Below are 56296 nucleotides of genomic sequence, written 5' to 3'. Positions count from 1 at the left end.
CTCAGCCGGGTTTCCGCCAATGCTGCCCGGTGTTTCACGGCCGTGACGAAGAAGTCGCGCGTGTTACGCCAAGATGAACCGTCCCGCGCGGTGGTGAAGGATGTATACGGGTGACGCGTGGGGTCAGGCGGATTCGGCGACTTCTGGAAGCTCGGTGGAGAGCCGGTCGGCCAGCCGCAGGACCTCGGGGACGTCGCCGAAGTCGCGGACCGCGGTCCTGGTGGTCTTGCGGATGCGCGTGTTGACCCGCTCGGAGCGGATGCGCTTGGCGACGCTGATCGCGTGGTCGGTGACGTGCGCGGCCTGCTCCGGTTCCCGCATCAGCAGGTGGACGGTGCCCATGCCGACGAGGTTGAGCGCGTAGGCGCGCTGGTGCACCCGGTCGTCGCTGAAGCCGTCGACGGCCTTCTGCATCTCGGGCCGGGCGAGCGAGGCGTACGTGGGGCTGCGGCCGGCGACGTAGGCGAGGTCGCGGTAGGAGTGCGCGTTCTCGGCGTGCAGCTCGGCCTCGTTGAAGAAGCTGATCCAGGCCGGCTCCTCGCCGGCGCCCGCGTCGCTGAAGGTGTCCTCGGCCATCCGCACCGCGCGGTGGCACTTGTTGACCTGGCCGAGGTTGGCGTAGGCGCGCGCCTCCAGCGCGTGCAGCATCGCCTGGGTGGCGGCGCCGGCGGTGTCCCGGCTGCCGTACTGGGCGAGGTGGATCAGCTCCAGCGCGTCGTCCGGCCGGTCGAGGTGGATCATCTGCCGGCTCATCGAGGACAGGATGAACGCGCCGAGCGGCCGGTCGCCGGCCTCCTTGGCCGCGTGCAGCGCCAGCACCAGGTACTTCTGGGCGGTCGGCTGGAGGCCCACGTCGTAGCTCATCCAGCCGGCCAGCGCGGCCAGGTCGGCGGTGATCCGGTAGAGCCTGCGGGCGACGGGCTCCGGGTGCGGCTCCTGCAGCAGGTCGGTGACCTCGTGCAGCTGGCCGACCACGGCCTTGCGGCGCAGGCCGCCGCCGCACTGGTTGTCCCACTCGCGGAACATCACCGTGGTGGCCTCCAGCAGCTCCAGCTCCTGCTCGGAGAGCCGGGAGGGGCGGCCGCCGGCGTCGCGGGGCGCGCCGACGACCGCAGCGGGGCCGCCGCCCGGCGTGTTGGGCACCAGCCAGCGCTGCATGGGCTCCAGCAGCGTGGGCCCGGCGGACAGCGCGAGGGAGGTGCCGAGGAAGCCGCGGCGGCCGAGCATCAGGTCGCTGCGGGAGAACTCGCTGATCAGCTGGACGGTCTGGGGTCCGGCCCACGGCAGGTCGATGGCGCCGCCGGCCGGCGGGGCGTGCGCGGAGCGCAGGCCCAGGTCCTCGACCGGCACCACGCAGCCGAAGCGCTCGGAGAACAGTTCGGACAGGATCCGCGGAATGGGCTCGCGGGGCTGCTCACCGTCGAGCCAGCGGCGTACCCGCGAGGTGTCGGTGCTGACGTGGTGGGCGCCCATCTGGCGCGCCCGGCGGTTCACCTGGCGGGCCAGTTCGCCCTTGGACCAGCCGCTGCGCACGAACCACGAGTTCAACTGCGCGTTGGGCTGCTTCTCAGCTGTCGCGCCCACGGTCGAGCCCCCATCCCGCTTGTCCCGACCCCTTGGATATCAGGGGCCGTCGAGCCCTGTCGCGGATATCACCGGATCGGTACCGGCGGATCGTGCGCCACGCCGGTGCGGCACGTGGGTGCGACATGCGGGTGCCTCCGGCATCACCGGGGGGCGCGCGGATCTCCGCTCCTGACTCACCGACTGAAAGTAGTCCTCCGATCACCCCCGCGGGACCGCGACGGCGGAAACGCCACCATTCGCCACCCCTTCAGGTGAACTCGGCCGCGGCCGCAGGCGATTCACTTGACACATGCCCAACGAATGAGGTCAGGCGGGTGCGTAACCATCGGCGTCGCCGATCCGTTGGAGGTGACATGGTGTTCACGATCGGCAGCATGCGGCAGATGCGGGCGGGCCGGACCGGATGGCGGGGCGCCGCCCGGATCGCGGCGCTTTCGGCGGATCCGGGTCCGGCGCCCGGCGTGCGGACCGGCGCGCGGCGGTGGACACGCGCCTCGGCGGCCGCCACGGTCGGCGAGTACACCGCGCTGTGCGGCTGGGCGGTCGCGCCCGGCGCCCGCGCCTCGCGCGGCGGCGGGGCCTGCTCGTGCGGCGACGCCGGCTGCGCCGCGCCGGGCGCGCATCCGCTGTCCTTCGCCGCGGAGGTGCCGGCCGGCGCCTCGGCGCAGGAGGCCGCGCGGATGTGGGCGCAGACGCCGGGGGCCGCGGTGCTGCTGCCCACCGGGCGGACCTTCGACGTGATCGACGTCGCCGAGGCGTCCGGCCTTCGGGCGCTGGCCCGGCTGGAGCGGATGGGCCTGCGGCTGGGCCCGGTGCTGGCGACCCCGGATCGGCGGGCGCAGTTCTTCGTGGCGCCGGGCGCCGCGCAGGACCTGCCGCAGCTGCTGTACCGGATGGGCTGGGACGACGCCGAGCTGGACCTCCGCTGCCTGGGTCCGGGCGGGCACGTGACCGCTCCCCCGTCGGACGCGGGCGGTCTCGGCCCGGTCCGCTGGTTGCGCGATCCGCGCCCTGGCGTACGCTCCCCGGTGCCGCAGCCTCCCGAGGCCCGCCTGCTGCTCGGGACGCTCGCCTACGTGAGCCACCGGGCCCGGGTGCACGCCTAGGGCGCCTGCGCGCGATGCGTAAGGGGCGCCCTCTCGGGGCGGGCACCCCTTACGCGTGCGCGGTACTGGCCGGGGCGGTACGGGCCGGCTGCGGCTGTCGCCCGCCGACCCATGCCGGCTGCCGGCGGCTCGCCCGCTACTCGCCGATCAGGGCGTCCACGAACGCCTCCGGCTCGAACGGGGCGAGGTCGTCCGCGCCCTCGCCGAGGCCGATGAGCTTGACCGGCACGCCGAGTTCACGCTGCACCGCCACGACGATGCCGCCCTTGGCGGTGCCGTCGAGCTTGGTCAGCACGATGCCGGTGATGTCCACCACCTCGGCGAACACCCTCGCCTGGACCAGGCCGTTCTGGCCGGTGGTGGCGTCCAGCACCAGCAGCACCTCGTCGACCGGGCCGTGCTTCTCCACCACCCGCTTGACCTTGCCCAGCTCGTCCATCAGGCCGGTCTTGGTGTGCAGCCGGCCGGCGGTGTCGATGAGCACGGTGTCGGCGCCCTCGGCGATGCCCTCCTTGACCGCGTCGAAGGCCACGGAAGCGGGGTCGCCGGCCTCGGGCCCGCGCACCGTGCGGGCGCCGACCCGCTCGCCCCAGGTCTGCAGCTGGTCGGCGGCGGCGGCGCGGAAGGTGTCGGCGGCGCCGAGCACCACGCTGCGGCCGTCGGCGACGAGCACCCGGGCCAGCTTGCCGGTGGTGGTGGTCTTGCCGGTGCCGTTGACGCCGACGACCAGCACCACGGCCGGGGTCTCCTCGTGGCTCCCGGTGTGCAGGGTGCGGTCGAGCGTCGGGTCGACGAGGGTGATCAGCTCCTCGCGCAGCAGCGCCCGCAGGTCCTCGGGGGTGCGGGTGCCGAGCACCTTCACCCGGGTGCGCAGCCGCTCGACCAGTTCCTGGGTGGGGGCGACGCCGACGTCGGCGGTGATGAGGGTGTCCTCGATCTCCTCCCAGGTGTCGTCGTCCAGGCGCTCCCTGGACAGCAGCGAGAGCAGCCCCTTGCCCAGCGAGTTCTGCGAGCGGGACAGCCGGGACCGCAGCCGTACCAGGCGGCCGGCGGTGGGCTCCGGCTGCTCGATCGGGATCGGCTCGACGAGCTCGATCTCCTCCAGCACCTCGGGCGCGGCGGTGCCGGCCGGGGGCAGGGGGACCTCTTCCACGGTCCTGCGGGGTTCGTCCCGCGGGGTCTCGGCCTCGTCGCCGACCTGCGGCTCGGCGGGAGGCTTGGTGAGGGTCGGGGTGCTCGGCGGGGCGGGCGGCAGCTGCTGCTTCCTGCGGCGGCTGCCGACGACCAGCCCGCCGGCCCCGAGGATCACGACCAGGGCGATGACGACGGCAAGGATCACGATTTCCATAACCCCCCCAGTATCAACGACGGCCGCCGGGTGCGGTGCACCCGGCGGCCGTCGTGTGGCGGGAGTCCGCCCGCGCGCGGGCGGTCAGCCCATCTCCTCCAGCGTCTTGCCCCGGGTCTCGCGGACGAACTTCAGGACGAACGGGATGGAGAGGATCGCGAAGCAGCAGTAGATGACGTACGTGGCCGACAGGTTCCAGTCCGCCAGGCTGGGGAAGCTGGCGGTGATCGCCCAGTTGGCGATCCACTGCGCGGAGGCGGCGACACCGAGGGCGGCGGCGCGGATCCTGTTCGGGAACATCTCGCCGAGGAAGACCCACACCACGACGCCCCACGACAGCGCGAAGAACAGCACGAAGGTGTGCGCCGCGATGAGCGCGACGGTGCCCTGCGCGTTGGGCAGCGTGTCGCCGTGCCGGTAGGAGAAGGCCCATGCCTCCAGGGCCAGCGCGACCGCCATGCCGGAGGAGCCGATCAGCGCCAGCGGCTTGCGGCCGATCCGGTCGACGAAGATCATCGCGATCACCGTGCCGATGATGTTCACGATCGAGGTGGTGAAGGAGTAGAAGAACGAGCTGCTCGGGTCGATGCCGACGGACTGCCACAGCGTGGAGGAGTAGTAGAAGGCCACGTTGATGCCGACCAGCTGCTGGAAGGCGGACAGGCCGATGCCGATCCAGACGATCGGCAGGAAGCCGAAGCGGGGGCCGAGGAGGTCACGGAAGCTGGCCTTGTGATCGCGGTGCATCGCGGTGCGGATCTCGTCGACGCGCGCGTCGAGGTCGCTCTCCTTGCCCTCGACGTCGGCGAGCACGGCGCGGGCCTCCTTGTCGCGGCCGACGGTGAGCAGGTAGCGCGGCGACTCGGGGATGGCGAAGGACAGCAGCCCGTAGATCGCCGCGGGGATCACCATGACGCCGAGCATGACCTGCCAGGCCTCCAGGCCGAGCAGGCTGCCGCGCTGGTCGCCGTTGGCGGCGTTGAGGATGCCCCAGTTGACGAGCTGGGAGATGGCGATGCCCAGCACGATGGCGGCCTGCTGGAAGGAGGCGAGCCGGCCGCGGTAGGCGGGGGGCGCGACCTCGGCGATGTAGGCGGGGCCGATGACGGAGGCCATGCCGATCGCGAAGCCGCCGATGATCCGCCAGAACGCCAGGTCCCACAGGGCGAAGGGCAGGGCGGAGCCGACCGCGCTGATGAGGAAGAGCACCGCGGCGATCTGCATGCAGCGGATGCGGCCGATCCGGTCGGCGATGCGGCCGGCGGTGGCGGCGCCGATGGCGCAGCCGATCAGGGCGATCGCGACCACCTGGGCCAGCGCGGCGGAGCCGATGTTGTAGCGGTCGCGGATCGCCTCGACCGCGCCGTTGATCACCGAGCTGTCGTAGCCGAAGAGGAAGCCGCCCATGGCGGCGGCGGCGGTGATGAAGATGACGTGGCCGAGGTGCTCGGGGTGGGCCGCGTGGTTCGCCGTCCCGGAGCCTCGTGCGGTGCTGGTCAAGGTGGCCTCTCCTCGGGCTCGACGGGGAGCCCTCACATGAGGGTCTGGATCTTCAAGTGTTGGCCGACCCCGCATCGGCCACCACTCGAACGTCTGGTCAGAGCTCCATACCTTATTCCTTCATGTTTCGAAAGGTAAAACCGGGGCATACGGGCGGGGAGCGGTTCAGCGCGAGTCCTTGCGTTCACTTCTTGAAGCCAAGTCCTCGTCAGACGCTCTCCGACACCCTTTGTTTGCCGTCGCGCAGCCGCTGGCTGATCACCTTCGAGACCCCATCGCCCTGCATGGATACGCCGTACAGGGCATCGGCGACCTCCATCGTGCGCTTCTGGTGGGTGATGACGATCAGCTGGGAGCTCTCCTGCAGCTCCTCCATGATCCGGATCAGCCGCTGCAGGTTGGTGTCGTCCAGCGCCGCCTCGACCTCGTCCATCACGTAGAACGGGCTCGGCCGGGCCTTGAAGATCGACACCAGCATCGCCACGGCGGTCAGCGACCGCTCGCCGCCGGACAGCAGCGACAGCCGCTTGACCTTCTTCCCCGGCGGCCGCGCCTCCACGTCGACGCCCGTGGTCAGCATGTTGTCGGGGTCGGTGAGGAGCAGCCGGCCCTCGCCGCCGGGGAACAGCCGGGAGAAGACGCCCTCGAACTGGCGGGCGGTGTCGTGGAAGGCCGCGGTGAAGACCTGCTCCACCCGCTCGTCCACGTCCTTGACCACCTGGAGCAGGTCGGCCCGGGTCTTGCGGAGGTCCTCCAGCTGCTCGGTGAGGAACTTGTGCCGCTCCTCCAGCGCGGCGAACTCCTCCAACGCCAGCGGGTTGACCTTGCCGAGCTGCGCGTACGCCTTCTCGGCCGCCTTCAGCCGCTTCTCCTGCTCGGCGCGGACGTAGCCGCGCGGCTGGTTGCGCGGATCGTCCGGGTCCTCGGGCAGGACCTCCCCCTCGGCGGGCGGCGACGGCGGCACCGGCTCCTGCGGCCCGTACTCCGCGACCAGCCCGGCCGGCTCCATGCCGTGCTCCTCCAGCGCCCTGGCCTCCAGCTGCTCGATCCGCAGCCGCTTCTCCGCGCCCAGCACCTCGCCCTTGTGCACGTCGCCGGTGAGCCGGTCCAGCTCCGACTTCAGCTCCCGGCCGCGGCGCCGCTCGGTGCCCAGCTCCGCCTCCCGCTCGGCCCTGGCCTGCTCGGCCTGCGCACGCTCGGCCTCGGCGCGGGTCAGCGAGACCTGCACGCACGCCAGCAGCACCCGGGCCCCGGCCACCACCGCGGCGGCCACCGACGCCTCGTAGGCGAGGCGCTCCCTGCGCCGCTCCGCCCTGGCCCGGTTCTCGCGCTCGGCGCGGGCCGCCCGGTCCAGGCCGTCGGCCCGCCCGGCCAGGCCCTTGACCCGCTCCTCGTGGGTGCGGACCTGCAGCCTCGCCTCCATCTCGGTCTGCCGGGCGTTGGCGCCGTCGGCGGCCAGCCGGTCGCGAAGATGGGTGTCGGGCTCCTCCTCGCCCGGCTCCTCCTGCGCCTCGCTGAGCCGGTAGGACAGCTCCTCCAGCTCCTCGCGGGCGGCGGCCAGCGCCTCCTCGGAGCGCGCCACGGCGCCCGCCGCGCGGTCGGCCTCCCCGGCGGCGGCGCGGGCCTGGCCGCCGAACCGGCCCAGCTGCTGGGCCACCGACGCCTTCTGCTTCTCCGCCGCCCTGCGCCGCTGGGCCAGCTCCTCGGCGGTCCGCGCGGCGGCCGCCCTGCGCTCCCCCGCCTCCCGCTGGGCGTCGGCGAGGCCCGCGCACCGCTCCTCCAGCCCTTCCAGCTCCGCCTCGGCCTCGTCGACCTGGGCCTGCACCTCCAGCACGCTGGGAGCCTTGGCGCTGCCGCCGACCGCGGTGTGCGCGGCCAGCACGTCGCCCTCGGCGGTCACCGCGGTGAGCCCGGGGTGGGCGGCGACGATCTCCTCGGCGTCCTCCAGGGTGGCGACGACCACCACGTCGCGCAGCAGCCGCCGCACCGCGGGCGCCAGCTCGGGACCCGCGGTGACCAGGTCCGCCGCGCGGCGGCAGCCGGCCACAGCCGCGGCCGCGGGCTCAGCCGAGGGCGCGGGCGCGGGCGCGCCGGCCAGGATCAGCGCGGCGCGGCCCGCGTCGTCCTTGCGCAGCAGCCGCAGGGCGTCGGCGGCGGCGGCCGGGCCGCTGACCGCGACCGCGTCGGCGGCGGCGCCGAGGGCCGCGGCGATCGGCACCTCGTAGCCGGGGGTGACCCGCAGCAGCGTGGCCGCGGAGCCGAGCACACCGGCCCGCGGGCCGGCCCCGCCGCCGGTGAGCAGCGCGCCGGTGCCGTCCTTGCGGCGCAGCGAGGGGGCGAGGGCGTCGCGGCGGGCGGCGACCGCGGCGCGGCGGCGCTCCGCCGCGGTGACGGCCTCGCGGGCCGCGCCGAAAGCGTCCTCGGCGGCGGCCTGTTCCGCGCGGGCCGCCTCGTACCGCTCCTCCAGTTCCGAGTCGTCGGCGTCCAGGTCCTCGACCTGGGCGCGCAGCTCCTCGTACTCCGCCTGCGCCGACTCGGCGCGCTCCCGGGCCTCGTCGCGGGCGGCGGTGAGCCGGCCGATCTCGGCCTGCGCCGAGCCGGCCTTCGAGCGGGCCGCGTTGACCTGGCCGCCCAGGCGGGCCAGGCCCTCGCGGCGGTCGGCGATGGCGCGGGCGGCGGACCTGAGCCGGCTCTCCTCCTCGGCGAGCCGCTGCTCCAGCTCGGCGCGGTGGCCGACCGTGTCCTCCAGGGCCCGCTCGGCGGCGTCGAGCGCCTCGGCGAGTTCGGCCTCCTGCTCGCGGATGCGGGCGGCCTCGCGCTCCATGTCCTCGGGCTCGCGGCCGCGGCGCTCCTCGGCGGGCTGCGCGCCGGCGTGCCGGTGCCGCTGCTCGGCCAGGCCGATGGTGCCGCGGACCCGCTCGGCGAGCTGCGAGAGTTCGTACCAGGTCGCCTGCGCCTGGTTCAGCCGCGGCGTCAGGGCCCGCACCTGCTCCTCCAGCCGGGCCTCGCGGCGCAGGGCGTCGGCGAGCTGTGCCTCCACGGCGGCCCTGCGCTCCTTCAGGGCGGCCTCGTCCGCGACCTCGGCGCGCAGCGCCTCGCGCAGGGTGACCAGGTCGTCGGCGAGCAGCCGCAGCCGGGCGTCGCGCAGGTCGGCCTGGATGACGGCGGCGCGGCGGGCGACCTGGGCCTGGCGGCCGAGCGGCTTGAGCTGGCGGCGCAGTTCACCGGTGAGGTCGGTCACCCGGGCGAGGTTGGCCTGCATCGCGTCCAGCTTGCGCAGCGCCTTCTCCTTGCGCTTGCGGTGCTTCAGGACGCCTGCGGCCTCCTCGATGAACGCCCGGCGGCCCATCGGGTCGGCGTGCAGCACCGAGTCCAGCTGGCCCTGGCCGACGATGACGTGCATCTCGCGGCCGATGCCGGAGTCGGAGAGCAGTTCCTGGATGTCCAGCAGCCGGCAGGTGTCGCCGTTGAGCTGGTACTCGCTGCCGCCGTTGCGGAACATGATCCGCGTGATGGTGACCTCGGCGTACTCGATCGGCAGCACGCCGTCGGAGTTGTCGATGGTCAGCGACACCTCGGCGCGGCCCAGCGGCGGGCGGCCGGTGGTGCCGGCGAAGATCACGTCCTCCATCTTGCCGCCGCGCAGCGACTTGGCCCCCTGCTCGCCCATCACCCAGGACAGCGCGTCCACGACGTTGGACTTGCCGGACCCGTTGGGGCCGACGACGCAGGTGATGCCGGGTTCGAAGCGCAGCGTCGTCGCCGAGGCGAACGACTTGAAACCGCGCAGTGTGAGGCTCTTGAGATGCACGCCGGTCGACTCTACTCGTCGTCCCCGGTTTCACCGATGAATGCGCAGGGCACATCAGACGTTAAGGGCGGGGTCGATGGACCACGGCAGCAGCCGGAGGACGGGGGAATGACGAAGGGACGCCGAAGCGTCCCTTGCACATGTGCACATCTGCAGAGGAAAGAACCTGCAGTCTCAGGCGGGTCCGTGACACCCGTCCGGCGGATCGCGCCGGATCAGGCGAGGACGGGCTCCGCGTGAGCTACGTCGATGCTGCTGAGCAACGAGTCCTCGCGCGACGCGATGGTCAGCGCGTCGTTCTCGGCCTGCATCCGGACAAGCTCGGATTCCAGGTCCTGAACGCGCTGCTGCAGCCTTCGCATCTCGGCGAGGAGTCGCGGGTCGGGACCGCCGACGTAACCGAGAAGCGCCTTTGCCATGATGGATGGTCCTCCACGCTGAGTGACCGACCGAAGCGGTGTGGTCGTGGGTGAGGGGTACTCTCCCGCGCACGGTGCGGGCATTCCGCGACCGCTCGCAGCATCGTGTGGAACCACGTTGCGCGGGGCTTCCAGAGTCTCACCAAATAAGGGGCCGGTCAACACGATCACAGCCCAGCCGTCGGGTCCGCCTCGGAATACACGGCGCTGAAGCCGCCGCGGGCCACCCGTCCGGCATCGAGATCATCCTCGATGGGGGCAGCCTGACACGGCATCCGCCGGATGGCAACAGTCTGTGCTCAGCGGATCTCGAATCCCTCGTATCCGCCTCGGGGATCGCCCCATATCTCGGTCACGCCGTCGACGCGTCCGGGCGTGTCGCCGTGGTGCAGCCACTCGAGCAGCCGTTCACACTGCGCGTGCGCGCCCTCCGCGACCACCTGCACCCTGCCGTCGCCGAGATTGCCGGCATAGCCGCTCAGACCGCCGAGCTCCAGTGCGGTGGCCCTGGTCCACCAGCGGAAGCCGACGCCCTGCACCCGGCCGCGCACCCAGGCGGTGAGGCGGACATTTTCGTTCATGTGCGCACGCTATCCCCCCGCTTCCCGCCTCATCCCCTCACACCGGTGGCGTCATTCGCTACAGTCGCCCCTCAACGGCGGTTCACTCGTACGGATGAACCCGGTGGCTCGCACCCGCGGGCCCCGGCAGAGTCGGCCGGGCGGGACCGGGCCGGACCAGGCACGGCGGGAAGCCAGTGAGGAGCGCGGCAGATGGGGCGTCACAGCCGTCATGCGGTGCCGGCGGCACCGCAACCCGGCCCGCGGGGCCACCGCGGCCGGCGCAAGCACCACCCGGTGCGCACCGGGCTGCTGGCCTCGTCCGCCGCGATGGCGGTCGGCGCCGTCGCCGCCTCGTCCGGGCTGCTGTCCGGGCTCACCGGCGGCCTGACGTACGGCGACGGCGGTGCGAGCGGCGCGCAGGCCGACGGCGCCGGTCCGGCCCAGGCGGGCAGCGACATCCCCTCGCCGCTGGGCGGCACCGCCTCCCCCGCCTCCGGCCCCGCCACCTCGGCGGCCGGCTCGCCGTCGGCGGGCGGCCCCGGCGCCCGTACGACCACCGCGAGCCCCACCGCGACCCCGACCCGCACCGCCACCAGCCGGGCGGCGGCCCCGACGCCGACGCGCACCACCGCGGCGCCCACCACGCCGGTGGTGACCACCGCCCCGCCGCGCACCGTGATGGCGACCACCGCCCCCGCCTCCTCCAGCGCGATACAGGCGGCGCGGGCGCAGATCCTGTCGATGGTCAACCAGCAGCGGGCCACCGCCGGCTGCAAGCCGCTCACCGCGGACTCCGAGCTGGACGTGCTGTCGCAGAACTTCAGCGACGACATGGCGGCCCGCGGTTTCTTCGACCACACCGACCCGGACGGCGACACGCCCTGGGACCGGGCGAAGAAGCTCGGCATCACCGGCCTGGGCGGCGAGAACATAGCCCGCGGCCAGGCCGACGCGGCCGCGGTGATGGACGCCTGGATGAACAGCCCGGGCCACCGCGCGAACATCCTCAACTGCGACTACAAGACGCTGGGCGTCGGCATCCACTTCGGCTCCGGCGGCCCCTGGTGGACGCAGGACTTCGGCTTCTGAGGACGCCCTGCGCGGCCCGGAGGGGAAGCCCCGCGCGCGGGTAGGCTGCTGATATGACGAAGCTCCCCGCATCCGGCCCGCCCGCCGGTCCTTGTGACGGCGGGGCCGCCGCCGGGGGTGGCGTGATCCCGTTCGACGTCTTCGTCCGCGACTGCCCCTCGCGCGCCACCCTGGAGCACGTGACCGGGCGCTGGGGCTCGCTCGCGCTGTGTGCGCTCGCCGAGGACACGCTGCGCTTCAACGAGCTGCGCCGCCGGGTCGACGGGGTCAGCGAGAAGATGCTCTCCCAGACCCTCCAGGCGCTGGAGCGCGACGGCCTGGTGGTGCGCCGCGCGCGGCCGACCAACCCGCCGCACGTCGAGTACAGCCTCAGCGCGCTCGGCCGGGACACCGCGCAGCGGCTGCGCGCCCTGATCGACCTGGTCGAGGGGCGGATGCCCGAGGTGCTCGCCGCCCGCCGGGACTACGACGCGGTGCGCGGCACCGGCTGACAGCGCGGGCAGAAGTAGCTGGAGCGGTTCATCCAGGCGCGGCGCCGGATCGGCGTGCCGCAGCGGCGGCACGGGCGGCCCTCGCGGCCGTAGGCGTCCAGCGACCGGTCGAAGTAGCCGGACTCGCCGTTGACGTTGACATAGAGGCTGTCGAAGCTGGTGCCCCCGGCGGCGAGCGCGTCGCCCATCACCTCGCGGATGTGGGTGAGCAGCTCGGCGGTGCGCGGCCGGGTGAGGGTCGCGGTCGGGCGCTCGTAGTGCAGCCGGGTGCGCCACAGCGCCTCGTCGGCGTAGATGTTGCCGACGCCGCTGATCAGGCTCTGGTCGAGCAGCGCCCGCTTGACGGTGGTGCGCTTGCCGCGCAGCGCCCGGTGGAAGGCCGCGTCGTCGAAGCCCGGGTCGATCGGGTCGCGGGCGATGTGCGCGAGCGGGGCCGGCAGGCCGTCGGGGTCGCCGGGCACCGTCTCGTGCAGCGACAGCCCGCCGAAGGTGCGCTGGTCGACGAAGCGCAGGTCGGTGCCCTGGTCGTCGCGGAAGGTCATCCGCACCCGCAGGTGCTTCTCGGGCGCGGCGTCCTGCGGGCGGATCAGGAACTGGCCGCTCATGCCGAGGTGCGCGATCATCGCGGTGTCGTCGGCGACCGGCAGCCACAGGTACTTGCCCCTGCGGTGGGCGTCCCCCAGCGTCACCCCGCGCAGCGCCCGCGCGAAGTCGGCGGCGCCCGGCGTGTGCCGGCGCACCGCGCGCGGGTGCAGGACGGCGACCTCGTCGACGGTGCGGCCGCTCGCCCAGCGGGCCAGGCCGCGCCTGACCACCTCGACCTCGGGCAGTTCGGGCACGCCGGCACCTCTCCTCGACTCGGCTCTTCGCTCGGCGCCGCGGATCGCGGCCCTTCGTGGAACCGCGACGGCGCCCCGGCCGGGAGGATTCCCGGCCGGGGCGCCGTATGGCGGCTAGCCGGCGGCGGAGCCGGCCTTCTCGCGGATGGCGCGCCAGGCGGCCTCGGCCGCCTGCTGCTCCGCTTCCTTCTTGCTGCGGCCGGTGCCGGTGCCGTACTCGACACCACCGACGCGGGCAGCAGCCCTGAAGGTCTTCTCGTGGTCGGGACCGGACTCGGTGACCGCGTACTCCGGGACGCCGAGCCCCTCGGTGGCGGTCAGCTCCTGCAGGGAGGTCTTCCAGTCCAGGCCGGCGCCCAGGTTGGAGGACTCCTCGATCAGCGGGTCGAAGAGCCGGTGGACGAGTTCGGAGGCCGCGTCGAGGCCCTGGTCGAGATAGACCGCCCCGATCACCGCCTCCAGGGTGTCCGCGAGGATCGACGCCTTGTCCCGTCCGCCCGTGCCCTCTTCGCCCCGGCCGAGCCGGATGAACGCGCCCAGGTCGAGCCCGCGGCTGACCCCTGCCAGGGCCCGCGAGTTGACCACCGCGGCCCGCAGTTTGGCCAGCTGGCCTTCGGGCAGGTCCGGGTGGGTGCGGTAGAGGGTGTCCGTGACCACCAGGCCGAGCACGGAGTCCCCGAGGAACTCCAGCCGCTCGTTGGTGGGCAGCCCGCCGTTCTCGTACGCGTACGAGCGGTGGGTGAGCGCACGCACCAGAAGGGCGGGCTCGAGGATGTACCCGAGCCGCCCTTCCAGGAGCGTGTGGGACGAGGCTTTGTCCGTCGCGGCCTTCTTCTGCGACGCGGATGCGTCGGGCGTGGAGGACACTGAGCCTGTCACCTGCCGATCAGACCTCGAGGACCTGACGGCGGTTGTAGGTGCCGCAGTTGGGGCACGCGATGTGCTGCAGCTTCGGCTCGTGGCAGCGCTCGCACGCCACCAGGCTCACGGGCGCAGCCTTCCACTGCGAACGGCGGTGGCGCGTGTTGCTGCGCGACATCTTCCGCTTCGGAACAGCCACGGCTACTTCTCCTGGTCGTCGTCGGAGCCGTCGCCGGCACCGTTCTGGTTCAGATCCTTCAAGGCCGCCCAACGGATGTCGGTGACCTCGTGGTGGTGGTCCGGGTCGTCGGCGAGCGGGGCTCCACAGGTGGAGCACAGGCCCGGGCAGTCGTCCCGGCACACCGGCTGCAGGGGCAGTGCGAGCACCACCGCGTCGCGCAGCACGGACTCGAGGTCGAACAGGTCGTCCTCGAGCTCCAGCGTGTCCTCGTCCTCGGCGTCGTCACCGGCTTCGTCCCTGCGGGCGGTCCGGGTGTCGGCGTCGGGGTAGGAGAACATCTCCTGGAACTCCGCGTCGAGTTCCCACTCGACCGGTTCCAGACACCTTACGCACTCCCCCGTGACCGGTGCGTGGGCGGTACCGGTGACCAGTACCCCCTCCATCACCGACTCCAGGCGGAGCTCCAGCGCGACGGTCGCGCCCTCGGGCACCCCGATGACCTCGGCGACACCGAGGTCCTTGGGGGCCGGCACCGAGCGGGAGACCTTCTTCATCGCACCAGGACGACGGCCCAGCTCGCGTGTGTCGAACACGAGCGGGTCGCGGTGGTCGAGGCGGGTGTTCAGGGCTTCCTGCTTTCATCGGTACGGCCGTCCGCGGCCCTCGGGGACCCGTGCGGGTCCTTCGGGAGCGGGCAGGCCGAAGCGCCGGCGATTCACACGGCTGGAGTGGTCAGGATACTGGACGAGCCGCCCGCACCCAAACGGGGCGTCCCGGCAGCGTCCGGGCAGACGTCACAGGCCCTGTTCCAGCTCCCGCAGCCGGTTGAGGTCGATCATCCCGGTGTCGAAGAAGCTGGTCTCGTCGAGCGCGGCCGGCTGCCCGTACTGCTGCTGGTCCTGCGGGTGGCCCTGTGTGGGGTCCTGCGGGTGGCCCTGCTGCTGGTACGGGATCTGCTGGCCGTATCCCTGCTGGTCGTAGCCCTGCTGCTGGTACTCGTAGCCCTGCTGGTCGTACCCCTGCTGCGGGATCTGCTGCTGGACCTGCTGCCCGTACGGGTCGGCGTAGCCGGCCTGCTGGACGTACTCCTGCTGCTGGTAGTCCTGCGGGTAGCCGGGCTGGGCCTGCTGGTACCCGTACGCGGGGTCGGCCTCCTGGTGGACGGCCGCCGCGGGCTGCGGGGAGGCCGCCTGCGGGTCGTAGCCGTACTGGGCCAGGTCGGCCTGCTCGGGGACCACGGGGGCGGCGAGGCCGGCCAGGAAGTCGGCGTCGGACTGGCGCTCGCCGCCGATGCCCTCCGCCGCGTCGGCGGCGGCCATCTGCGCGGCCAGGTCGTCGATCGGGTTGTGCCCGGTGAGCTTGAGGCGGCCGCGGCCGACGGCCTCCAGGGTCTTGCTGAGCACCGCCTCGAAGGCGCGCATCTTGGTGTCGACGTACTCGTCGGCCCGGCGGCGGAGCGTCTCGGGGTCGCTGCTGCGCTCGGGGGCGTCCGGGTCGTCCTGGTCGTAGCCCTGGGCGTCGTCGGCGTACGGGTCGCGGCCGAGCAGCTTCTCGCGGCCGCGGTCGACCGAGCCGATGGTCTTGGTGAGGACCACCTCGAAGTTGGCCAGCTTGCTGTCGACGTAGTCGTCGGCCTCGGCCCTGATCTCGTCGGCCTCGCGGCGCGCCTCGGCGACGATGCGCTCGGCCTCGTCCTGGGAGCGGCGGGCGATCTGGGTGTCGGAGACCAGCGAACCGCGCTCGGCGTGCGCGGACTCGATGATCCGCTGGGCCTCGGCCTGGGCCTGCTGGACCATCTGCTCGCGGCCGCCCAGCAGCTCCTCGGCCTGCGACAGGGAGTCCGGCAGCGCGGCGGACACCTCGTCGAGCATGGCGAGCAGCTCGGCCCGGTTCACCACGCAGGAGGCCGACATCGGCATGGACCGGGCGTTCGCCACGGCGGTCGCGATCTCATCGAGCTTCTTCTGGACGTCCACGGACGGAAGCCTACTGCTGCTTCAGCTTCGCGTTGAGCGCCGCGAGAACCGGGCCGGGGACCAAGTGCGAGATGTCGCCGCCCCATTGGGCGACTTCCTTCACGAGGCTGGAGGACAGGAAGCTGTAGGCGGGATTGGTGGGGACGAAGAGGGTCTCCACCCCGGTCAGGCCCATGTTCATCTGGGCCATCTGCAGCTCGTAGTCGAAGTCGCTGACCGCCCGCAGGCCCTTGACGATGGCCGGGATGTCGCGCTGCTTGCAGAAGTCGACGAGCAGGCCGTGGAAGGCCTCGACCCTGACGTTGCCCAGGTCGGCGGTCACCTCCTCGATCAGCGCGATCCGCTCCTCGATCGAGAACAGGCCGTTCTTGGACTTGTTGATCATCACCGCCACGTAGACGGTGTCGTACAGCCGGGCGGCGCGGGCGATGACGTCGAGGTGGCCGTGGGTGACGGGGTCGAAGGACCCCGGACAGACTGCGCGGCGCAAGGCTGACTCCTCTCCGGACGGGCTCATGGCCCGGCGGTGACTTCGGCGGCGCGACCGTACCAAAGGGTCGCCTCGCCGTAGCGACGGGAGCGAAGCCCCTCGAACCCGTCCGGCCAGCGGAAAACGCCGCCGCGGGTCCTGCGTTCCACGGTGACCAGCGCATCGCCGGTGAGCCAGCCGCCTGCCGCGAGTGTGAGGAGAATCTCCCGCAGCTCCTCGTCCGCCACGTCGTAGGGCGGGTCGAGGAAGACGACGTCGTACGGCTGCGCGGGGGCGGGTCCCGCGGCGGTCTTCTCGGCCCGTGCGGCCCGCGTCTCGGCGCCGGGCAGGCCGATCGCCGCGGCGTTGTCCCGGACCGTCCTGGCGGCCCGCGGATCGGCCTCCACGAGCAGCACGTGGGCGGCGCCGCGGGACAGCGCCTCCAGGCCGACGGCGCCCGAGCCCGCGTACAGGTCGAGCACCCTGGCGCCGGCCAGCGGCCCGTACAGCGACTCCCAGGTGGAGAAGAGCGCCTCCTTGGCCCGGTCGGAGGTCGGACGGGTGCCGGTGCCCGGCGGGACGGCGAGCCGCCGTCCGCCGGCCGCTCCCGCGATCACACGGGTCATGAGCTGCTCACGCCCCGACCATACCCGCCGGGTCCGGCTCAGCCCTTGTCCAGGTACTCCTCGCGGTCGGCGGCCAGCAGGCTCTGCAGAGCGCTGCGCAGGTCGGGGTGCGCGGCCAGTTCCGGATCGGCGCGGACCAGGGCGGTGGCCTCCTCGCGGGCCGCCTCGATGACGTCGCGGTCGTCCATGACGGTCAGCACCCGCAGCGAGGAGCGGGTGCCGGACTGGGCCTGGCCCAGCACGTCGCCCTCGCGGCGCTGTTCGAGGTCGATCTCGGACAGCTCGAAGCCGTCCAGGGTGTGGGCGACCGCGTCCAGCCGGGTGCGCGCCGGGCTCGCCTCGGGCGCCTCGGACACCAGCAGGCACAGGCCGGGCGCGGAGCCGCGGCCGACCCGGCCGCGCAGCTGGTGCAGCTGGGAGACGCCGAACCGGTCGGCGTCCATGATCACCATGGCGGTGGCGTTCGGCACGTTCACCCCCACCTCGATGACGGTGGTGGCCACCAGCACGTCCACCGCGCCGGCGGCGAAGCGGCGCATCACGTCGTCCTTCGCGTCCGGCGCCATCCGCCCGTGCAGCACCTCGACCCGCAGCCCCTTCAGCGGGCCCGCGGCGAGCTGCTCGGCGACGTCGAGGACGGCCAGCGGCGGCCGGCGCTCGCCGTCGTCCGCGGTCTGCTTCCTCGCCGCCTTCGTGTCCTCCTCGTCGCCGATCCGCGGGCACACCACATACCCCTGGTGGCCGCCCTCGACCTCCTCGCGGACCCGCTCCCAGGCGCGGGCCAGGAAGTGCGGCTTGTCCGCGGCCGGCACCACGTGCGTGGCGATCGGGGAGCGCCCGGCCGGCAGCTGGTCGAGCACGGAGGTCTCCAGGTCGCCGAAGACCGTCATCGCGACCGTGCGGGGGATCGGGGTGGCCGTCATGACCAGCGTGTGCGGCGGCTGCTCGGCCTTGGCCCGCAGCGCGTCCCGCTGCTCGACGCCGAAGCGGTGCTGCTCGTCCACCACCACCAGCCCGAGGTCGTGGAACCGCACCTTGTCCTCGATCAGCGCGTGGGTGCCCACCACGATCCCGGCGTCGCCGCTGACCAGGTCGAGCAGCGCCTGGCGGCGGGCCGGCACGCCCATCGAACCGGTCAGCAGCACCACCTTGGTGCCCAGCTCGGAGCCGCCGAGCAGGCCGGACTCCGCGAGGTCGCCCATCATCTCGGTGACCGACCTGTGGTGCTGCTGCGCGAGCACCTCGGTGGGCGCCAGCATCGCGGCCTGCCCGCCCGCGTCCACCACGCCGAGCATCGCCCGCAGCGCCACCAGGGTCTTGCCCGAGCCGACCTCGCCCTGCAGCAGCCGGTGCATCGGGTGGTCGGTGGCCAGGTCGGCGAAAATCTCCGCGGAGACGGTGCGCTGGCCGTCGGTGAGCGTGAACGGCAGCCGCGCGTCGAAGGCCGCGAGCAGGCCGTCCGGCGCGGGCCTGCGCGGCACCGCGGGCAGCGCGGCCTCGTCGGCCCGCCGCCGGGCCAGCGCGACCTGCAGCACGAACGCCTCGTCCCACTTCAGACGGTGCCGCGCGGCGGCGATGTCCTGCTTGTCGCGCGGCCGGTGGATCTTCTCCAGCGCCTCCGGCAGCGGGGCCAGCCCGCGGGCCTCCCGCAGCGCCGCGGGCAGCGGCTCCCCGACCCCGCTCCAGCCGGTGGCGCCCAGCGAGTTCAGCGCGGTGTCCACGGCCTGGGCGATCCGCCACGAGGTGATCTGCTTCACCGCCGGATACAGCGGGATGAGCCGGTTGGCGAACGCGTCGACCGCCTCCGCGTCGTCCTCGCCGTCCAGCAACTGGTAGTCGGGATGGGCCAGTTGACGCACCCGGTTGAAGACCGACACCTTGCCGGAGAACATCCCCCGCCGGCCCGGGATCAGCCGGTGCGCGTGCGCGTGCGCGGCCTTGCTGAAGAACACCAGGGTCAGCGAGCCGCTGCCGTCGGTCACCACGACCTCGAGCCGTACGCCCTTGCCGCCGCCGTACGTCCGCTTGTCCGCCTTCGCGATCTGCGCGACCACCGTCGCGTACTCGTCGACCGGCAGGTCGGCCAGCCGCGTCAGCTCGCCGCGCTCGGCGTACCGCCGCGGGTAGTGGTGCAGCAGGTCGCCCGTGGTGTGCAGGCCGAGGTGCTCGTCGAGCACCTTCGCGGTGCGGTCGCCGACGAGCTTGCGCAGGCTTTCGTCCAGAGGGTTCATCGCCCCATATCCTGCCCTTTTTTTGCCGGCGGCTCGCCCGGGGTCCGACGTCGGGGACTCACTCCACGCCGATCCTCAGCAGCCCCGACATCGCGCCCCCCTCGTAGAGGACCGTGTCGACGGCCAGGTGGGTCTCGCGGACGTGGGACTCCAGGGTGCGGGCGAGGGCGGCCGGGGCGGTCGCGGCGAGGACGAGCGTGACGAGTTCGCCGCCGCCGGAGAGCATCCGGTCGAGGACGGCGGTGGCCGTCGCCGTCACGTCGGCGCCTATGACGGCGACGTCGCCGTCGATGAGGCCGAGCACGTCGCCTGCCTGGCAGACGCCCGCGGAGGTCCACGACTGGCGTTCCGCGACGGTGAGTTCGCCGTAGCGGGTGGCGCCGGCGGCGGAGGTCATGGCGACGACGTCCTCGTCGAAGCGGCGGCTGGGCTGGTGCACGGCGAGCGCGGCCAGTCCCTGGACCTCGGAGCGGGTCGGGACCAGGGCGACGCGCACGCCGTCGGCACGGACCTGTTCCGCGGCGGCTGCGGCGGCGTGCCGCAGGTCCGCGTCGTTGGGCAGCAGCACGACCTCAAGGGCATGCGCGCGGCGGATGGCGGCGGCGATCTCGCCGCTCGCCGGCGGCTCGCCGGGACGCGCCGCGATGACCGTCGCGCCCGCCTGCGCGCAGAGCGCGGCGAGGCCGTCGCCCTGCACGACCGCGACCACCGCGCGCGGCGCGCGCTCGCCGCGCGGCGGGCGGGCCTGGTCGGCGAAGTGGGTGACCCGGATGCGGTGCGGGCGGCCGGCCTCGATGCCGGCCTCGATGGCCGCTCCGACGTCGTCGACGTGCACGTGGACGTGCCACAGGCCGTCGCCGCCGACCACGACCAGCGAGTCGCCGAGCGCGTCGAGCCGCGCGCGCATCCGGGCGACGGCGGCGTCTGCCGCCTCCAGCAGGTAGATGACCTCGAAGCCGGGGCCGCCCGCGCCGTCCGCGCACATCTCGTCGGCCTCCTGCGCGAGCGCGCCGGCGAAGGGCTCCGCGAACGGCTCCGCGGACGCCTCGCCGAGCGGACCGCCGGCCGGCTCGGCCGGCGACCCGGGCGGGCGGGCGGGAGCGCGGTCAGGGCCGGGGCCCGCCGCGTGGTCGTGGCGGTAGGAGGTGCCGGCTCCCCCGGCCGCGCCCGGCACCGGGCCGAGCGGTGCCTCGCCGGTCAGCGCCTCGCACAGCGCGCCGAGCACGGCGACCAGTCCGAGGCCGCCCGCGTCCACCACGCCGGCCCTGCGCAGCGCCCCGAGCTGGCCGGGCGTGCCGGCGAGCGCGGCGAGCGCTCCCGCGTGGGCGGCGCGGGCCACCTCGCCGAGGCCGCCGCGGGCGTCACGGGCGGCGTCCGCGGCGGCGGTGGCGACGGTCAGCATCGTGCCCTCGACCGGCCGGGACACCGCCTGGTACGCGGACTCGGCCGCGGTGCGCAGCGCGTGGCGCAGCGCGGCGGCGTCGCGCTGCCCGCGGTCCGGCGGGGTGTCCCGCGCCGCGGGGAGGCCGCCGGCCCCGGCCAGCGCCTGGTCCATGCCGCGCAGCAGCTGCGCGAGGATCGTGCCGGAGTTGCCGCGGGCGCCGATCAGCGCGCCGTGGGACATCGCCCGGAACGCCTCGGCGAGGGTGGGGCGGGAGGCGTCGGGGGCCGCGGTGGCGGCGTGGCCGTCGAAGGCGGCCTCGACGGCCTGTGCGGCGGACTCCACCGTGAGGTAGAGGTTGGTGCCGGTGTCGCCGTCGGCCACCGGATAGACGTTGATCGCGTCGATCTCCTCGCGGGCCCGGCCCAGCGCCCGCAGCGAGAGCCGGCACCATGCGCGCACCGCGGAAGCGTCGAGCGAGGGCGGCAACAGGTCCTCCTGGGACACCGGGTACGGGGGCTGCTGCCCGTGAGAGTAGTCGCGGCGGACGGGAGCGCCTCCGGACCATGGTAGTTTCGTTGTACGGGAGCAGTCGTTGTATGCTGCTCCGGTTGTCCGGGGCTCTCTCGGGCTTTTCATCGTAAATGCATCTGAAGTCTTTGGAGTGACCCGTGGCTGCCAACTGCGACGTCTGCGGCAAGGGGCCGGGCTTCGGCAACAGCATCTCCCACTCGCACCGCCGTACCCCGCGTCGTTGGAATCCCAACATCCAGCGCGTGCGTGCGGTCGTCGGGAAGACGCCGAAGCGGCTCAATGTCTGCACCTCGTGCATCAAGGCCGGCAAGGTCTCGCGCTGAGCGTGGCCGAACTCTCCGCGTGAGCGGAGCGATCCGGTCTCCCGCTGGTTCCGGCGCGTTATGCACGTCGTGGCCGCGCAGCCTTTGCGGCATCCGAAAGCCGATCCACCTCACGGTGGGTCGGCTTTTCCGCGTGCCTCCGCGTAACCCGGTGCACCCGGTGCACCCGGTGCACCCTGCCGGGCTCAGCGCGTGGCGCGCGACCGCCAGCCGTGGTCGACCGGGCCGATCCCGGCGCCGAGCGGGAAGCCGTGCGCGAGGGCGCCGGTGACGTAGTCCTTGGCCAGCCCGACGGCCTCCGGCACCTCGCGGCCGAGCGCCAGGTGGGAGGCGATCGCGCTGGCCAGGGTGCAGCCGGTGCCGTGGGTGTGGCGGTTGCCGTGCCGCGGCGCCCGGTACCAGTGCTCGCGCACCCCGTCGGAGAGCAGGTCGACCGCCTCGGCGCCGCCGGGCAGGTGGCCGCCCTTGATCAGCGCCCAGCGCGGCCCGCAGCCGAGCACCGCCTCCGCGGCGGCCCGCATGCCGTCCTCGTCGCGCACGACGACGCCGGTGAGCAGCGCCACCTCGTCGAGGTTCGGGGTGGCGACGGTGGCCAGCGGCAGCAGCCGGGTCCGCACGGTGCCGGCGGCGTCCTCGGCGAGCAGCGCGTCGCCGTGCTTGGAGACGCCGACCGGGTCGACCACCACCGGCACGCCGAGCCCGGTGAGCAGGTCGGCGACGGTGGCGGTGAGGGCCGCCGAGGAGAGCATGCCGGTCTTGACGGCCTGCACCCCGATGTCGTCGACGACCGCGCGGAACTGCGCGCGGACCGCCTCCGCGGGCAGCTCCCAGGCCCCGGTCACGCCGAGGGAGTTCTGCGCGGTGACCGCGGTGAGCACGCTCATGCCGTGCACGCCGAGCGCCAGCATCGTCTTGAGGTCGGCCTGCACGCCGGCCCCGCCGCCGGAGTCCGACCCGGCGACGGTCAGCACCCGGGCCGGGGCGGTCACGGCGGGCCCGGTCACGGCTGCGGGTCGGCGCCGAAGTGGTCCCAGCCGGGCGCCTTGTCCCAGGGGGCGCCGTCCACGGTGACCTGCGGGGCGCGGCCGGCCGGCGCGGTGGCCTCGCCGATCACCCGCCAGCGGGCGGGCAGTTTCACGTCGCGCGGGAAGAGCGCCACGATCGCGTGGTCCTCGCCGCCGGTCAGCACCCAGTGCAGGGGGTCGACGCCCACGGCCTGCCCGATGTCGGTCATCTGGGCGGGCACGTCGATGTCGGCCGAGCGCAGGTCGATGTCGATGCCGCTGGCGGCGGCGATGTGGCCGAGGTCGGCGACCAGGCCGTCGCTGACGTCGGTCATCGCGGTGGCGCCCAGCCCGGCCGCGGCCGGCCCGGCGTGGTAGGGCGGCTCGGGCCTGCGGTGCGCCTCGACGAAGGCGCGCGGGGAGCGGAACCCGCGGGAGAGCACGGCGAATCCGGCCGCGGACCAGCCGAGCCAGCCGGTGACGGCGACGATGTTGCCCGCGCGGCCTCCCGATCGGGTGACGGCGGGCCGGTTGCGCAGGTCACCCAGGGCGGTGACGGCGACGGTGATGGTGTCGCCGCGCACCACGTCGCCGCCGACCACGGCGGCGCCGGCCACCTGGCACTCGTCGCGGATGCCGTCCATCAGCTCGACCGGCCAGGTGGCGGGCAGTTCGGCCGGCACCACCAGGCCGAGCAGCACGGCGGTGGGCACCGCGCCCATGGCGGCGATGTCGGCGAGGTTCTGCGCGGCGGCCTTGCGGCCGACGTCGTAGGCGGTGGACCAGTCGCGGCGGAAGTGCCGGTTCTCCAGCAGGATGTCGGTGGTCGCCACCACCCGGCGGTCCGGCGCGGCGACCACGGCCGCGTCGTCGCCGGGGCCCAGCTGCACCGCGGGGGTCGAGGTGAGGCGGGAGGTCAGTTCCCTGATGAGCCCGAACTCCCCCAGCTCGCCCACAGTCCCCTTCATATGGTCGTCCCCTTCGCTTTCCCTGCGCGTTTCACGTCAAATACGGGGGCCGGGTACCGCGCGGGTCTCCCCGCTGTGCGCGACGACGCGATAACGTGGCGTCCCCCTTCCCACATGATCCTCGAAGCCGCCCTGGAGGTTCCGTGGTACAGGCGTACATCCTGATCCAGACCGAGGTCGGCAAGGCCTCGGCAGTAGCGGAGGTGATCTCCAAGATCGACGGAGTCATCCAGGCCGAGGACGTCACAGGTCCCTATGACGTCATCGTCCGGGCCCAGGCCGACACGGTCGACGAACTCGGCCGCATGGTGGTCGCCAAGGTCCAGCAGGTGGACGGCATCACCAGAACCCTGACCTGCCCGGTCGTGCATATCTAGTCCCCCACTATGCTCGCCCGGTGATGATTCGTCGCCGGGTCGCGCTGATCGCCGTGTCCGCCGTCGCATGCCTGTCCGCGGCGGCGGTCTACGCGTCTCCGTCCGGTACGGACGAATCGGTCGCCGTGCCGGTTCCTGACGCACGGGTGGCCGGCTACTGCGCCGCGCTGCACGCACGGCTGCCGAAGACGGTCTCCGGCCTCCCCCGGCATGATCTCAAGCCGCGCTCCGACCTGACGGCCGGGTGGGGGAATCCGTCGATCGTGCTGCGCTGCGGGGTGCCGCGGCCGCCGGTGGACGCGAGCCCGGAGGCGGACGGCGTGGACGTCAACGGCGTCGGCTGGTCGATCGAGCAGGAGTCCGGCGGCTCGTTCCGGCTGACCACGACGCTGCGCAAGGCGTACGTCGAGGTGACGCTGCCCAGGAAGTACGCCGGCGATCTCGGTCCGCTGACCGATCTCGCCGGCGCCGTCAAGAAGACGATCCCCGAGGGCATCTGACCCGGCCGCGGCCGGGGGGAGCGGCGCGGCCCGGTGGGTCAGCGCAGCCCGGTGGAGCGGCGCAGCGCCGCCTGGATGAGCAGGTCGACCAGTTCCGCGTAGTCGACGCCGCTCTCCTGCCACATCCGCGGGTACATCGAGATGGGCGTGAAGCCGGGCATGGTGTTGATCTCGTTGATCACGAACTCACCGCTGTCCAGCAGGAAGAAGTCGGCGCGGACCAGGCCCTCGCAGGACGCCGCCTCGAAGGCGGCGACCGCGAGCCGCCGCACCTGCGCGGTCTGCTCCGCGGTCAGCGGCGCGGGCACGATGCCCTCGGCGGAGTCGATGTACTTCGCCTCGAAGTCGTAGAAGTCGTGGGTGGTGGTCGGCGGGATCTCCGCGGGCACCGAGGCGCGCGGGCCGTCGTCGAACTCCAGCACGCCGCACTCGATCTCGCGGCCGCGCAGCAGCGCCTCCACGATCACCTTGGGGTCGTGCCTGCGGGCCTGCGCGATCGCCGCGTCCAGGTCCTGCGGCCCCTCGACCTTGCTGATGCCGAAGGAGGAGCCGGCCCGTGCGGGCTTCACGAACAGCGGCCAGCCGTGCTCGGCGGCGAAGGCCAGCACACGGTCGCGCGCGGCGGCCTGCTGCTGCTCCCACTCGCGGGGGCGGATCACCGTGTACGGGCCGACGGCCAGCCCGAAGGAGGTGAAGACCCGCTTCATGTACTCCTTGTCCATACCGACCGCCGAGGCCAGCACGCCGGCGCCGACGTAGGGCACCCCGGACAGCTCCAGCAGGCCCTGGAGGGTGCCGTCCTCCCCGTACGGGCCGTGCAGCAGCGGGAAGACGACGTCGACCTCGCCGAGCGCCTTGGGCACCGCGCCGGCCTCGGTGTAGACGACCTCGCGGCTGGCCGGGTCGACGGGCAGCACCACGGCGCCCTCGTGGTCGGTGACCTGCTCGACGGTGGGCATCCGGCGGTCCGCGATGGCCATCCGCTCGGGGGCGTCGGCGGTGAGCGCCCAGCGCCCTTCGCTGGTGATGCCGATCGGCAGCACGTCGTACTTGTCGCGGTCGATGGCCCGCAGCACGCTGGCCGCGGTCACCACGGACACGCCGTGCTCGGAGCTGCGGCCGCCGAAGACGACGGCGACGCGCGGTTTGCGGTCGAACTTCTGCACGTGGCTCATATCGCGTTGACCTTACCGTTCCGGCTTCGCGGAACGTGACATCAACTCCTTGAGCGCCACCACCGGTGGTTTGCCGTTGTGCACGATGTCCACCACGGTCTCGGTGATCGGCATGTCGACGCCGTGCCTGCGTGCCAGATCGGCCACCGACTCGCAGGACTTGACGCCCTCGGCGGTCTGGCTGGTGACCGCGATGGTCTCGGCCAGGCTCATGCCGCGGCCGAGGTTGCGGCCGAAGGTGTTGTTCCGGGACAGCGGGGAGGAACAGGTGGCGACCAGGTCGCCCATGCCGGCCAGGCCCGCGAAGGTGTGCGCGTCGGCGCCCATGGCCAGTCCCAGCCGGGTGGTCTCGGCCAGCCCGCGGGTGATCAGCGACGCCTTGGTGTTGTCGCCCAGGCCCATGCCGCCGGCGATGCCGACGGCGAGCGCGATCACGTTCTTCACCGCGCCGCCCAGCTCGCAGCCGACCACGTCGGTGTTGGTGTACGGGCGGAAGTAACGGGTGTGGCAGGCGGTCTGGAACCGGCGGGCGACGGCCTCGTCGGCGCAGGCGACGACGGCCGCGGCGGGCTGCCGGGCGGCGATCTCGGCGGCCAGGTTGGGGCCGGAGAGCACCGCGATGCGCTCGGGGCCGGCCTTGGTGATGTCCTCGACGACCTCGCTCATCCGCTTGGCGGTGCCCAGTTCGACGCCCTTCATCAGGCTGACCAGCACCGCCTCGGGGTCCAGCAGCGGCGCCCAGGCCGCGAGGTTCGCGCGCAGCGACTGGGAGGGCACCGCGAGGATGACGAACTCCGCTCCCTCGGCGGCCTGCGCGGGGTCCGCGGTGGCGGTGACCGCGGCGGGCAGTTCGAGTTCGGGGAAGTAGTCGGGGTTGCGGCGGTCGGCGTTGATCGCGGCGACCAGTTCGGGCCTGCGGCCCCACAGCGACACCTCGCAGCCGGCGTCGGCGAGGACCGCGGCGAAGGCGGTGCCCCACGAGCCGGTGCCGTAGACCGCGCAGCGGGCGGTCACGCGCCGCCCTCTTCCCCGCCGGCGGCCTGCCCGGTCGCCGGCTCTGCCGCCTGCCTCGCCGCCTGCTTCGCCTTGCGCGGGTCGTAGAGGCCGGGCGGCGCGGGTTCGCCGCGCACCTCCGCGAGCAGCTGCTTCACCGCCTCCATGATGGTGTCGGTGGCCTCGCGCAGTACCTCGGCGGTGGGTTCGCGGCCGTAGTAGGCGCTGAGGTCGACGGGCGGCCCGACGAGCACCCGGTGCGTCTTGCGCGGGAAGAGGCTGGGCTTCTTCGCGTACGGCGGCAGCAGTTCGTTGGCGCCCCACTGGGCGATCGGGATGACCGGGGCCTTGGTGAGCATGGCGACGCGGGCCACGCCGGTCTTGGAGACCATCGGCCACAGGTCGGGGTCCCTGGTCAGGGTGCCCTCGGGGTAGAACACCACGCACTCGCCCTTGTTGACCGCCTCGACGGCGGCGCGGAAGGCGGCCGCGGCGTCGGCGGTGGCCCGGAAGACCGGGATCTGTCCGGTGCCGCGCATGAAGGAACCGACCAGGAACGGGGTGAACAGTCCCGCCTTGGCCAGGAAGCGCGGGACCCGCCCGGTGTTGTACTGGAAATGCGCATAGGCGAACGGGTCGACGTGCGAGTTGTGGTTCACCGCCGTGATGAATCCGCCGTCCTCCGGAATGTTCTCCATTCCGCGCCAGTCCCGCTTGAACAGGGCAATGAGCGGCGGCTTCGCGATGACGGCCGCCAGGCGGTACCAGAAACCGATTCTGCGGCGGGACACGCGGACTCCTCTTGGTTGCGACGGCGCTGCCGCTCAGCATCGCGGCTACCAGAGACTAACGCCAGGCCTGAGCTTGCAGCGGGGCACCTCTGCCACTTCGGCCCGCACGGCAGCGCCGGGCGGGCCGCACCGGCCGGCTGTCGGCGGCGCCCGGCACAATGTGGGACGTGGATGTGACGGGGCGGGGCTGGTCCCTGGTGGTGCCGCTGAAGCCGCTGGCGGTGGCGAAGAGCAGGCTGGCCGAGGCGGCGGGCGGGGCGCGGCCCGCGCTGGCGCTGGCGTTCGCGGCGGACACCGTGGCCGCGGCGCTGGCCTGCGCGCGGGTGCGGGACGTGACGGTGGTCACGGACGATCCGCTGGCGGGGGCGGAACTGGGTGCGCTGGGGGCGCATGTCGTGCCCGACGCGCCTGGCGCGGGGCTCAACGCAGCGCTGCGGCACGGCGCCGGGCAGGTCGGGCTGCGGCGGCCGCGCTCTGCGGTCGCGGCGTTGAACGGCGATCTCCCGGCCTTGCGGCCGGCGCAGCTTGCCGAGGTGCTCGACGAGGCCCTGCGGGCGCCGGAGCGGGCGTTCCTGGCCGATGCGGCGGGCCTGGGGACAACCTTGCTCGCCGCGCGTCCCGGCGTCGCCCTGCGCCCCGCCTTCGGCGGCCTGTCGCGGGCCCGCCATCTGGCCTCGGGCGCCCGCGAGATCCTGCTGCCCGCGGTGGAAGGCGTCCGGCAGGATGTCGACACCCCTGACGACCTGCGCGCCGCGCTGGCGCTGGGCGTGGGCCCGCGCACCGCCGCGCTCTTCGCCGACCCGTCGGCCGCGGGCGGCCCGCTCCGGCGGATCGCCTGCGGGTAGGGCCCGCCAGGGAGGGACCGCCGTGCGTTTCCCGGCGGCGCCCGGTGGGTCGCGCCGCACGGCGGAGCGCCGCCCTCGGCCCGGTCGCACCCGGGCGACCGCGGCGGGGCAGCGGGGCGGCGCGCGCCGGCGGGCCCGTGCGGTCGGCGCACCCGGCCTCCGCGGACGGAGCAACTAGGCTGGGCGGATGCAGGCGACCTCGTTCACCTTCGATCCCGACACCCGCGCGGGCAGCGTGCTGCTCGACGACGGGACGCCGCTGCCGTTCGACGCGCCGGCGTTCGACGCGGGGGGCCTGCGGCTGCTGCGGCCGGGGCAGCGGGTGCGGATCCGCACCGAGGGGTCGGGGGACGCCCGGCGCGTGGTGTTCGTGACGCTGCAGACGTATCCGGACCCCGGGGCCTGAACGTGGCGCGGGCCGGGTTCCCCTGAGGGGGCCCGGCCCGTCGCGGTACTGCGGGGGTACTGCGGGGTATCACCTGGCGGCGGTGCGCTTCGCGGCCGTCTTGCGGGTGGCTCGCTTGGCCGGCGCCTTCTTGGCGGTGGCCTTCTTCGCCGGGGCCTTCTTGGCGGCGGTCTTCTTGGCGGTGGCCTTCTTGGCCGTCGTCTTCTTCGCCGTCGACGTCTTGGCGGCGGTGGTCTTCTTCGCCGTGGTCTTCTTCGCCGTGGTGGTCTTCTTCGCGGCCGCGGTCTTGGCGGTGGTGGCCTTCTTCGCCGCGGCCTTCTTCATGGTGGTCCGCGCCGTGGTGGAGGCGCCACCGCTCAGGCTGCCCTTGGGGGCCTTCTTGACGGAGACCTCGCCGCCGCGGGGAAGCTTCTTCGTCCCGCTGACCAGGTCCTTGAAGCCCTGTCCGGCGCGGAACCGCGGCACGGAGGTCTTCTTCACCCGGACCCGCTCCCCGGTCTGGGGGTTGCGGGCGTAACGGGCCGGACGCTCGACCTTCTCGAACGAACCGAATCCGGTGACCGAGACCCGGTCGCCCGCGACCACGGCGCGAACGATCGCGTCGAGAACCGCGTCCACCGCGTCCGCGGCGTTCTGCCGGCCGCCTACCTTGTCGGCAATCGCTTCTACGAGCTGCGCCTTGTTCACGTCTTCCCCTTCGGAACTTTGCCCGGCGAATGAGTGCGGGCTGATTTCGCACGCTAGGCGGATATATACCGCAAATCAAATACGAAACGGGCGAATCACCCTTGTGCCGCAACGAACTCGGAGGTGTCGGCGATCAGTGATCGGGGATTCCGAGGCCGTCCAACTCAGCCGTTAACACGTCCAGACGCCGTACCGCGTCGGCGAGATCGTGCTTGGCGACGGCGGTCACCGCGAGCAACCGCCGACTCAACTCCCGCCGTGTCCCATCAGGGACTTCGGCATTCGCCACACGTGTGTGCGCCTGCTTCAGACGCGCGGCGAGAACCCCGTAGAGCTCGAGTTGGCCGTCGCGTTCCATGCGTCGATTGTGCCATCTGCGGCGAGTTGTCGGGGGCGACAGGGCCAACCGGGTGTCGCGGGGGGCCGGCGGCGGGCTCTCCGGAAGGCTTCGGGGAGTCCCCCGCACCTGCCGGGACGCATGCGAACGCCCCCCGTCCTCCTCCCGCGCGGGGCGGGAAGCGAACGGGGGGCGTTGGCGGAGAGTGACGGTCCGCGGCCGCGGACCGGCGCGCCGGTACCGGTCAGACCTGCACGGTGGTCGGCTTGAAGGACGGCCTCAGTGCCTCGAAGGCCGAGATGTCGGCCTCGTTGGCAAGCGTCAGGCTGATGTCGTCCAACCCTTCCAGCAGCCGCCAGCGGGCGTTGTCGTCCAGCTCGAACGGCGCGGTCAGCGGTCCGTCGGGGGCTTCGGCGCGCACCTCGCGGGCGACCAGGTCCACGGTGATCTCCGCGGTCGGGTCGGCCTCGGTGAGCTTCCACAGCCGCTCGACCGTCTCCTGCGGCAGCACCACGGTGAGCAGGCCGTTCTTCAGCGAGTTGCCGCGGAAGATGTCGGCGAACCGCGAGGAGATCACGGCCTGGAAGCCGTAGTTCTGCAGCGCCCACACGGCGTGCTCGCGCGAGGAGCCGGTGCCGAAGTCCGGTCCTGCCACCAGGACGGTGGCGCCCGCGCGCTCGGGGGCGTTGAGGACGAAGGTCTCGTCCTTGCGCCAGGCCTCGAACAGGCCGTCCTCGAAGCCGTTGCGGGTGACCTTCTTCAGCCAGTGCGCGGGGATGATCTGGTCGGTGTCGACGTTGCCGCGGCGCAGCGGCACGGCCCGGCCGGTGTGTGTGGTGAAGGCTTCCATGGCTCAGACTCCCTGCAGGGTCGCGGCGCCGGTGGCGTCGGTCAGGTCGGCGGGCGACGCGAGCCGGCCCACGACCGCGGTGGCGGCGGCGACCTGGGGCGAGACCAGGTGGGTGCGGCCGCCCTTGCCCTGCCGTCCCTCGAAGTTGCGGTTGGAGGTGGACGCGGAGCGCTCGCCGGGGGCGAGTTGGTCCGGGTTCATACCCAGGCACATCGAGCAACCCGCGTGCCGCCATTCGGCGCCGGCCGCGGTGAACACCTTGTCCAGCCCCTCCTCGACGGCCTGCAGCGCGACCCGTACCGAGCCGGGCACCACCAGCATCCGTACGCCGTCGGCGACCTGGCGGCCCCGCACCACGGAGGCGGCGGCGCGCAGGTCCTCGATCCGGCCGTTGGTGCAGGAGCCGACGAAGACGGTGTCGACGGCGACCTCGCGCAGCGGCTGGCCGGCGGTCAGGCCCATGTACTCCAGCGCCTTCTCGGCGGCCAGCCGGTCGCTGGGGTCGGCGAAGGACGCGGGGTCGGGCACCGACGCGCTCAGCGGAGCGCCCTGGCCGGGGTTGGTGCCCCAGGTGACGAACGGCGCGAGGGAGGCCGCGTCGATGCGCACCTCGTGGTCGAAGACCGCGTCGTCGTCGGTGCGCAGCGTCTTCCAGTACGCGACCGCGGTGTCCCAGTCCTCGCCCTGCGGGGCGTGCGGGCGGCCCTCCAGGTAGTCGAACGTGGTCTGGTCCGGGGCGATCATGCCCGCCCTGGCGCCCGCCTCGATCGACATGTTGCAGATGGTCATGCGCGATTCCATCGACAGCTTCTCGATGGCCGAGCCGCGGTACTCGATGACATAGCCCTGGCCGCCGCCGGTGCCGATCTTCGTGATGACGGCGAGGATCAGGTCCTTGGCGGTGACACCACCGGGCAGTTCGCCGTCGACGGTGATCGCCATCGTCCTGAACGGCGCCAGCGGCAGCGTCTGGGTGGCCAGCACGTGCTCGACCTGCGAGGTGCCGATGCCGAACGCCAGCGCGCCGAAAGCGCCGTGGGTCGAGGTGTGGGAGTCGCCGCAGACCACCGTGGTGCCCGGCTGGGTCAGGCCCAGCTGCGGTCCCACCACGTGGACGACGCCCTGCTCGACGTCGCCCAGCGGGTGCAGCCGGACGCCGAACTCGGCGCAGTTCTTGCGCAGCGTCTCCAGCTGGGTGCGCGAGACCGGGTCGGCGATCGGCTTGTCGATGTCGAGGGTCGGGGTGTTGTGGTCCTCGGTGGCGATGGTGAGGTCGGTGCGGCGCACCGGCCTGCCGTTCATCCGCAGCCCGTCGAACGCCTGGGGGCTGGTCACCTCGTGGAGCAGGTGGAGATCGATGAAGAGCAGATCGGGCTCGCCCTCGGCGCGGCGGACGACATGGTCGTCCCAGACTTTTTCCGCGAGTGTCCTACCCATCGCTGTCCCTCCGGCCCGCGTCCTCGCGAGCTGATTGGTTGGTTGTCCTGCGCTGTGCTTCCAGCGTGCCGGGTTCTGCGGGAATTTGAACTTGCGTTTCACACTCTGAGACGCGAGTATCGTTTCATGGACAACTCTAGCGGCGTCGGCGTTCTCGACAAGGCGGCTCTGGTGCTCAGCGCTCTGGAGTCCGGCCCGGCCACCCTGGCCGGGCTCGTCGGCGCCACCGGCCTGGCCCGCCCCACCGCGCACCGGCTCGCGGTCGCGCTCGAACACCATCGCATGGTGGCCCGCGACATGCAGGGCCGCTTCATCCTGGGCCCGCGCCTGTCCGAGCTGGCCGCGGCGGCCGGCGAGGACCGGCTGCTGGCGACCGCGGGCCCGGTGCTGACGCATCTGCGGGACGTGACCGGCGAGAGCGCCCAGCTCTACCGCCGCCAGGGCGACATGCGGATCTGCGTCGCGGCGGCGGAACGCCTGTCCGGACTGCGGGACACCGTGCCGGTCGGCTCCACGCTGCCGATGAAGGCCGGTTCCGCCGCCCAGGTGCTGATGGCCTGGGAGGAGCCGGAGCGGCTGCACCGCGGGCTGCAGGGCGCGCGCTTCACCGCCACCGCGCTGTCGGGCGTACGGCGCCGCGGCTGGGCGCAGTCGATCGGCGAGCGCGAGCCGGGTGTCGCGTCGGTCTCGGCGCCGGTGCGCGGCCCGTCGAACCGGGTGGTCGCCGCCGTCTCGGTGTCAGGTCCGATCGAGCGGCTGACCCGCCACCCCGGCCGGATGCACGCCCAGGCCGTGGTGGACGCCGCCGGCCGCCTCAGCGAGGCGCTGCGCCGCAGCGGCGGCTGAGGACCGCGCCCCGCCCGCGAGGGCGGGGCGGCACACACCCGCGGGACCCGTCCCGTACGCCTCTCGCCTCATGCCCCACGACCGCGTGCGGGCATAACGCGCACCGCGCATGCGAAAAGCCCGTCGCGGTCCGCGACGGGCTTCGTGGTGCTGCGTGTGGTACCCCCGACCGGATTCGAACCGGCGCTACCGCCTTGAGAGGGCGGCGTGCTAGGCCGCTACACAACGGGGGCCCTGGCGATCCTCGCGTCGTACCGACCGGGTGCGACCCGGGAGGTGCGGAATGAAAGGATCTGTACCCCCGACCGGATTCGAACCGGCGCTACTGCCTTGAGAGGGCAGCGTGCTAGGCCGCTACACAACGGGGGCTTGCACTGCTGAAGTGCTGCTGGGGTACCAGGACTCGAACCTAGACTAACTGAACCAGAATCAGTCGTGCTGCCAATTACACCATACCCCACCAAAACTCAACCCCCCGTGGGGGGCTTCGTTCGGCTTGCGATCACCGGCCGGCCTTTCGGCCCGCTCCGGCGGCGCAGGAAGAACATTACCCGATGCGCGTCGGCGCTCCAAAACGGGTATCCCCACGCAGGACGCCGGGCAGTTGCGCGAGCCCGGTGATCCTTGTCAGGTCCGGCCGGCCGCCGGTGTCCCGCCGGTCCAGCCAGATGCCGAACAGGCCCGCCCCGGCGGCGCCGCGGGCGTCGATGTCCGGCTCGTTGCCCACGTAGGCCACCTCGGCGGGCGCCAGCCCCATCGCCTCGCACACCGCGTGGAAGGCGGCCGCCTCCGGCTTGGACACGCCCAGCTCGGCCGCGCACAGCAGCACCTCGAAGCGGTCCCGCACGCCGAGGGCGCGCAGCTTGCGGTCCTGGTGGGCGAAGGCGGAGTTCGACAGCACCGCGTGCCGGTAGCCGCCGGCCAGCACGTCCAGCGCGGGCACGGTGTCGGGGAAGAGCGACCAGGCGGCCTCGTAGTGCACCACGTGCCGGGCGAACCACGCGTCGGCCTGCTCGTCGCCGTACGGGACGCCGGTGAACTCCCGCACCCGGTCCCTGCGCTGCCCCTCGAAGTCGCACTCCCCCGCGGCGAACCGCGCCCAGTGCCGGGTGGCGACCTCCTCCCACAGACCGAGGGCCCGCTCGACGGACTCGCATCCGTCGGGCAGGCCCTCGTGGTCCAGGTGACTGCGCAGTCCGGCCCGGTCGGCCCCCGCGTGGTCGAAGATCGTGTCGTCGACGTCCCACACCACCGCCCGAATCCCCATGATCCGAGGGTAGGGCGCACCGGTGGCTCAGGCGCGGGCGACGACCTTGTTGGTGAGGGTGCCGACGCCCTCGACGGTCACCGCCACCTCGTCGCCCGGCTGGAGCGGGCCGACGCCGGCCGGGGTGCCGGTGAGCAGCACGTCGCCGGGCAGCAGCGTCATCGCCTCGGTGATGTTGACGATCAGGTCCTCGATGGAGTTGACCATCTGGCTGGTGCGCCCGGCCTGCCGCAGCTCGCCGTTGACGGTCGCGGTGATCGCCAGGTCGGAGGCGGCCGCGAGGTCGAGGCCGGTCTCGATCCAGGGGCCGAGCGGGCAGGAGGAGTCGAAGCCCTTGGCCCTGGCCCACTGCTTCTCGCTGCGCTGGGTGTCGCGCGCGGTCACGTCGTTGGCGCAGGTGTAGCCGAGGATGACGTCCTTGACCCGCTCGCGCGGCACCTCGCGGCACAGCCGGCCGATGACCACGGCCAGTTCGGCCTCGTGGTGGACCTCGCGGGAGAAGGACGGGTAGACGATCGGGTCGCCGGGACCGATCACCGAGGTGGACGGCTTGAAGAAGGCCCAGGGCGTGTCCGGCACCTCGTTGCCCAGCTCGGCGGCGTGCTCGGCGTAGTTGCGGCCGATGGCCACCACCTTGTTGGGCAGGACCGGCGGCAGCAGCCGCACCTTGTCCAGCGGCACCTTGGTGCCGGAGAGCTCGAAGTCCGCGAAGGGGATGCCCTTGATGATGTCGAGGACGAGGCCCTCGTGGCTGTCGGGACCCGTGGGGTCGCCCTCGACCGCGCCGAAGGCGACGTTGCCGTCGATGGAGAACCTGGCGATGCGCATGCGGCCAGCCTAGGCGGTGTCCGGCGCGGTGTGCCGTCCCCCTCGCGGGGCAGGCGTCAGGGGGCGACGGGAGCCTGGGGCAGCTCGGTGAGTACCGTACGGCGGGGGTTGGCGGTCCGCTGCGGGAGCGCCTCGGCGACGGCCGCGGCGTCCGTGCCGCCGTCCGCGGGGATCCGCGCGGCGGTCAGCTCGCTCGCGTCGGCCAGGTGCGCGAGGGTGGTGCGGCGCGGGTTGGCGATCTGACGGAACATCAGGGTGGTCTTCATCTGCCGTCGGGACCTCGGGGTTCGGGGCGCCCGGCGACGGGCGCGGTGGTTGACACATTGCCGTTTTTGTCAACCGCAAGGCTAGTGCGACCCATTCCCCGCCGCGCGCGGGCCAGACATCCGACCCGTTGTGATTTTGCTCACGAAGTGAGTAACGGATCTCCCATTCCGGACATAATCAGGGGTGCGCGAAATCCGACATCGGACGCACATCGGGACGTTCGGCCCATCTTGCCCCCCGACCGCACCCACCAGCCCGGCAGGTGGCACTCGCCCCACCTATCCGATTCCGCCCGGTTTCACCATTTCTTCACTCGACGCTGTGTACTTGGCTCGATGCGTCGAGTGACACATTCCAACAGGTCGGCTACGGGCCTTGTTGGGAGATCCAGCACTGTGCTGGAATTCCCCGGACCGCCGCATCACATCGAGCCGGCGCGCAGGGGGCGCGCACGAGCACCGAGCGGTGGCGAAGGGCACATCGGCCTCCTCGAGATCCGGGGCGGCCTGAGCCCCCATGACTCGACACCGTCCCTTCCGCTGCAGAGCGGGGGACGCCTGGTCCAGAGGTTGCGACGCTAGTGCAGGGACGTTTCAAGAGGGACAGCGGCGCTGCGGGTGACCCGGAGCAGCAGCCCGGCGGGACTGGCAACGGTTCCGGCCACGCTGCGGCAGACTCCGGGACCGCCACGCCGGGGACCACCGCGGCCACCGGACGGACGAGCACGCCCAGCGGCATCGAGGCGGGCAAGATCACCGGCCTCGACGGCAAGCCCGGCCCCCGAATAGCCATGCGCAACTGGCGCATCAGCACCAGACTCGTCTCCCTGCTCGCCCTGCCGGTGGTCACCGCCGGCGCGCTCGGCGGTCTGCGCATCCAGAGCTCGCTGGACAACATGCACCAGCTCGAGCACATGAAGACGCTGACCGACATCACCGAGCACGCGACGGCCCTGGCCACCGCGCTCCAGGAGGAGCGCGACAGCTCGGCCGGCCCGCTCGAGGCGCACCAGCCGAACAACGACGCGATCGTCTCCACCCGCGAGCGGACCGACCAGGAGAACACGCTCTACAAAACGGCCACGGACAACGTCAAGAACGACGACCCGGTCTACAGCGGCGTCCGCCAGAGCCTGGTCTCCATCGGCCAGCAGCTCGGCACCCTCGACACCCTGCGCAGCGCCGCCTACAGCGACAAGGCCGGCATCTCGCAGACCGTCGAGCAGTACGACAGCCTCATCCAGTCCCTGCTCTCGCTGTCCCAGGACATGGCGCAGGCGACGAACAACCACGAGATGATCCAGGCGACCCGCGCGCTCGCCGCCTTCTCCTCCGCCAAGGAGTACGAGTCGATCCAGCGCGCCGTGGTCAGCGCCGCGTACGCCAGCGGCGGCCAGCTGTCGTCGAACGACTTCCAGACCGTGTCCTGGGCCAACGGCACCGGGCACACCCAGCTGGACCGCTTCGAGGCCATCTACGGCAAGTCGAAGGCCGGCGAGCTGCTGGCGCCGATCGAGGGCGGCAGCGAGACGATCAGCGCGTACAACTCCGACCTGGACCGCATCGCCAAGTCTCCCGAGGGCATCACCAAGATCCACCAGTCGTACCTGGACTGGGACGATGCCGCGAAGACCAAGATCAACGCGATGAACCAGATCGAGCAGTCGCTGCTCAACGAGATGCAGCAGCGCGCCCTGAAGCTGCAGAGCGAGGCCAAGCAGGAGGCGCTGATCTCCGGCGCGATCATCCTGCTGGTGCTCGGCGTCGCCGTGGTCGGCGCGTTCGTGGTGGCCCGCTCGATGATCCGCTCGCTGCGCCGGCTGCAGCAGACCGCCCAGGACGTCGCCCAGAAGCGGCTGCCCGAGCTGGTCCGCCAGCTGTCCGACACCGACCCGCAGGACGTCGACACCTCGGTCGAGTCGATCGGCATCAACAGCCGCGACGAGATCGGGCAGGTCGCCCGCGCCTTCGACGAGGTCCACAGCGAGGCGGTCCGGCTGGCGGCCGAGCAGGCGCTGCTGCGAGGCAACGTCAACGCGATGTTCACCAACCTCTCCCGGCGCAGCCAGGGCCTCATCCAGCGCCAGCTGTCGCTGATCTCTGAACTGGAGTCCCGCGAGGCCGACCCGGACCAGCTCTCCTCGCTCTTCAAGCTCGACCACCTCGCCACCCGCATGCGCCGCAACGGTGAGAACCTGCTGGTCCTCGCCGGTGAGGAGCCGGGCCGCCGGTGGACCCGCCCGGTCCCGCTGGTCGACGTGCTGCGCGCCGCGGCCTCCGAGGTGGAGCAGTACGAGCGGATCGAGCTGACCTCCGTGCCGACGGCCGAGGTCACCGGCCGCATCGTCAACGACCTCGTCCACCTGCTCGCCGAGCTGCTGGAGAACGCCACCTCGTTCTCCTCGCCGCAGACCAAGGTGCGCGTCACCGGTCACTCGCTGCCGGACGGCCGGGTGCTGATCGAGATCCACGACACCGGCATCGGCCTGTCCCCCGAGGACCTCGCCGACATCAACGAGCGGCTGGCCAGCCCGCCGACCGTGGACGTCTCGGTCTCCCGCCGCATGGGCCTGTTCGTGGTCGGCCGCCTCTCGCTGCGGCACGGCATCCGCATCCAGCTGCGCCCCTCGGACTCCGGCGGCACCACCGCGCTGGTCATGCTCCCGGTGGACGTCACGCAGGGCGGCGCGAACCAGAAGGCGACCGGCCCCGCCGGCGCGAGGCCGCAGGCCGACCGCGCCGCGCCGGCCGCCCCGACCAGCGGCATTGCCGGCGCCTTCGGCAACGCCCCCCGCGTCCCCTCCACCCCGCAGCGCGGCCAGGTCGGCGGCGGCGCGGCGCGCCCCGCGCTAGGCGCGGGCGCCGGCCGTCCCGGCCAGGGCGGCCCCGGCGCTCCGCAGCAGGGCGGCCCCGGCGGCCCGCGCTGGGGGGCGCAGGACGGCGGCCAGCAGGGCGGGTTCCCCGACGAGCGGGCGGACGCCCCGCGCGGCCATGAGGACGTCGAGGCGGCCTCCGCGCAGTTCGCACCCTTCGACCAGGGCCAGGGTCCCGGCCAGGGCCAGGGCGGCCGGCACGGTCAGCCCGGCCAGCCGGGACAGGTCGGCCAGCCCGGCCAGGGGGGTCAGCCGGGCCAGGGACGGCACGGCAGCCCGCAGGGTCCCGGTCAGCAGGTGCCCGGTCAGCAGATGCCCGGCCGGCAGGCTCCCGGCCAGCAGCAGCCGATGCAGCAGGGCCAGGGCCGGCCGGGCGGGCCCGGCGGCCAGGGCTTCCCGCCCCCGCAGCCGCAGAACACCGGCCCCGGCGGCTTCCGGTCCGACGTCTTCGGCGGCAGGCCCGGTCCGGCGCAGCGGCAGGCCGGCCCCGGTGACACCGGGCAGTTCCCGGTCCCGGGCGGACCCGGCGACACCACGCAGTTCCCGCCGGTCCGCGAGGGTTTCGCGCCGACCGCGCAGGGCGGCGACACCGGCCAGTTCCCGGTGCCCGGCATGCCCGGCGGCGGCCGTCCCGGCAGGCCCGGACCCCAGGGCCAGCAGGGTCAGCAGGGCGCCAACCCCGGCTGGGCCCCGAACCCCGGCCAGGACCCGCAGCAGGGCCGCAGGCCGACCCAGGACCCGTACGGCACCGGGCAGTTCCCGGTGCAGGGCGGTCCCGGCGGACCCGGCGACACCGCGCAGTTCCCGCAGGTGCGGGCCGAGGGCCCGTCCCCGTCGGACACCGGCGAGTTCCGGGCTCCGCAGCAGCCCGCTCCCGGGCCCGTCGCCGGCCTGCCGCAGCGGGGCCACCGCGGCCCGCAGGGCTCGCCCGGCTGGGCGCCGAACGCCGGCGACCCGTACGACACCGGCGCGCAGCAGCTGCCGGGGGCGAACGGCGGCAGCACCGGCCAGTACCCGGTGCAGCAGCCGCAACAGCCGCAGCACACCGGCCAGTTCCCCGTGCAGCAGCCGCCGCAGCACCAGCAGCCGCAGCCGCAGCCGGCCGAGCCGATGGCGCTGCCGCCGGCCCCGACCCGGGGCGACGAGCCGACGCCGATCTTCGCGGCGATCGAGTCCGACTGGTTCCGCACCGGCCAGGCCGAGCGGATGCAGCAGATCCACGTGGAGCAGAGCGCACGCGGTCAGCAGGCGCCGGCGCCGCGCCCGGTGGGCCGTACGGCGCCGCCGCGGCCGCCGGCAGGCGGCCGGCCCGGTGGGCAGCGTCCCGCCGCTGTCCCCCAGCAGGCGGCGCCGCAGTCCGCGCAGCCGGCCCAGGCCGCCCAGGCCACGGCCGCTGCGGCTCCGGCCGCGCCGGTCGCGCAGCCCCTTCCGCGGGAGACGCCGAACTGGCGCACCTCCCCCAACGACGCGCTGCGGCAGCGGGCCGAGCAGGTCCGCGAGCCCTCGGCGGGCGGTGTGACCCCCTCGGGTCTGCCGCGCCGGGTGCCGCGGGCCAACCTGGTCCCGGGCGGCGCGGCCCAGCAGCAGGCGCCGACGGGCGGTCCGCAGGTTTCCCGGGCCCCCGACGACGTGCGCGGACGTCTGACCAACCTCCGCAGGGGTATCCAGCAAGGCCGGCAAGCCGGCGGCACCACCGACGGCCGTGGCTTCGGCACGAACCACCAGGAGCGCTAGTTGAGTGCGATGAGCCAGGCGGCACAGAATCTGAACTGGTTGATCACCAACTTCGTGGACAACACCCCGGGGGTGTCCCACACCGTGGTGGTCTCCGCCGACGGCCTGTTGCTCGCGATGTCCGACGGATTCCCGCGCGACCGCGCCGACCAGCTGGCGGCCGTGGCGTCCGGGCTGACGTCCCTGACCGCGGGGGCCTCCCGGATCTTCGAGGGCGGCAGCGTCAACCAGACCGTGGTGGAGATGGAGCGTGGCTTCCTGTTCCTGATGTCCGTCTCCGACGGCTCCTCCCTGGCCGTGCTCGCGCACCCCGAGTGCGACATCGGCCTCGTCGGCTATGAGATGGCCCTGCTCGTCGACCGAGCAGGGGCGGTACTGACCCCGGACCTCCGTGCGGAGCTCCAGGGCAGCCTGATGCACTGAGACTCGGAAGCGAGTCACCGTATGTTCGCGTTATCCCGCACCAGCGATGCACTGCCCGGACACGGAGGACCCTCATGACCCCGCCACCCGCCTCGCCGGGCCCGTACGGCGCGTCCCACCACGCGCCGTACGGGGTGGAAGGCGACCAGCCGCTGGTGCGGCCGTACGCCATGACAGGTGGCCGCACCCGGCCCCGCTACCAGCTCGCCATCGAGGCGCTGGTCAGCACCACCGCGGATCCGTCGCAGTACGCGGGACTCCTCCCGGAGCACCAGCGGATCTGCCATCTGACCCGCGAGATCAAGTCGGTGGCCGAGATATCCGCGCTGCTCGCCATTCCGCTCGGTGTGGCCCGGATTCTCGTGGCCGACCTCGCCGAGGCCGGCATGGTCGCCATCCACCAGCCGGGCAGCGGCGAGGCGGGCGGCCAGCCTGATGTGACACTGCTTGAGAGGGTGCTCAGTGGACTTCGGAAGCTCTAGGCCGCAGCCGCAGCAGGGGTACGGTGCGCCACCCGTGCGGTCCACGACCTCCGCGAAGATCGTGGTGGCGGGGGGCTTCGGCGTGGGCAAGACCACGTTCGTGGGCGCCGTCTCCGAGATCAACCCGCTGCGCACCGAGGCGGTGATGACCTCCGCGTCGGCCGGTATCGACGACCTGAGCCACGTCCAGGACAAGACGACCACCACGGTCGCCATGGACTTCGGCCGCATCACGCTCGACGACGACCTGATCCTGTACCTGTTCGGCACGCCGGGGCAGGACCGGTTCTGGTTCATGTGGGACGACCTGGTCCGCGGCGCCATCGGCGCGGTGGTGCTCGTCGACACCCGCCGGCTGGCGGACTGCTTCCCGGCGGTGGACTACTTCGAGAACAGCGGCCTGCCGTTCGTCATCGCGCTCAACGGGTTCGACGGCCACCAGCCGTACCGCCCGGAGGAGGTGCGCGAGGCGCTGCAGATCGGCCCGGAGGCGCCGATCATCACGACCGACGCCCGGCATCGCGGCGAGGCCAAGAGCGCGCTCATCACGCTGGTCGAGCACGCGCTGCTGGCACGTCTCAAGTAGCTTTTGCCTGCGGCAAGTTGCCGCTCGGAACTCCCACGGGGACCCGCTGTGTCGTGCGACACGGCGGGTCCCCGTGTTCATAACATTTCGGGGGAGTTTCGGCGCCGGGTGAACACGGGCCGCACTCAGCCGGTGTCACCACGTGCACCTCTGTCATATGGTTTGCGGTTCCTTTAGGCTTATGCCGGTTTTACTTCTGCGGTTCGGACGCCGGTTCCCCCGTACCGGACGTTTGGCTGGTGCACCCATGACGTGCTGGAATTCGCAGAACCCAAGAGTAGGAACGGCCGTCGTCGCGCCGTCGCCGAGAGGTTGTTGGTCCAGTGAGGAACACGAGGCGAGCAGAGGCGGGCACCGCACCGGGCCCGCGGGGGAACTTCACGCCGCCCGAACGGCCCGCGGACTTCCGCTCGGCCCCGGTTGCCGCCGACGTCCCCGAGCCGGTCGATCCGGGCGGCCGCTTCAGCATGCGCAACTGGCGGGTGGCCACCCGGCTGAACGCGATCCTCCTGATCCCGGTGCTGGTCGCCCTCGTCTTCGGCGGATTCCGCGTGAAGAGCTCGGTCGACACCTGGCACCAGGCCGACGACGCCGTCCGGATCGCCAGCCTCGTCAAGGCCGCCGCGAGCTACAGCGACGCCATCGAGGACGAGCGGGACGTCACGGTGGTTCCGCTGATCGCCGGGAAGCGCAACGCCTCCACCGTCAGCGCCGCCTACGCGCGCACCGACGCGGCCGCGCGGGTCTTCGACACCGCCGCCCGGGACATCCCGGACGAGGCCGACCTCAAGCGCCGCATCACCAACTTCCGCACCGTCGAGCCCCAGCTCGCCTCGCTGCGCCAGGCCGCGTACACCAAGCAGCTGTCCGGCGTGCAGACCGAGGAGTGGTACGTCAGGGTCCAGCACCCGCTGGCCGAGCTGGCCAACGAGCTGGGCTTCGGCACCAGCAACGGCGCCGCCTACGGCCGTACCCTCTACGCGATCTCGCTCGCCAAGGCCGCGGAGTCGCTGACCCGCTCGATCGGCACGCACATCCTGGTGGAGAAGCCCGCCTCGCCGACCGAGCTGGCCCTGCAGAAGACCTCGCTCGGCTCCTACGAGTACCTCCAGGGCATCGCGCTGGAGGAGTACAGCGGCGGCGGCACCGCGGTGGACGCCGGCCGGCTGAAGGCCGCGCAGGACGACGCGACCCAGAAGGGCCAGGCGCTCATCACCGCCGCCCAGCGGCACGCCGAGGACAGCCACACCGCGTACGTGGTGCCGCCCGACCTGACCAAGATGGTCAGCGACATCGCCAACCCGGCGACCACCTCCGCGAGCCTGCGCGCCGAGGGCGTCACCGCCGAGTCGTACATGGCCGCCGCGACGCTCTCCTTCAACGCCTACCGCTCGGTCGAGGTCGCCCTCGCCGACCAGGCATCGAACGACGCCGGCACGATCGCCTCGCACGCCAAGCGCGACGCGCTGATCAACTCGGCGGTGGTGCTCTTCGCGCTGATCATCGCCTTCATCGTGGCCGGCCTGATGGCCCGCGCGATGAGCCGCAGCATGCGGCGGCTGCGCGGCGCCGCCTTCGACATCGCCGAGACCCGGCTGCCGAGCCTGGTCGACCAGCTCTCCAGGACCGACCCGGGCCGGGTGGACACGACGGTCGCGCCGATCCCGATCAACACCCGCGACGAGATCGGCGAGGTCGCGCGCGCCTTCGACCAGGTGCACCGCGAGGCGGTCCGGCTCGCCGCCGAGCAGGCGCTGCTGCGGGGCAACGTCAACGCGATCTTCACCAACCTCTCGCAGCGCAACCAGGGCCTCATCCAGCGCCAGCTCACCCTGATCACCGAGCTGGAGAACAACGAGGCGGACCCGGACCAGCTGGAGCACCTCTTCAAGATGGACCACCTCGCCACCCGCATGCGGCGCAACGGCGAGAACCTGCTGGTGCTCGCCGGCGAGGAGCCCGGCCGCCAGTGGAACCAGCCGGTGCCGCTGGTGGACGTGCTGCGCGCGGCCGCCTCCGAGGTGGAGGCGTACGACCGGATCGAGCTGGTCGGCATCCCGGAGACCGACATCCACGGCAGCGCGGTCACCGACCTGGTGCACCTGCTCGCCGAGCTGCTGGAGAACGCCACCACGTTCTCCTCGCCGCAGACCAAGGTGCGGGTGACCGCGACCCGGCTGCCGGACGGCCGGGTGATGGTCGAGATCCACGACCGCGGCATCGGCCTGACCGCCGAGGACTTCGCGGACATCAACCACAAGCTGGCCGACCCGCCCACGGTGGACGTGGAGATCGCCAAGCGGATGGGCCTGTTCGTGGTCGGCCGGCTGTCGGACCGGCACGGCATCCGGGTGCAGTTGCGCCCCTCGGGCGAGCAGGCCGGCACCACGTCCCTGGTGATGCTCCCGGAGCCGATCACGCACGGTGGCGGCGGCGAGGACTTCGAGCCGGAGGACGACGACTTCACGGTGTCGCGGATCGTGCCCGAGCAGCCGCTGCCGCCGGTGGTGGAGCAGCAGCCGCAGCGCCCGCTGCTGGACCACCGCAGCGCCGCCGAGCTCGGCTTCGACGACTCCCGCTACGAGCAGCCGGGCCAGGACGGCCAGAACGGCCCTGTGACGGACGACCCGCGCTCGCTCGACCCGGTGGGCCGGTCGCTGCTCCGCGAGGAGCGCCGCGCCCAGCTGGAGGCCGCGGTGGCCGACCGCGGGGAGGAGCCCGCCGCCGCAGAGCTGCCGCAGCAGCGCCACGAGCCGGCCGCGCAGGACCTGAGCTACGACCCCGACTACCAGCAGCAGGCCTACCAGCAGGGCTTCGAGCAGCAGTACGACGGACAGGACCAGCAGAACGGTTTCTTCAACCCCTCGTACGACACCTCCGGTTACGCCGACGCCTCCTACGGCGAGCCGGCGCAGGCGTACACCGACGGTGGTTTCACCCAGGGCCCTTACCCGAACGGCGGATACGAGCCGGAACGCGCGTACGACCCGTCGTACGGGGCGAACGGCTACGCGCCGGAGTTCTCCGGCTACCCGGCAGCTCAGGACGACTGGCCGGGAGCTGAACCGCAGGTAACGGAATCCGTTCCGCCGCTCCCCGGGCAGCCCGCGGAGAGCGTAGTCTCACCTTCGCTGACGGACGCGGGACTGCCCCGCCGCGCACGACGGCACACAGGTGAGCAGCCGGAAGAGGCTCAGGAACAGCCCGCTCAGGAGACCCCCGAGCCCCAGAACCCTCCCCCGGCCGAGGAGCATCCCGACGGCTGGCGGTCCACCAACGACGAGCACTGGCAGCGGGCCGAGCAGGTCCGCGAGCCGAAGGCAGGCGGGGTCACCCCGTCCGGCCTGCCACGGCGGGTGCCCCAGGCCAACCTGGTCCCGGGTACCGCCACGCAGACCCCGCAGGGCGGCCCACAGGTCTCCCGCGCACCGGAGGACGTACGCGGCAGGTTGAGTAATCTGCGGCGTGGCGTCCAGCAAGGGCGCACTGCTGGAACTGACACGAACGGACAGGCCCCCGACAGCCGATTCGGCGGCCCCCAGAACCAGGAGCGCTAGTTGAGTCCGATGAGCCAGGCGGCACAGAACCTGAACTGGTTGATCACCAACTTCGTGGACAACACCCCCGGGGTGTCCCACACCGTGGTGGTCTCCGCCGACGGCCTGCTGCTCGCGATGTCCGACGGATTCCCGCGCGACCGCGCCGACCAGCTGGCCGCAGTGGCCTCCGGCCTGACCTCGCTCACCGCCGGGGCGTCGCGCATCTTCGAGGGCGGCAGCGTCAACCAGACCGTCGTCGAGATGGAACGCGGCTTCCTCTTCATCATGTCCGTCTCCGACGGCTCCTCCCTGGCCGTGCTCGCGCACCCCGAGTGCGACATCGGCCTCGTCGGCTACGAAATGGCACTGCTCGTGGACCGGGCGGGCACCGTACTCACCCCGGATCTGCGGGCCGAACTGCAGGGCAGCCTGCTCAACTAACGCAACTGCGTGCGGAGTCGTCCGGGTGTCCCCGCGGGGGGCCGCCCGGACGGGCGTCGCAGGCAGTATCAGGAGGAGGACTCGTGAGCACGTCGCCTGGCGGAGATCCGTACGGCAGTCAGCATCAGCCGCCCCTGAACCCGTACAACTTCCCCTCGGCGCCCACTCCGGAGCCCGAGTACCGGCAGCCGCGCATCCAGCCCTACGCGCCGCCGCAGGCGCCGCCGCCGCAGTCGGCGCGCGGCGGCGGCAACCCGGGCCGGGGCGGCAGCGGCGCGGGCGGCGGCGGCCGTCCGCGGACGCCGTCCGGCCTGGTACGTCCCTACGCGATGACCGGCGGCCGCACCAGGCCGCGCTACCAGCTGGCCATCGAGGCCCTGGTCAGTACCACCGCCGAGCCCGAGCGGCTGCGCGGTCAGCTGCCGGAGCACCAGCGGATCTGCGTGCTGTGCCGGGAGGTCAAGTCGGTCGCGGAGATCTCCGCGCTGCTGACCATCCCGCTCGGCGTGGTGCGGATCCTGGTGGCCGACCTGGCCGAGGCGGGACTGGTCGCGATCCACCAGCCCGGCGGCGACGCGTCCGCCGGCGGCCAGCCAGATGTGACACTGCTTGAAAGGGTGCTCAGTGGACTTCGGAAGCTCTAGCGGTCCGACCCGCGCCACCACCTCCGCGAAGATCGTGGTGGCGGGCGGATTCGGCGTGGGCAAGACCACGTTCGTCGGTGCCGTGTCGGAGATCAATCCGCTGCGCACGGAAGCCGTGATGACCTCGGCCTCCGCGGGGATCGACGACCTCACGCACGCGCCGGACAAGACCACCACGACGGTGGCGATGGACTTCGGCCGCATCACGCTCGACGAGGACCTGATCCTCTACCTGTTCGGCACGCCGGGGCAGGACCGGTTCTGGTTCATGTGGGACGACCTGGTGCGCGGCGCCATCGGCGCGATCGTGCTGGTCGACACCCGCCGGCTGGCGGACTGCTTCCCGGCGGTGGACTACTTCGAGAACAGCGGCCTGCCGTTCGTCATCGCGCTCAACGGCTTCGACGGCCACCAGCCGTACGGGCCCGAGGAGGTCCGCGAGGCGCTGCAGATCGGCCCCGAGGCGCCGATCATCACCACCGACGCCCGGCACCGCGCCGAGGCCAAGAGCGCGCTCATCACGCTGGTCGAGCACGCCCTGATGGCCCGGCTGCGCTGACCGCCGCGGTACCGCGACGACGACGCCGGGCCCCGACCGTCTCTGCGGTCGGGGCCCGGCGTCGTGGTGTCGGTGCGGCGGGTCAGCCCTGCCAGGAGTGCGGGGCGCGGAAGCCCGGGGTGCGCTCGAGGCGCCGCCAGTCGGCGGTGGACCGCGCCGGCATTGCCGGGCCGGCCGGCGTCTCGCCCGCCGCGGCGCGGGCGAGCAGGATCGCGGTCAGCGCGGCGAGCTCCTCGGGGTCGGCGTGACCCCGCTCGACGCGCAGGTGTGAATCGGCGGGAGTGCTCACTGTGGTCTCCTGGATCTCACGCAGCGGGGTCACTGAGGGGGGTTGCCGTGCTTGCGCGACGGCAGGTCCGCGTGCTTGGTGCGGAGCATGGCCAGCGAGGCGATCAGCACCTCGCGGGTCTCCGCCGGGTCGATGACGTCGTCCACCAGACCGCGCTCGGCGGCGTAGTACGGGTGCATCAGCTCGGACTTGTACTCCTTGACCATGTGCGCCCGCATCACCTCGGGGTCGTCGGCCTCGGCGATCTGCCGGCGGAAGATCACGTTGGCCGCGCCCTCCGCGCCCATCACGGCGATCTCGTTGGTCGGCCAGGCGTAGGTCAGGTCCGCGCCGATGGACTGGCTGTCCATGACGATGTAGGCGCCGCCGTACGCCTTGCGCAGGATCAGCGAGATCCGCGGGACGGTGGCGTTGCAGTAGGCGTAGAGCAGCTTGGCGCCGTGCCGGATGATGCCGCCGTGCTCCTGGGCGACGCCCGGCAGGAAGCCGGGGACGTCCAGCAGGGTGATGATCGGGATGTTGAACGCGTCGCACATCTGGACGAACCGGGCGGACTTCTCGGACGCCTCGATGTCCAGCACGCCGGCCAGCGAGGCCGGCTGGTTGGCGACGATGCCGACCACCTGGCCGTCGAGCCGGGCCAGCGCGCAGATGATGTTGGTGGCCCAGCGCTCGTGGACCTCCAGGTACTCGCCCTCGTCGACGATCTCCTCGATCACCTTGTGCATGTCGTAGGAGCGGTTGCCGTCGGCGGGCACCAGGTCGAGCAGCATGTCGGAGCGGCGGTCGGCCGGGTCCTGGCACTCCACCGCGGGCGGGTTCTCCCGGTTGTTCTGCGGCAGCAGCGACAGCAGGTAGCGGACCTCCTCCAGGCAGGTCTGCTCGTCGTCGTAGGCGAAGTGCGAGACACCGGAGATGCCGGCGTGCACGTCGGCGCCGCCGAGGCCGTTCTGGGTGATCTCCTCGCCGGTGACCGCCTTGACCACGTCGGGTCCGGTGATGAACATCTGCGAGGTCTCACGGACCATGAAGACGAAGTCGGTGAGCGCCGGCGAGTAGGCCGCGCCGCCCGCGCACGGGCCGAGCATCACACTGATCTGCGGGATCACACCGGAGGCCCGGGTGTTGCGCTGGAAGATGCCGCCGTATCCGGCGAGCGCCGAGACGCCCTCCTGGATCCGGGCGCCCGCGCCGTCGTTGAGGGAGACCAGCGGAGCGCCCGCCGAGATGGCCATGTCCATGATCTTGTGGATCTTGGTGGCGTGGGCCTCGCCCAGCGCGCCGCCGAAGATCCTGAAGTCGTGGGCGTAGACGAAGACGGTGCGGCCGTGCACCAGTCCCCAGCCGGTGATGACGCCATCGGTGTAAGGGCGCTTGGCCTCCAGGCCGAAACCGCTGGCCCGGTGCCGCCGCAGCGGCTCCACCTCGCGGAAGGTGCCCTCGTCGAGCAGCAGGTCGATCCGCTCGCGCGCGGTCAGCTTCCCCTTGGCCTTCTGGGCCTCGGTCGCCTTCTCGCTCGGTCCGCGCCGCACCTCCGCGCGGATGGCGTGGAGCTCGGCGACGCGCCCTCGGGCGTCGGTCACCGCGACGGGCGCCTCTTGCGATGTGGTCATGCATCGACAGTACGAGCGGGAGGGCGGATTCCGGGCCATCGACTCTGTACAGTGTCCGTCCGCACTTCATGGTGGAACCCCACAGTGGGGTCAGCGCAGGGGGCCCTGTCCTCGTCGGACAGGGCCCCTGGTTTTGTCCGTTTTGCCTATCAGGTTCGCCGGCGTGGTCTAGGCCGTACGGGTCACCGGTCCGCCACCGCGGCGGCCAGCGCCAGCACCCGCCGGGCCTGCTCGACGTGCAGGTTCTCGATCATCCTGCCGTCCACCGTGACCACGCCCCTCCCCTGTGACGTGGCCTCTTCGAAGGCGTCGATGATCCGCCGGGAGCGGTCGACCTCCTCGGCCGCCGGGGCGAAGATCCGGTTGCAGGGTTCGAGCTGGCCGGGGTGGATCAGCGTCTTGCCGTCGAAGCCGAGCTGCCGGGCCTGGAGGGTCTCCGCCTCGAAACCTTCGAGATTGCGCACGTCGTTGTAGACACCGTCCAAGACGACCCGGCCGGTGGCGCGGGCCGCGAGCAGCACCAGCGACAGGCCGGTGAGCAGCGGGGCGCGGCCCGGCACGTGCTCGGCGTGCAGCTCCTTGGCGAGGTCGTTGGTGCCGAGGACCAGTACGGTCAGCCGCTCCGAGGCGGCCGCGATCTCGCGCGCGGCGAAGACCGCCGCGGGCGTCTCGATCATCGCCCAGATCGCGGTGCGGTCCGGGGCGCCGGCCGCCTCCAGGGCGGCGGCCACCTCCCGCACGGTCCGCGCCGAGTCGACCTTCGGCACCACGACGGCGTCGGGCCCGGCCTCGGCGGCGGCCCGCAGGTCGCCGGCGTGCCAGGGGGTGCCGGGCGCGTTGACCCGGATCGTCACCTCGCGGTGGCCGTACGCCCCGCTCGCCGCGGCGGCCGCCACCCGCTTGCGGGCGTCCTCCTTGGCGTCCGGGGCGACGGAGTCCTCCAGGTCGAGGATGAGCGCGTCGGTGGGCAGGCTCCTGGCCTTCTCCAGGGCGCGCTCGTTGGCGCCCGGCATGTAGAGCACGGAGCGGCGGGGGCGCAGCAGGTCCCCTGCGGGGCTGTCGGCGGGGGCGGCGGCCGAGCCGGGGGTGGTCATGCGGACTCCTCACGGGCCGCGGCGTACGCGGCGGCCAGTTCCGGGTCGCGGCCGGCGAGCGCCTCCGCGAGCTCCACGACGACCCGGCACTGCTTGTACGTCGCGTCGTCCTGCATCTTGCCGTCGATCATCACCGCGCCGGTGCCGTCGCCCATCGCCTCGATCACCCGGTACGCCCACGCGACGTCGGCGGGCGCGGGCGAGAACACCTTCTTCGCGACCGCGATCTGCACCGGGTGCAGCGACCAGGCGCCGACGCAGCCCAGCAGGAAGGCGTTGCGGAACTGGTCCTCGCAGGCGGTGACGTCCTGGATGTCCCCGAAGGGGCCGTAGTACGGGAGGATGCCGTGCGCCGCACACGCGTCGACCATCCTGGCGATCGTGTAGTGCCACAGGTCCTGCTGGTAGGTGGCGCGGGGGGCGTCGCCGCCGCCGGCCGGGGGGTCCTCGCGGACCAGGTAGCCGGGGTGCCCGCCGCCGACCCGGGTGGTCTTCATCCTGCGGCTGGCGGCGAGGTCGGCCGGGCCGAGCGAGATGCCCTGCATGCGCGGGCTGGCGCCGGCGATCTCCTCGACGTTCGCGACGCCGGCCGCGGTCTCCAGGATGGCGTGCACCAGGATCGGCCGGGTCAGCCCGGCCCTGGCCTCCAGCTGGGCGAGCAGCCGGTCGACGTAGTGGATGTCCTGGGCGCCCTCGACCTTGGGGACCATGACGACGTCGAGCCTGTCGCCGATCTCGGTGACCAGGGTGAGCAGGTCGTCCAGCGCCCAGGGCGAGTCCAGGCTGTTGATCCGGGTCCACAGCTGGGTGTCGCCGAAGTCGGTGGACCGGGCGGTCTTCACCAGCCCGGCCCGCGCGGCCTCCTTGCGGTCGGCCGGCACCGCGTCCTCCAGGTTGCCCAGCAGCACGTCGGCCTGCGCGACCAGGGCCGGGACCTTGGCGGCCATCTTCTCGTTGCCTGGGTCGAAGAAGTGGATCATCCGCGAGGGCCGGAACGGCACCTCCCGCACGGGGGCCGGAGCCCCCACAGCCAGCGGACGGAAGAAGTCCTTCGCCGAGCGCATGCGATTCTCCCGGTGTCGGTCGGGGTGAGGGTGTGGCGCTCACCTTACGGCGGCGGGCTCCCGCCGGTTACCCGACAGTACGTGTGCCGTTCGTCACCGGTGACCAGCGCATCGCCATGTCGGGCTCGCGTTCCATGTTGGCCGATCCGTCGGTGACGGCGGTGACGGTGAAGCCGTGGCGGAGGTAGAACGCGCGCGCGTCGGTGTTCCGCTGGAAGACGAACAGGCTGAGCCCCTGCGGCCGGTGCGCCTTCGCCGCCGCCAGCAGGCGGCTGCCGATGCCGCGCCTGCGCACCTCGGCCAGCAGGTACAGGGCGTCGAGGTGGTCGCCCTCGACGGCGGCGTAGCCGACCACCCGGCCGCCGAGTTCGGCCACCCACACCCGGCTGCCGGGCAGCACCACGTCCCGCACCCACGCCTCGACCTCGGCGTCGGAGCGCCTGCGCGGCGGCAGGTAGGGCATGGTCGCCTCGCGCGACCTGATGTGGACCTGGGCGATGGCGGCGGCGTCGGCGGGCCGCGCGGGCCGGGTCAGGAGGGTCTCGCCGGTCTCGCCGGCGTTCCGGGGCTGCGTCACCGGGGCACCCTACGGGCCCGGCGCCCGCCCGGCCGAGCGGTTTTCACCGCCGGCCGGGCGGGTGTGGGCCGCGCGGGCGGGGGCCGGTTGAGCGGGGGCCGGTACGGCGGCGGTCAGCAGCCGCCGCAGTTGTAGTACAGGACGTCCCAGTGCGAGCCCTCGTCGGTGTACACGTTTCCGGCGCCGGACTGCCACATCGGGTAGCCGTCGCCGCGCAGGCCGATGTAGGCGAAGGCGTGCACGTAGTTGGTGAGGCAGGTGTTCTTGCCCATGTCGAGCTTGTAGCCGTTGTAGTGCGAGTAGGTGCCGCTGGCGTGGCCGACCTCGGTGCCGCCGGTGATGTTGATCGCGCAGCCGCTGGCGTGCTTGAGGGTCACCGCGCCCTGGGCGGTGGCCTGGTTGAGGCCGTCGAAGGACGTGCAGGTGGAGTTGTTGCGGTTGGTGCAGCCGCCGGACGAGGACCAGGTGATGCCGGCGGCGCGGAACATGCTCTCCGCCTGGGCCTGCGTCAGCTTGGTGACCGCGTAGGCGTCGTGGCTCGTGGCGAGCCCGACGCCGGGCGCGAAGAGCACGGTGAGGACGAGCGTCAGGATGCTCAGGACGGCGCGCGTCCGGGGCCGCAGGCGGAACTGCGGGCCGGGCCGCGGAGCGGACCGGGGGCGCGCGAGGGACGTCGGGGGGACAAGAGTGGTGCTGCTCATGCGATCTCCTCCTGCGGGGCGGCGGTTGCCGCCGGGGCTGGGGGTGTGCAGGTGGCGCAGGAGGAGTCTGCCCGAGGTCTACGCGCGTCCGCCAGGTTTTCGCCCGGATCGGCTGCCGGGCCCGCGGCGCGTGCCGTCCGCGGGCCCGCCGGCGTCACTCCTGGGGTTCGAGGCCGGCCCGCAGCAGGCCGTAGGCGTAGGCGTCGTCCAGGGCCTGCCAGGAGGCCGCGATGACGTTCTCCGCGACGCCGACGGTGGACCACTCGGCGCTGCCGTCGGTGGTGGTGATCAGCACCCGCGTGGTGGAGTCGGTGCCGTAACGGCCTTCGAGGATACGGACCTTGTAGTCGACCAGCGCGAAGCCGCCGAGCTGCGGGTAGATCCGCTCCAGGGCCACCCGCAGCGCCCGGTCGAGGGCGTTGACCGGGCCGTTGCCCTCGGCGGTGGCGACGATCCGCTCGCCCTTCGCCCACAGCTTGACGGTCGCCTCGTTGGCGTGGCTGCCGTCGGGGCGGTCCTCGGTGATGGCCCGCCAGGACTCGATGCGGAAGAAGCGGCCCGCCCTGCCGCCCTCGGCCCGCTGCAGCTCCCCCCGCATGAGCAGCGCGAAGGAGGCGTCCGCGGCCTCGTAGGTGTAGCCCTGCAGCTCGCGCTCCTTGACCCGGTCCACGACCCGCTGGACCAGCGCGCGGTCGCCGCCGAGGTCGATGCCGAGCTCCTTGCCCTTCAGCTCGATCGAGGCGCGGCCGGCCATGTCGGAGACCAGCATCCGCATGGTGTTGCCGACGCGTTCGGGGTCGATGTGCTGGTAGAGGTCGGGGTCGACCTTGATCGCGGACGCGTGCAGGCCCGCCTTGTGGGCGAAGGCGGAGACGCCCACGTAGGGCTGGTGGGTGGACGGCGGGAGGTTGACCACCTCGGCGATGGCGTGCGAGATCCGGGTCATCTCGCCGAGCGCGCCCTCGGGCAGCACCCGGCGGCCGTGCTTGAGCTCCAGCGCGGCGACGACCGGGAAGAGGTTGGAGTTGCCGACCCGCTCGCCGTAGCCGTTGGCGGTGCACTGCACGTGCGTGGCGCCGGCGTCCACCGCGGCCAGGGTGTTGGCGACCGCGCAGCCGGTGTCGTCCTGGGCGTGGATGCCCAGCCGCGCACCGGTGTCGGCGAGCACCAGGCCGGTGACGGCCTGCACCTGCGCGGGCAGCATGCCGCCGTTGGTGTCGCACAGCACCACGACGGAGGCGCCCGCCTCGTGCGCGGTCCGCACGACCTGGGTGGCGTACTCGGCGTTGGCCCGGTAGCCGTCGAAGAAGTGCTCGCAGTCGACGAAGACCCGGCGGCCCTGCGCGACGAGGTGGGAGACGGTGTCCCTGACCATCTCCAGGTTCTCCTCCAGCGTGGTGCGCAGCGCCAGCTCCACGTGCCGGTCGTGCGCCTTGGCGACCAGCGTGATCACCGGGGCGCCGGACTCCAGCAGCGCGTTGACCTGCGGGTCCTGCGCGGCGACGCTGTTGGCCCTGCGGGTGGCGCCGAAGGCGACCAGGACCGCGTGGCGCAGCTCCAGCTCCTTCTGGGCGCGGGCGAAGAACTCGGTGTCGCGGGGGTTGGCGCCGGGCCAGCCGCCCTCGATGAAGCCCACCCCGAAGTCGTCCAGGTGCCGGGCGATCGTCAGCTTGTCGGCGACGGTGAGGTTGATCCCCTCGCGCTGGGCGCCGTCGCGCAGCGTGGTGTCGAAGACATGGAAGCTGTCGTCGGGTTCGGCGGTCATGGCTGTCACTCCTGTCGGGTGGGTGGGTGCCCTCCGGATGGTCGGGCCATCCGGAGGTTCCGACTCCACTTGCCCCCATCATCCTCGTGCGCTGTCGCCTCCGGCGCGGGTGGGCCGGGAAACGAAAAAACCTCTCGCGGATGCGAGAGGTCTGCACGCGGGTCTGAGGCACGGTGCCGTTTCGCTGGGGTCAGCGGGAAACGGTCACTGCGGACCGGCGTGCCTGCGGCCAATAATCATGGCGTACGAGGACACGTGGGCAGTCTGCCACACGCGCGGTCCGCGTGGACGCGGGTCTCACCATGCGGGCGCGCGGCGCCCGCGAGGGGGCGCGGGAGCGGCTCCCGGCAGAGCCGGGGAGAGCAGACCGGGCCGCTCGGGCCGGTGACGGCCTGCCGCCCCCGTCGCGACGGCGGGGGTGCCTCCCGGGCGGAGCCGGGGCTGGCGGACCGGGCCGCGCGCCTGGGAGACCGCGCCCCTTCGGGGCGCTACGCGCCGAGGGGGCGCATCCAGCCGTGCGGGTCGGCGGCGCGGCCGGACTGGATGTCGAGGAGGGCGGCGCGCAGCCGCATCGTGACCGCTCCGGGCTGACCGTCGGCGACCGTCCAGCCGGCCCGGGTGGACTTCACCGAGCCGACCGGGGTGATGACCGCCGCGGTGCCGCAGGCGAAGACCTCGGTCAGCGTGCCGTCCTCGTTGCCGCGCTTCCAGTCCTCGACGCTGATCCGGCCCTCGGCCACCTCGTAGCCGAGGTCGGCGGCGATGGACAGCAGCGAGTCGCGGGTGATGCCGGGCAGCAGCGAGCCGGACAGCTCGGGGGTGACGATGCGGTCGCCGTACACGAAGTACAGGTTCATGCCGCCCATCTCCTCGATCCAGCGGCGCTCGATCGCGTCCAGCCAGACCACCTGGTCGCAGCCGTGCCCGATGGCCTGGGCCTGCGCGACCAGGGAGGCGGCGTAGTTGCCGCCGGTCTTGGCGGCGCCGGTGCCGCCGGGGGCGGCGCGCACGTACTCCTCGGACAGCCACACCGAGACCGGCTTGACGCCGCCGGAGAAGTAGGCGCCGGCCGGGGAGGCGATGACCAGGAAGAGGTACTCGTTGGACGGGCGCACGCCCAGGCCCACCTCGGTGGCGAACATGAACGGCCGCAGGTACAGCGACGCCTCGCCCTCGCTCGGCACCCACGCCTTGTCCTGGCGCACCAGCGCCTCGCACGCCGCGATGAAGGTCTCGACCGGCAGCTCCGGCATCGCCAGGCGGCGCGCGGATGCCTGGAAGCGCTCGGCGTTGGCCTCGGGCCGGAAGCTCGCCACCGAGCCGTCGGGCTGGCGGTACGCCTTGAGGCCCTCGAAGATCGTCTGCGCGTAGTGCAGCGTCATGTTCGCCGGGTCGATGGACAGCGGCGCGTACGGGACGAGCTGGGCGTCGTGCCAGCCGCGGCCCTCGGTCCACTTGATGGTGACCATGTGGTCGGTGAAGTGGCGGCCGAATCCCGGGCCGGCCAGGATCGCGTCCCGCTCGGCGTCGGCGAGCGGGTGCGAGGAGGGCTTGAGCTCGATCGTGGGCGTCGTCATGTCTTCCGTCCTTCACCGTGTCCTGGTGGCTGCCGTCCCGGATGCTAGGACGTCCACGTTTCCCGCCGTGCAGCGGCCCCACCGCCGATTATCGCAGCGGTGGGGCCGGGTACCTACCGCACGCCCGCGAGGGAGCGGTCAGCCGGAGACGCGCGCGGCCAGCGCGTCGCCGATCGCCACCGTGCTGCGGGCCGGCTGCCCGGCGCGTTCCGCCAGGTCGGCCTGGACGGCGGTGTCGATCCGCGCGGCCTCGGCCTCGTACCCGAGGTGCCGCAGCAGCAGGGCCACCGACAGCACGGTCGCGGTCGGGTCGGCCTTGGACTGTCCCGCGATGTCCGGCGCGGAGCCGTGCACCGGCTCGAACATCGAGGGGAACTCGCCCGAGGGGTTGATGTTGCCGCTCGCGGCGACGCCGATGCCGCCGGAGACGGCCGCGGCGAGGTCGGTGATGATGTCGCCGAAGAGGTTGTCGGTGACGATCACGTCGAAGCGCTCGGGCTGCGTGACGAGGAAGATCGTCGCCGCGTCCACGTGCAGGTAGTCGGTGGCCACGTCGGGGTACTCGCGGCCGACCGCCTCGAAGATCCGCGTCCACAGGTGGCCGGCGTGCACCAGCACGTTGTTCTTGTGGACCAGGGTGAGCTTCCTGCGCGGGCGGGCCTGGGCGCGCTCGTACGCGTCGCGGACCACGCGCTCGATGCCGAAGGCGGTGTTGAGGCTGACCTCGGTGGCGACCTCGTGCGGGGTGCCGGTGCGGATGGTGCCGCCGTTGCCGGTGTACGGGCCCTCGGTGCCCTCGCGGACCACCACGAAGTCGATGGCGGGGCTGCCCGCCAGCGGGGTGCCGACGCCCGGGAAGAGCTTGCTCGGGCGCAGGTTGACGTGGTGGTCGAAGGCGAACCGGAGCTTGAGCAGGAAGCCGCGCTCCAGCACCCCGGACGGCACCGACGGGTCGCCGATGGCGCCGAGCAGGATGGCGTCGTGCGCCTTCAGCTGGGTCAGGTCCTCGTCGGTGAGGGTCTGGCCGGTCGCGTGGTAGCGCGTGGCGCCGAAGTCGTACTCCTTCGTCTCCAGCTTGGTGTCCGGCGGGAGCACGGCGGTGAGGACCTTGAGGCCCTCCGTCACCACTTCCCGGCCGATTCCGTCACCGGGGATCACTGCGAGGCTGAGGGTGCGAGACATGTCCGGCACCCTACTCCGCGTCCCACCCCCTGACACACCGCGTCCGGCATGCGGACGCGGCGGCGGTGACGGCGGTACGGCGGTGGCGGCGGTGGGGTCAGCGCGGTTCGTGACCGGTGCTGCCGCCGTTGTCGCGGCGGTCCATGCTGCGCTGCAGGGCGCGCAGGGCGTTCTGACGTGCGGTCTCGTCCATGGGAATCAACTCCAGGAGCGGATCGGAGGACATCGGGGATGTCGTGCC

At 72.8% G+C, this 56296-nt stretch carries 54 protein-coding genes and 3 tRNA genes; 17 read left to right on the top strand and 40 right to left on the bottom strand.

Annotated elements, in window-relative coordinates; all coding sequences use genetic code 11:
* Positions 1–123 precede the first annotated feature (123 nt).
* Positions 124–1584: a transcriptional repressor NsdA gene (nsdA, locus tag V2S66_RS02580; protein WP_330792714.1), complete on the bottom strand. Its 1461-nt coding sequence runs from the start codon at positions 1582–1584 to the stop codon at positions 124–126.
* 356 nt (positions 1585–1940) lie between these two features.
* Between nsdA and V2S66_RS02575 the strand changes: the two genes are divergently transcribed.
* A complete protein-coding gene (locus V2S66_RS02575; protein WP_330792713.1) occupies positions 1941–2693 on the top strand; it encodes a bifunctional DNA primase/polymerase in 753 nt (250 codons plus the stop codon).
* 136 nt (positions 2694–2829) lie between these two features.
* Here V2S66_RS02575 and ftsY read toward each other — a convergent pair whose 3' ends face one another.
* The 5 genes from ftsY to V2S66_RS02550 form a co-directional block, all read right to left on the bottom strand.
* Entirely contained in the window at positions 2830–4041 is a 1212-nt protein-coding gene (gene ftsY, locus V2S66_RS02570; RefSeq protein WP_330792712.1) for a signal recognition particle-docking protein FtsY, read from the bottom strand.
* An 84-nt stretch (positions 4042–4125) separates the two neighbouring features.
* Entirely contained in the window at positions 4126–5541 is a 1416-nt protein-coding gene (locus V2S66_RS02565; RefSeq protein ID WP_330792711.1) for a sugar porter family MFS transporter, read from the bottom strand.
* Positions 5542–5749: 208 nt separating this feature from the next.
* Positions 5750–9352 (bottom strand): chromosome segregation protein SMC, encoded by a 3603-nt coding sequence (gene smc, locus V2S66_RS02560; protein WP_330792710.1) that lies wholly within the window; start codon positions 9350–9352, stop codon positions 5750–5752.
* Positions 9353–9567: 215 nt separating this feature from the next.
* A complete protein-coding gene (locus tag V2S66_RS02555) occupies positions 9568–9771 on the bottom strand; it encodes a hypothetical protein (protein ID WP_330792709.1) in 204 nt (67 codons plus the stop codon).
* A 299-nt stretch (positions 9772–10070) separates the two neighbouring features.
* Positions 10071–10352, bottom strand: coding sequence for an acylphosphatase (locus V2S66_RS02550; RefSeq protein ID WP_330792708.1), 282 nt, complete (start codon positions 10350–10352; stop codon positions 10071–10073).
* 192 nt (positions 10353–10544) lie between these two features.
* Here V2S66_RS02550 and V2S66_RS02545 point away from each other — a divergent pair, with 192 nt between their 5' ends.
* Together V2S66_RS02545 and V2S66_RS02540 are read left to right on the top strand one after the other, a co-directional pair.
* On the top strand, positions 10545–11423 hold the full coding sequence (locus V2S66_RS02545; RefSeq protein ID WP_330792707.1) for a CAP domain-containing protein: 879 nt from the start codon (positions 10545–10547) through the stop codon (positions 11421–11423).
* 53 nt (positions 11424–11476) lie between these two features.
* Entirely contained in the window at positions 11477–11914 is a 438-nt protein-coding gene (locus V2S66_RS02540) for a winged helix-turn-helix transcriptional regulator (RefSeq protein ID WP_330792706.1), read from the top strand.
* Here V2S66_RS02540 and mutM read toward each other — a convergent pair.
* From mutM to V2S66_RS02495, 9 genes are all read right to left on the bottom strand, one after another.
* Positions 11887–12753, bottom strand: a complete 867-nt coding sequence (gene mutM, locus V2S66_RS02535; protein ID WP_330792705.1) for a bifunctional DNA-formamidopyrimidine glycosylase/DNA-(apurinic or apyrimidinic site) lyase — start codon at positions 12751–12753, stop codon at positions 11887–11889. The genes V2S66_RS02540 and mutM overlap by 28 nt on opposite strands.
* A 114-nt stretch (positions 12754–12867) precedes the next feature.
* Entirely contained in the window at positions 12868–13632 is a 765-nt protein-coding gene (gene rnc / locus V2S66_RS02530; protein ID WP_413966263.1) for a ribonuclease III, read from the bottom strand.
* Positions 13633–13639: 7 nt separating this feature from the next.
* A complete protein-coding gene (rpmF, locus tag V2S66_RS02525) occupies positions 13640–13813 on the bottom strand; it encodes a 50S ribosomal protein L32 (RefSeq protein ID WP_326452106.1) in 174 nt (57 codons plus the stop codon).
* Positions 13814–13815: 2 nt separating this feature from the next.
* Positions 13816–14421: a YceD family protein gene (locus V2S66_RS02520; protein ID WP_330792829.1), complete on the bottom strand. Its 606-nt coding sequence runs from the start codon at positions 14419–14421 to the stop codon at positions 13816–13818.
* Between the two features lie 168 nt (positions 14422–14589).
* Complete coding sequence (locus V2S66_RS02515) at positions 14590–15771, bottom strand: ATP synthase F0 subunit B (RefSeq protein ID WP_330792704.1); 1182 nt, start codon at positions 15769–15771, stop codon at positions 14590–14592.
* A 10-nt stretch (positions 15772–15781) separates the two neighbouring features.
* Positions 15782–16261: a pantetheine-phosphate adenylyltransferase gene (gene coaD / locus V2S66_RS02510; protein WP_330792703.1), complete on the bottom strand. Its 480-nt coding sequence runs from the start codon at positions 16259–16261 to the stop codon at positions 15782–15784.
* 23 nt (positions 16262–16284) lie between these two features.
* On the bottom strand, positions 16285–16866 hold the full coding sequence (rsmD, locus tag V2S66_RS02505; RefSeq protein ID WP_330792702.1) for a 16S rRNA (guanine(966)-N(2))-methyltransferase RsmD: 582 nt from the start codon (positions 16864–16866) through the stop codon (positions 16285–16287).
* 38 nt (positions 16867–16904) lie between these two features.
* The gene (gene recG, locus V2S66_RS02500; RefSeq protein ID WP_330792701.1) at positions 16905–19097 is read right to left on the bottom strand and encodes an ATP-dependent DNA helicase RecG; all 2193 of its coding nucleotides are present in this window, start codon (positions 19095–19097) and stop codon (positions 16905–16907) included.
* Positions 19098–19155: 58 nt separating this feature from the next.
* Positions 19156–20940 (bottom strand): DAK2 domain-containing protein, encoded by a 1785-nt coding sequence (locus tag V2S66_RS02495; RefSeq protein ID WP_330792700.1) that lies wholly within the window; start codon positions 20938–20940, stop codon positions 19156–19158.
* Between the two features lie 209 nt (positions 20941–21149).
* Here V2S66_RS02495 and rpmB point away from each other — a divergent pair, with 209 nt between their 5' ends.
* Positions 21150–21335, top strand: a complete 186-nt coding sequence (rpmB, locus tag V2S66_RS02490) for a 50S ribosomal protein L28 (RefSeq protein WP_033173090.1) — start codon at positions 21150–21152, stop codon at positions 21333–21335.
* A 185-nt stretch (positions 21336–21520) separates the two neighbouring features.
* Here the strand turns inward: rpmB and thiD are convergent, their stop codons facing one another.
* Together thiD and V2S66_RS02480 are read right to left on the bottom strand one after the other, a co-directional pair.
* Positions 21521–22324: a bifunctional hydroxymethylpyrimidine kinase/phosphomethylpyrimidine kinase gene (gene thiD / locus V2S66_RS02485; protein WP_330792699.1), complete on the bottom strand. Its 804-nt coding sequence runs from the start codon at positions 22322–22324 to the stop codon at positions 21521–21523.
* A gap of 11 nt (positions 22325–22335) precedes the next feature.
* Positions 22336–23307: a thiamine-phosphate kinase gene (locus V2S66_RS02480; protein ID WP_330792698.1), complete on the bottom strand. Its 972-nt coding sequence runs from the start codon at positions 23305–23307 to the stop codon at positions 22336–22338.
* 143 nt (positions 23308–23450) lie between these two features.
* Between V2S66_RS02480 and V2S66_RS02475 the strand changes: the two genes are divergently transcribed.
* Positions 23451–23684 carry an Lrp/AsnC family transcriptional regulator gene (locus V2S66_RS02475; protein ID WP_033173093.1) on the top strand — a complete coding sequence of 78 codons (234 nt, stop codon included), beginning with the start codon at positions 23451–23453 and terminating at the stop codon, positions 23682–23684.
* A 23-nt stretch (positions 23685–23707) separates the two neighbouring features.
* Complete coding sequence (locus V2S66_RS02470; RefSeq protein ID WP_330792828.1) at positions 23708–24184, top strand: DUF3515 domain-containing protein; 477 nt, start codon at positions 23708–23710, stop codon at positions 24182–24184.
* Between the two features lie 38 nt (positions 24185–24222).
* Here the strand turns inward: V2S66_RS02470 and V2S66_RS02465 are convergent, their stop codons facing one another.
* From V2S66_RS02465 to V2S66_RS02455, 3 genes are read right to left on the bottom strand one after another with little or no spacing between them, the layout of a single operon-like run.
* A complete protein-coding gene (locus V2S66_RS02465; RefSeq protein ID WP_330792697.1) occupies positions 24223–25359 on the bottom strand; it encodes a D-alanine--D-alanine ligase family protein in 1137 nt (378 codons plus the stop codon).
* Between the two features lie 12 nt (positions 25360–25371).
* Positions 25372–26373 carry an NAD(P)H-dependent glycerol-3-phosphate dehydrogenase gene (locus tag V2S66_RS02460; RefSeq protein ID WP_330792696.1) on the bottom strand — a complete coding sequence of 334 codons (1002 nt, stop codon included), beginning with the start codon at positions 26371–26373 and terminating at the stop codon, positions 25372–25374.
* The gene (locus V2S66_RS02455; RefSeq protein ID WP_330792695.1) at positions 26370–27143 is read right to left on the bottom strand and encodes a lysophospholipid acyltransferase family protein; all 774 of its coding nucleotides are present in this window, start codon (positions 27141–27143) and stop codon (positions 26370–26372) included. The genes V2S66_RS02460 and V2S66_RS02455 overlap by 4 nt, the downstream gene beginning before the upstream one ends.
* 167 nt (positions 27144–27310) lie before the next feature.
* On the opposite strand from V2S66_RS02455, the gene cofC reads away from it, so the two are divergent.
* Both cofC and V2S66_RS02445 read left to right on the top strand, forming a co-directional pair.
* Positions 27311–27988: a 2-phospho-L-lactate guanylyltransferase gene (gene cofC, locus V2S66_RS02450; protein WP_330792694.1), complete on the top strand. Its 678-nt coding sequence runs from the start codon at positions 27311–27313 to the stop codon at positions 27986–27988.
* Positions 27989–28175: 187 nt separating this feature from the next.
* Entirely contained in the window at positions 28176–28394 is a 219-nt protein-coding gene (locus tag V2S66_RS02445; RefSeq protein WP_330792693.1) for a hypothetical protein, read from the top strand.
* Positions 28395–28463: 69 nt separating this feature from the next.
* On the opposite strand, the gene V2S66_RS02440 is transcribed toward V2S66_RS02445, so the two are convergent.
* The 4 genes from V2S66_RS02440 to leuC form a co-directional block, all read right to left on the bottom strand.
* Positions 28464–29081, bottom strand: coding sequence for an HU family DNA-binding protein (locus V2S66_RS02440; protein WP_330792692.1), 618 nt, complete (start codon positions 29079–29081; stop codon positions 28464–28466).
* Positions 29082–29214: 133 nt separating this feature from the next.
* On the bottom strand, positions 29215–29439 hold the full coding sequence (locus V2S66_RS02435; protein ID WP_330792691.1) for an SCO5555 family protein: 225 nt from the start codon (positions 29437–29439) through the stop codon (positions 29215–29217).
* A gap of 223 nt (positions 29440–29662) precedes the next feature.
* On the bottom strand, positions 29663–30268 hold the full coding sequence (gene leuD, locus V2S66_RS02430) for a 3-isopropylmalate dehydratase small subunit (RefSeq protein WP_330792690.1): 606 nt from the start codon (positions 30266–30268) through the stop codon (positions 29663–29665).
* 3 nt (positions 30269–30271) lie between these two features.
* The gene (gene leuC / locus V2S66_RS02425; protein ID WP_330792689.1) at positions 30272–31705 is read right to left on the bottom strand and encodes a 3-isopropylmalate dehydratase large subunit; all 1434 of its coding nucleotides are present in this window, start codon (positions 31703–31705) and stop codon (positions 30272–30274) included.
* 126 nt (positions 31706–31831) lie between these two features.
* On the opposite strand from leuC, the gene ndgR reads away from it, so the two are divergent.
* Entirely contained in the window at positions 31832–32551 is a 720-nt protein-coding gene (gene ndgR / locus V2S66_RS02420; RefSeq protein WP_330792688.1) for an IclR family transcriptional regulator NdgR, read from the top strand.
* 157 nt (positions 32552–32708) lie between these two features.
* Here ndgR and V2S66_RS02415 read toward each other — a convergent pair.
* The 6 genes from V2S66_RS02415 to V2S66_RS02390 all read right to left on the bottom strand — a co-directional run bounded on the left by V2S66_RS02415 (position 32709) and on the right by V2S66_RS02390 (position 34912).
* Positions 32709–32784 (bottom strand) — tRNA-Glu (locus tag V2S66_RS02415).
* Between the two features lie 63 nt (positions 32785–32847).
* A tRNA-Glu gene (locus V2S66_RS02410) sits at positions 32848–32920 on the bottom strand.
* A gap of 19 nt (positions 32921–32939) precedes the next feature.
* Positions 32940–33011, bottom strand: a tRNA-Gln gene (locus V2S66_RS02405).
* An 87-nt stretch (positions 33012–33098) separates the two neighbouring features.
* Positions 33099–33818 carry an HAD family hydrolase gene (locus V2S66_RS02400; protein ID WP_330792687.1) on the bottom strand — a complete coding sequence of 240 codons (720 nt, stop codon included), beginning with the start codon at positions 33816–33818 and terminating at the stop codon, positions 33099–33101.
* A 27-nt stretch (positions 33819–33845) separates the two neighbouring features.
* Positions 33846–34646, bottom strand: a complete 801-nt coding sequence (locus V2S66_RS02395; protein ID WP_330792686.1) for a fumarylacetoacetate hydrolase family protein — start codon at positions 34644–34646, stop codon at positions 33846–33848.
* A gap of 56 nt (positions 34647–34702) precedes the next feature.
* Positions 34703–34912, bottom strand: coding sequence for a hypothetical protein (locus V2S66_RS02390; protein ID WP_330792685.1), 210 nt, complete (start codon positions 34910–34912; stop codon positions 34703–34705).
* Positions 34913–35493: 581 nt separating this feature from the next.
* Here V2S66_RS02390 and V2S66_RS02385 point away from each other — a divergent pair.
* From V2S66_RS02385 to V2S66_RS02350, 8 genes are all read left to right on the top strand, one after another.
* A complete protein-coding gene (locus V2S66_RS02385) occupies positions 35494–39519 on the top strand; it encodes a sensor histidine kinase (RefSeq protein WP_330792684.1) in 4026 nt (1341 codons plus the stop codon).
* Positions 39520–39528: 9 nt separating this feature from the next.
* On the top strand, positions 39529–39942 hold the full coding sequence (locus tag V2S66_RS02380) for a roadblock/LC7 domain-containing protein (RefSeq protein ID WP_093737125.1): 414 nt from the start codon (positions 39529–39531) through the stop codon (positions 39940–39942).
* Between the two features lie 74 nt (positions 39943–40016).
* Positions 40017–40424, top strand: coding sequence for a DUF742 domain-containing protein (locus V2S66_RS02375; protein ID WP_330792683.1), 408 nt, complete (start codon positions 40017–40019; stop codon positions 40422–40424).
* Positions 40405–41010, top strand: a complete 606-nt coding sequence (locus tag V2S66_RS02370) for a GTP-binding protein (RefSeq protein ID WP_413966262.1) — start codon at positions 40405–40407, stop codon at positions 41008–41010. The genes V2S66_RS02375 and V2S66_RS02370 overlap by 20 nt, the downstream gene beginning before the upstream one ends.
* 323 nt (positions 41011–41333) lie before the next feature.
* A complete protein-coding gene (locus V2S66_RS02365) occupies positions 41334–44567 on the top strand; it encodes a sensor histidine kinase (protein ID WP_413966261.1) in 3234 nt (1077 codons plus the stop codon).
* A 9-nt stretch (positions 44568–44576) separates the two neighbouring features.
* Complete coding sequence (locus V2S66_RS02360) at positions 44577–44990, top strand: roadblock/LC7 domain-containing protein (RefSeq protein ID WP_033173109.1); 414 nt, start codon at positions 44577–44579, stop codon at positions 44988–44990.
* Between the two features lie 83 nt (positions 44991–45073).
* Positions 45074–45634, top strand: coding sequence for a DUF742 domain-containing protein (locus V2S66_RS02355; protein ID WP_330792682.1), 561 nt, complete (start codon positions 45074–45076; stop codon positions 45632–45634).
* Positions 45615–46193: a GTP-binding protein gene (locus tag V2S66_RS02350; protein ID WP_326452080.1), complete on the top strand. Its 579-nt coding sequence runs from the start codon at positions 45615–45617 to the stop codon at positions 46191–46193. The genes V2S66_RS02355 and V2S66_RS02350 overlap by 20 nt, the downstream gene beginning before the upstream one ends.
* Before the next feature lie 82 nt (positions 46194–46275).
* On the opposite strand, the gene V2S66_RS02345 is transcribed toward V2S66_RS02350, so the two are convergent.
* The 10 genes from V2S66_RS02345 to V2S66_RS02300 form a co-directional block, all read right to left on the bottom strand.
* Positions 46276–46482: an acyl-CoA carboxylase epsilon subunit gene (locus V2S66_RS02345; RefSeq protein WP_330792681.1), complete on the bottom strand. Its 207-nt coding sequence runs from the start codon at positions 46480–46482 to the stop codon at positions 46276–46278.
* 29 nt (positions 46483–46511) lie between these two features.
* Complete coding sequence (locus tag V2S66_RS02340; RefSeq protein ID WP_330792680.1) at positions 46512–48095, bottom strand: acyl-CoA carboxylase subunit beta; 1584 nt, start codon at positions 48093–48095, stop codon at positions 46512–46514.
* A 182-nt stretch (positions 48096–48277) separates the two neighbouring features.
* Positions 48278–49189 (bottom strand): HpcH/HpaI aldolase/citrate lyase family protein, encoded by a 912-nt coding sequence (locus tag V2S66_RS02335; RefSeq protein ID WP_330792679.1) that lies wholly within the window; start codon positions 49187–49189, stop codon positions 48278–48280.
* Positions 49186–50253, bottom strand: a complete 1068-nt coding sequence (locus V2S66_RS02330) for an HpcH/HpaI aldolase/citrate lyase family protein (RefSeq protein WP_330792678.1) — start codon at positions 50251–50253, stop codon at positions 49186–49188. Before V2S66_RS02330 ends, V2S66_RS02335 begins: the two co-directional genes overlap by 4 nt.
* A gap of 67 nt (positions 50254–50320) precedes the next feature.
* Entirely contained in the window at positions 50321–50830 is a 510-nt protein-coding gene (locus V2S66_RS02325) for a GNAT family N-acetyltransferase (RefSeq protein ID WP_330792677.1), read from the bottom strand.
* 113 nt (positions 50831–50943) lie between these two features.
* A complete protein-coding gene (locus V2S66_RS02320; protein WP_330792676.1) occupies positions 50944–51531 on the bottom strand; it encodes a hypothetical protein in 588 nt (195 codons plus the stop codon).
* A gap of 154 nt (positions 51532–51685) precedes the next feature.
* A complete protein-coding gene (gene cimA / locus V2S66_RS02315) occupies positions 51686–53296 on the bottom strand; it encodes a citramalate synthase (protein WP_330792675.1) in 1611 nt (536 codons plus the stop codon).
* Positions 53297–53784: 488 nt separating this feature from the next.
* Positions 53785–54873, bottom strand: coding sequence for a branched-chain amino acid aminotransferase (locus V2S66_RS02310; RefSeq protein ID WP_330792674.1), 1089 nt, complete (start codon positions 54871–54873; stop codon positions 53785–53787).
* Positions 54874–55011: 138 nt separating this feature from the next.
* Positions 55012–56055, bottom strand: coding sequence for a 3-isopropylmalate dehydrogenase (locus V2S66_RS02305; RefSeq protein ID WP_330792673.1), 1044 nt, complete (start codon positions 56053–56055; stop codon positions 55012–55014).
* 97 nt (positions 56056–56152) lie between these two features.
* Complete coding sequence (locus V2S66_RS02300) at positions 56153–56281, bottom strand: hypothetical protein (protein WP_330792672.1); 129 nt, start codon at positions 56279–56281, stop codon at positions 56153–56155.
* Between the last annotated feature and the right edge of the window lie 15 nt (positions 56282–56296).

The sequence above is a fragment of the Actinacidiphila polyblastidii genome (assembly GCF_036353415.1).
Lineage (GTDB): Bacteria > Actinomycetota > Actinomycetes > Streptomycetales > Streptomycetaceae > Actinacidiphila > Actinacidiphila polyblastidii.
This window is presented reverse-complemented; position numbering and strand designations above follow the sequence as displayed.

Bases quoted from the DNA above. Each gene is read 5' to 3' on its own strand.
- V2S66_RS02575 (WP_330792713.1), top strand. From the start codon at position 1,941: ATGGTGTTCACGATCGGCAGCATGCGGCAGATGCGGGCGGGCCGGACC.
- ftsY (WP_330792712.1), bottom strand. From the start codon at position 4,041: ATGGAAATCGTGATCCTTGCCGTCGTCATCGCCCTGGTCGTGATCCTC.
- V2S66_RS02555 (WP_330792709.1), bottom strand. From the start codon at position 9,771: ATGGCAAAGGCGCTTCTCGGTTACGTCGGCGGTCCCGACCCGCGACTC.
- V2S66_RS02550 (WP_330792708.1), bottom strand. From the start codon at position 10,352: ATGAACGAAAATGTCCGCCTCACCGCCTGGGTGCGCGGCCGGGTGCAG.
- V2S66_RS02545 (WP_330792707.1), top strand. From the start codon at position 10,545: ATGGGGCGTCACAGCCGTCATGCGGTGCCGGCGGCACCGCAACCCGGC.
- V2S66_RS02540 (WP_330792706.1), top strand. From the start codon at position 11,477: ATGACGAAGCTCCCCGCATCCGGCCCGCCCGCCGGTCCTTGTGACGGC.
- rsmD (WP_330792702.1), bottom strand. From the start codon at position 16,866: ATGACCCGTGTGATCGCGGGAGCGGCCGGCGGACGGCGGCTCGCCGTC.
- recG (WP_330792701.1), bottom strand. From the start codon at position 19,097: ATGAACCCTCTGGACGAAAGCCTGCGCAAGCTCGTCGGCGACCGCACC.
- V2S66_RS02480 (WP_330792698.1), bottom strand. From the start codon at position 23,307: ATGAAGGGGACTGTGGGCGAGCTGGGGGAGTTCGGGCTCATCAGGGAA.
- V2S66_RS02470 (WP_330792828.1), top strand. From the start codon at position 23,708: ATGATTCGTCGCCGGGTCGCGCTGATCGCCGTGTCCGCCGTCGCATGC.
- V2S66_RS02465 (WP_330792697.1), bottom strand. From the start codon at position 25,359: ATGAGCCACGTGCAGAAGTTCGACCGCAAACCGCGCGTCGCCGTCGTC.
- V2S66_RS02445 (WP_330792693.1), top strand. From the start codon at position 28,176: ATGCAGGCGACCTCGTTCACCTTCGATCCCGACACCCGCGCGGGCAGC.
- V2S66_RS02435 (WP_330792691.1), bottom strand. From the start codon at position 29,439: ATGGAACGCGACGGCCAACTCGAGCTCTACGGGGTTCTCGCCGCGCGT.
- leuD (WP_330792690.1), bottom strand. From the start codon at position 30,268: ATGGAAGCCTTCACCACACACACCGGCCGGGCCGTGCCGCTGCGCCGC.
- leuC (WP_330792689.1), bottom strand. From the start codon at position 31,705: ATGGGTAGGACACTCGCGGAAAAAGTCTGGGACGACCATGTCGTCCGC.
- ndgR (WP_330792688.1), top strand. From the start codon at position 31,832: ATGGACAACTCTAGCGGCGTCGGCGTTCTCGACAAGGCGGCTCTGGTG.
- V2S66_RS02400 (WP_330792687.1), bottom strand. From the start codon at position 33,818: ATGGGGATTCGGGCGGTGGTGTGGGACGTCGACGACACGATCTTCGAC.
- V2S66_RS02395 (WP_330792686.1), bottom strand. From the start codon at position 34,646: ATGCGCATCGCCAGGTTCTCCATCGACGGCAACGTCGCCTTCGGCGCG.
- V2S66_RS02390 (WP_330792685.1), bottom strand. From the start codon at position 34,912: ATGAAGACCACCCTGATGTTCCGTCAGATCGCCAACCCGCGCCGCACC.
- V2S66_RS02380 (WP_093737125.1), top strand. From the start codon at position 39,529: ATGAGCCAGGCGGCACAGAATCTGAACTGGTTGATCACCAACTTCGTG.
- V2S66_RS02375 (WP_330792683.1), top strand. From the start codon at position 40,017: ATGACCCCGCCACCCGCCTCGCCGGGCCCGTACGGCGCGTCCCACCAC.
- V2S66_RS02360 (WP_033173109.1), top strand. From the start codon at position 44,577: ATGAGCCAGGCGGCACAGAACCTGAACTGGTTGATCACCAACTTCGTG.
- V2S66_RS02340 (WP_330792680.1), bottom strand. From the start codon at position 48,095: ATGACCACATCGCAAGAGGCGCCCGTCGCGGTGACCGACGCCCGAGGG.
- V2S66_RS02335 (WP_330792679.1), bottom strand. From the start codon at position 49,189: ATGACCACCCCCGGCTCGGCCGCCGCCCCCGCCGACAGCCCCGCAGGG.
- V2S66_RS02330 (WP_330792678.1), bottom strand. From the start codon at position 50,253: ATGCGCTCGGCGAAGGACTTCTTCCGTCCGCTGGCTGTGGGGGCTCCG.
- V2S66_RS02320 (WP_330792676.1), bottom strand. From the start codon at position 51,531: ATGAGCAGCACCACTCTTGTCCCCCCGACGTCCCTCGCGCGCCCCCGG.
- cimA (WP_330792675.1), bottom strand. From the start codon at position 53,296: ATGACCGCCGAACCCGACGACAGCTTCCATGTCTTCGACACCACGCTG.
- V2S66_RS02310 (WP_330792674.1), bottom strand. From the start codon at position 54,873: ATGACGACGCCCACGATCGAGCTCAAGCCCTCCTCGCACCCGCTCGCC.
- V2S66_RS02305 (WP_330792673.1), bottom strand. From the start codon at position 56,055: ATGTCTCGCACCCTCAGCCTCGCAGTGATCCCCGGTGACGGAATCGGC.
- V2S66_RS02300 (WP_330792672.1), bottom strand. From the start codon at position 56,281: ATGTCCTCCGATCCGCTCCTGGAGTTGATTCCCATGGACGAGACCGCA.